40 protein-coding genes, 1 tRNA gene and 1 pseudogene are annotated in these 43,690 nt (G+C 61.3%); 16 read left to right on the forward strand and 26 right to left on the reverse strand.

The window, feature by feature from the left end; genetic code table 11:
• Nucleotides 1-324: 324 nt before the first annotated feature.
• The 19 genes from HMPREF2875_RS09335 to rho form a co-directional block, all read right to left on the reverse strand.
• On the reverse strand, nucleotides 325-1,245 hold the full coding sequence (locus HMPREF2875_RS09335; RefSeq protein WP_070672460.1) for a tetratricopeptide repeat protein: 921 nt from the start codon (nucleotides 1,243-1,245) through the stop codon (nucleotides 325-327).
• Entirely contained in the window at nucleotides 1,242-1,550 is a 309-nt protein-coding gene (locus HMPREF2875_RS09340) for an MTH1187 family thiamine-binding protein (RefSeq protein ID WP_070672463.1), read from the reverse strand. The genes HMPREF2875_RS09335 and HMPREF2875_RS09340 overlap by 4 nt, the downstream gene beginning before the upstream one ends.
• A 10-nt stretch (nucleotides 1,551-1,560) precedes the next feature.
• Entirely contained in the window at nucleotides 1,561-1,845 is a 285-nt protein-coding gene (locus HMPREF2875_RS14010; RefSeq protein ID WP_083311900.1) for a hypothetical protein, read from the reverse strand.
• Nucleotides 1,845-2,537 (reverse strand): endonuclease NucS, encoded by a 693-nt coding sequence (nucS, locus tag HMPREF2875_RS09345; protein ID WP_070672466.1) that lies wholly within the window; start codon nucleotides 2,535-2,537, stop codon nucleotides 1,845-1,847. Before nucS ends, HMPREF2875_RS14010 begins: the two co-directional genes overlap by 1 nt.
• 24 nt (nucleotides 2,538-2,561) lie before the next feature.
• Nucleotides 2,562-3,038 carry a DUF2550 domain-containing protein gene (locus tag HMPREF2875_RS09350; protein WP_070672469.1) on the reverse strand — a complete coding sequence of 159 codons (477 nt, stop codon included), beginning with the start codon at nucleotides 3,036-3,038 and terminating at the stop codon, nucleotides 2,562-2,564.
• A 193-nt stretch (nucleotides 3,039-3,231) separates the two neighbouring features.
• The gene (locus HMPREF2875_RS09355; protein WP_070672472.1) at nucleotides 3,232-3,600 is read right to left on the reverse strand and encodes a F0F1 ATP synthase subunit epsilon; all 369 of its coding nucleotides are present in this window, start codon (nucleotides 3,598-3,600) and stop codon (nucleotides 3,232-3,234) included.
• 10 nt (nucleotides 3,601-3,610) lie between these two features.
• Nucleotides 3,611-5,059, reverse strand: a complete 1,449-nt coding sequence (gene atpD, locus HMPREF2875_RS09360; protein WP_039674999.1) for a F0F1 ATP synthase subunit beta — start codon at nucleotides 5,057-5,059, stop codon at nucleotides 3,611-3,613.
• A gap of 3 nt (nucleotides 5,060-5,062) precedes the next feature.
• On the reverse strand, nucleotides 5,063-6,046 hold the full coding sequence (locus HMPREF2875_RS09365) for a F0F1 ATP synthase subunit gamma (protein ID WP_070672475.1): 984 nt from the start codon (nucleotides 6,044-6,046) through the stop codon (nucleotides 5,063-5,065).
• Nucleotides 6,047-6,101: 55 nt separating this feature from the next.
• Nucleotides 6,102-7,742 carry a F0F1 ATP synthase subunit alpha gene (gene atpA, locus HMPREF2875_RS09370; protein ID WP_070672478.1) on the reverse strand — a complete coding sequence of 547 codons (1,641 nt, stop codon included), beginning with the start codon at nucleotides 7,740-7,742 and terminating at the stop codon, nucleotides 6,102-6,104.
• Nucleotides 7,743-7,802: 60 nt separating this feature from the next.
• Nucleotides 7,803-8,618 carry a F0F1 ATP synthase subunit delta gene (locus tag HMPREF2875_RS09375; RefSeq protein ID WP_070672480.1) on the reverse strand — a complete coding sequence of 272 codons (816 nt, stop codon included), beginning with the start codon at nucleotides 8,616-8,618 and terminating at the stop codon, nucleotides 7,803-7,805.
• A 6-nt stretch (nucleotides 8,619-8,624) separates the two neighbouring features.
• Entirely contained in the window at nucleotides 8,625-9,197 is a 573-nt protein-coding gene (locus HMPREF2875_RS09380; RefSeq protein WP_070672482.1) for a F0F1 ATP synthase subunit B, read from the reverse strand.
• 44 nt (nucleotides 9,198-9,241) lie between these two features.
• Nucleotides 9,242-9,484, reverse strand: coding sequence for an ATP synthase F0 subunit C (locus tag HMPREF2875_RS09385; protein ID WP_042530472.1), 243 nt, complete (start codon nucleotides 9,482-9,484; stop codon nucleotides 9,242-9,244).
• Between the two features lie 105 nt (nucleotides 9,485-9,589).
• A complete protein-coding gene (gene atpB / locus HMPREF2875_RS09390; RefSeq protein ID WP_070672485.1) occupies nucleotides 9,590-10,402 on the reverse strand; it encodes a F0F1 ATP synthase subunit A in 813 nt (270 codons plus the stop codon).
• Nucleotides 10,403-10,860: 458 nt separating this feature from the next.
• Nucleotides 10,861-11,295: a Cg1360 family ATP-synthase-associated protein gene (locus HMPREF2875_RS09395; protein WP_070672487.1), complete on the reverse strand. Its 435-nt coding sequence runs from the start codon at nucleotides 11,293-11,295 to the stop codon at nucleotides 10,861-10,863.
• 16 nt (nucleotides 11,296-11,311) lie between these two features.
• Nucleotides 11,312-12,487, reverse strand: coding sequence for an MraY family glycosyltransferase (locus HMPREF2875_RS09400; protein WP_070672489.1), 1,176 nt, complete (start codon nucleotides 12,485-12,487; stop codon nucleotides 11,312-11,314).
• Between the two features lie 12 nt (nucleotides 12,488-12,499).
• Entirely contained in the window at nucleotides 12,500-13,174 is a 675-nt protein-coding gene (locus tag HMPREF2875_RS09405) for an L-threonylcarbamoyladenylate synthase (protein WP_070672491.1), read from the reverse strand.
• A gap of 64 nt (nucleotides 13,175-13,238) precedes the next feature.
• Nucleotides 13,239-14,099 (reverse strand): peptide chain release factor N(5)-glutamine methyltransferase, encoded by an 861-nt coding sequence (gene prmC / locus HMPREF2875_RS09410; RefSeq protein ID WP_070672495.1) that lies wholly within the window; start codon nucleotides 14,097-14,099, stop codon nucleotides 13,239-13,241.
• Nucleotides 14,100-14,124: 25 nt separating this feature from the next.
• A complete protein-coding gene (gene prfA, locus HMPREF2875_RS09415) occupies nucleotides 14,125-15,201 on the reverse strand; it encodes a peptide chain release factor 1 (RefSeq protein WP_039674978.1) in 1,077 nt (358 codons plus the stop codon).
• Entirely contained in the window at nucleotides 15,201-17,156 is a 1,956-nt protein-coding gene (rho, locus tag HMPREF2875_RS09420; protein ID WP_070672497.1) for a transcription termination factor Rho, read from the reverse strand. Before rho ends, prfA begins: the two co-directional genes overlap by 1 nt.
• A gap of 407 nt (nucleotides 17,157-17,563) precedes the next feature.
• Between rho and HMPREF2875_RS09425 the strand changes: the two genes are divergently transcribed.
• From HMPREF2875_RS09425 to HMPREF2875_RS09445, 5 genes are read left to right on the forward strand one after another with little or no spacing between them, the layout of a single operon-like run.
• Nucleotides 17,564-19,303 carry a long-chain fatty-acid--CoA ligase gene (locus HMPREF2875_RS09425; protein WP_070672500.1) on the forward strand — a complete coding sequence of 580 codons (1,740 nt, stop codon included), beginning with the start codon at nucleotides 17,564-17,566 and terminating at the stop codon, nucleotides 19,301-19,303.
• Between the two features lie 47 nt (nucleotides 19,304-19,350).
• Complete coding sequence (gene moaA / locus HMPREF2875_RS09430; RefSeq protein ID WP_070672502.1) at nucleotides 19,351-20,457, forward strand: GTP 3',8-cyclase MoaA; 1,107 nt, start codon at nucleotides 19,351-19,353, stop codon at nucleotides 20,455-20,457.
• Nucleotides 20,458-20,467: 10 nt separating this feature from the next.
• Entirely contained in the window at nucleotides 20,468-21,664 is a 1,197-nt protein-coding gene (locus HMPREF2875_RS09435) for a molybdopterin molybdotransferase MoeA (protein WP_070672504.1), read from the forward strand.
• 21 nt (nucleotides 21,665-21,685) lie between these two features.
• A complete protein-coding gene (gene moaC, locus HMPREF2875_RS09440; RefSeq protein WP_070672507.1) occupies nucleotides 21,686-22,174 on the forward strand; it encodes a cyclic pyranopterin monophosphate synthase MoaC in 489 nt (162 codons plus the stop codon).
• A gap of 2 nt (nucleotides 22,175-22,176) precedes the next feature.
• The gene (locus tag HMPREF2875_RS09445; RefSeq protein WP_070672510.1) at nucleotides 22,177-22,746 is read left to right on the forward strand and encodes a molybdenum cofactor guanylyltransferase; all 570 of its coding nucleotides are present in this window, start codon (nucleotides 22,177-22,179) and stop codon (nucleotides 22,744-22,746) included.
• On the opposite strand, the gene HMPREF2875_RS09450 is transcribed toward HMPREF2875_RS09445, so the two are convergent.
• Together HMPREF2875_RS09450 and HMPREF2875_RS09455 are read right to left on the reverse strand one after the other, a co-directional pair.
• Entirely contained in the window at nucleotides 22,733-24,103 is a 1,371-nt protein-coding gene (locus HMPREF2875_RS09450) for a multicopper oxidase domain-containing protein (RefSeq protein WP_070672513.1), read from the reverse strand. The two genes, HMPREF2875_RS09445 and HMPREF2875_RS09450, sit on opposite strands and share 14 nt — an antisense overlap.
• On the reverse strand, nucleotides 24,096-25,286 hold the full coding sequence (locus HMPREF2875_RS09455) for a beta-carotene 15,15'-monooxygenase (RefSeq protein ID WP_371327567.1): 1,191 nt from the start codon (nucleotides 25,284-25,286) through the stop codon (nucleotides 24,096-24,098). The genes HMPREF2875_RS09450 and HMPREF2875_RS09455 overlap by 8 nt, the downstream gene beginning before the upstream one ends.
• A gap of 75 nt (nucleotides 25,287-25,361) precedes the next feature.
• Here HMPREF2875_RS09455 and HMPREF2875_RS09460 point away from each other — a divergent pair, with 75 nt between their 5' ends.
• From HMPREF2875_RS09460 to HMPREF2875_RS09475, 4 genes are all read left to right on the forward strand, one after another.
• Nucleotides 25,362-25,622 carry a DUF2249 domain-containing protein gene (locus HMPREF2875_RS09460; RefSeq protein WP_070672520.1) on the forward strand — a complete coding sequence of 87 codons (261 nt, stop codon included), beginning with the start codon at nucleotides 25,362-25,364 and terminating at the stop codon, nucleotides 25,620-25,622.
• An 11-nt stretch (nucleotides 25,623-25,633) separates the two neighbouring features.
• Nucleotides 25,634-26,353 (forward strand): molybdate ABC transporter substrate-binding protein, encoded by a 720-nt coding sequence (gene modA / locus HMPREF2875_RS09465; protein ID WP_070672523.1) that lies wholly within the window; start codon nucleotides 25,634-25,636, stop codon nucleotides 26,351-26,353.
• A gap of 6 nt (nucleotides 26,354-26,359) precedes the next feature.
• Nucleotides 26,360-28,126: an ATP-binding cassette domain-containing protein gene (locus tag HMPREF2875_RS09470; RefSeq protein WP_070672526.1), complete on the forward strand. Its 1,767-nt coding sequence runs from the start codon at nucleotides 26,360-26,362 to the stop codon at nucleotides 28,124-28,126.
• Nucleotides 28,127-28,244: 118 nt separating this feature from the next.
• Nucleotides 28,245-28,940, forward strand: coding sequence for a helix-turn-helix transcriptional regulator (locus tag HMPREF2875_RS09475; protein WP_070672528.1), 696 nt, complete (start codon nucleotides 28,245-28,247; stop codon nucleotides 28,938-28,940).
• Nucleotide 28,941: 1 nt separating this feature from the next.
• Here HMPREF2875_RS09475 and thrB read toward each other — a convergent pair whose 3' ends face one another.
• The 4 genes from thrB to argS all read right to left on the reverse strand — a co-directional run bounded on the left by thrB (nucleotide 28,942) and on the right by argS (nucleotide 34,341).
• The gene (gene thrB / locus HMPREF2875_RS09480; RefSeq protein ID WP_070672531.1) at nucleotides 28,942-29,865 is read right to left on the reverse strand and encodes a homoserine kinase; all 924 of its coding nucleotides are present in this window, start codon (nucleotides 29,863-29,865) and stop codon (nucleotides 28,942-28,944) included.
• A gap of 9 nt (nucleotides 29,866-29,874) precedes the next feature.
• Complete coding sequence (locus tag HMPREF2875_RS09485; protein ID WP_070672534.1) at nucleotides 29,875-31,200, reverse strand: homoserine dehydrogenase; 1,326 nt, start codon at nucleotides 31,198-31,200, stop codon at nucleotides 29,875-29,877.
• A gap of 139 nt (nucleotides 31,201-31,339) precedes the next feature.
• Entirely contained in the window at nucleotides 31,340-32,677 is a 1,338-nt protein-coding gene (gene lysA / locus HMPREF2875_RS09490) for a diaminopimelate decarboxylase (protein WP_070672537.1), read from the reverse strand.
• A 2-nt stretch (nucleotides 32,678-32,679) separates the two neighbouring features.
• A complete protein-coding gene (gene argS / locus HMPREF2875_RS09495) occupies nucleotides 32,680-34,341 on the reverse strand; it encodes an arginine--tRNA ligase (RefSeq protein ID WP_070672541.1) in 1,662 nt (553 codons plus the stop codon).
• 255 nt (nucleotides 34,342-34,596) lie between these two features.
• Here argS and HMPREF2875_RS09500 point away from each other — a divergent pair, with 255 nt between their 5' ends.
• From HMPREF2875_RS09500 to HMPREF2875_RS09530, 7 genes are all read left to right on the forward strand, one after another.
• On the forward strand, nucleotides 34,597-36,249 hold the full coding sequence (locus HMPREF2875_RS09500; protein WP_070672544.1) for an L-lactate permease: 1,653 nt from the start codon (nucleotides 34,597-34,599) through the stop codon (nucleotides 36,247-36,249).
• A 338-nt stretch (nucleotides 36,250-36,587) separates the two neighbouring features.
• On the forward strand, nucleotides 36,588-37,373 hold the full coding sequence (locus tag HMPREF2875_RS09505; RefSeq protein WP_070672547.1) for a (Fe-S)-binding protein: 786 nt from the start codon (nucleotides 36,588-36,590) through the stop codon (nucleotides 37,371-37,373).
• Entirely contained in the window at nucleotides 37,373-38,878 is a 1,506-nt protein-coding gene (locus HMPREF2875_RS09510; protein WP_070672550.1) for a LutB/LldF family L-lactate oxidation iron-sulfur protein, read from the forward strand. Before HMPREF2875_RS09505 ends, HMPREF2875_RS09510 begins: the two co-directional genes overlap by 1 nt.
• A complete protein-coding gene (locus HMPREF2875_RS09515) occupies nucleotides 38,875-39,516 on the forward strand; it encodes a LutC/YkgG family protein (protein WP_246817081.1) in 642 nt (213 codons plus the stop codon). Before HMPREF2875_RS09510 ends, HMPREF2875_RS09515 begins: the two co-directional genes overlap by 4 nt.
• A gap of 115 nt (nucleotides 39,517-39,631) precedes the next feature.
• The gene (locus HMPREF2875_RS09520) at nucleotides 39,632-41,227 is read left to right on the forward strand and encodes an alpha/beta fold hydrolase (RefSeq protein WP_070672553.1); all 1,596 of its coding nucleotides are present in this window, start codon (nucleotides 39,632-39,634) and stop codon (nucleotides 41,225-41,227) included.
• Between the two features lie 359 nt (nucleotides 41,228-41,586).
• Nucleotides 41,587-42,972 carry an alpha/beta hydrolase gene (locus tag HMPREF2875_RS09525; RefSeq protein WP_168165575.1) on the forward strand — a complete coding sequence of 462 codons (1,386 nt, stop codon included), beginning with the start codon at nucleotides 41,587-41,589 and terminating at the stop codon, nucleotides 42,970-42,972.
• A gap of 118 nt (nucleotides 42,973-43,090) precedes the next feature.
• A tRNA-Arg gene (locus HMPREF2875_RS09530) sits at nucleotides 43,091-43,164 on the forward strand.
• Between the two features lie 228 nt (nucleotides 43,165-43,392).
• Here the strand turns inward: HMPREF2875_RS09530 and HMPREF2875_RS09535 are convergent.
• Nucleotides 43,393-43,690 (reverse strand): annotated as a pseudogene (locus tag HMPREF2875_RS09535) (hypothetical protein); the annotation flags it as partial.

Raw genomic sequence — 43,690 nt, forward strand, 5'->3', positions numbered from 1 at the left:
TGAATACCGGGGTGAGCTACATCCCGCCCTGGGGCACACCAATTACCGCCATGCCCGAATACCAAGAAGCCGCAGCCAGACTCGCCGCCGAACAAACAAGACAAACCACAAGCCAACCACCCGACCCGCCGGGCGCAGGCTAAACGCCCGCGATGAGGCAACACGAGCGCCGGAACGCCGAAAGCACGCGCCGGCACCGAAACCCGCCGACCACACCACGGTCAGCGGGCAGATCGGCGATCCCACAGCTAGTCGAGGCAAGCGCCGAGACGATGAAACCCGCCAACCAGAAAAAGTTGACGGGTCAGACAGCGAGACTAGGTACTAATACAGCGCACTAGCGAGCTGCGTGCGGGCCGCGAGTACGCGAGGATCGCCAGAATCATAGAGGGCAAACAGCTCGAGCAGACGGTCCTTCAAACGTGCTTTGTCATCGCCGGCGGTGACCTTCATGGCGTCGATAAGCCGGCTAAAAGCAACGTCCGGAGTCCCGGCAACAATATGGGCATCAGCAGCCGCGAGCTGCTTATCCACGTCCTGTGGATTATCCTCAGCCTCGGCGATGGGGTCGCCATCCTTCGCGGATGCCTTAAGCCGCTTGAGCACCACGGTGGTGGCACGCGCCTGCTTGATTTCGGCATTGTCAGGCTCGGCGGCAAGCACCTCATCGTAAGCAGCAATAGCGGCATCGAAATCGCCGGCATTCAGCGCGTCCTCTGCCACGAGCAGGCGCGGGTCGGATGTTTCCTCCGCCTGGGGCTGCTCAGCACCAGTATCCTGCAGGCCGCGCAGCTGGGGGCCGAGCTTATCGACGATCGCCGCTACCCACTGCTCCAGGTTCTCCCGTGGCTGGCTCCCCTCAAAGTTGGTGACCGGCTGGCCCGCAGCGATGGCCACGGTGGTGGGTAGGTTCTGCACACCGAAGACCTGGGCGACCTGCGGCACTACATCAGCGTTGATGTAGCCCACGATGAACTTTAAGCCGCCTGCCGCGGCCATCTCCTCGAAGTCCTTCTTCAACTGCTCTGAGGCTGGCGAACGCGGGGAACCGATAAGCGCGATAACCGGGACTTCGGCGGAGCGGCGCACAAGGTCATTCTCAAAGTTCTGCTCCGTGACCTCAAAGAAGGGCTGAATTCCTGCAGGGGCACCGGTAGTGCCCTGTTCCTGTGCTTTCGCCTTGGCCTCTGCCTGCTGCTTGATGGCTCCCAAATCGAGGGCGCCTCCAACGTATGGTCCGGTCACTGATTCTCCTCCAGGTAACGGTTAACGGATTCTACTTTTTGGGTTATCTGCCCGGTGACGCCTTCGCGAATATCGGCCTTAATGACCAGGCTCGTGCGCGGAGAGACTTTACGGACGGCATCGGTGGCCTCCTTAATCACCGCAAAGACTTCGTCCCACTCGCCTTCAATGAGGGTAAACATGGCATTGGTCTCGTTGGGTAGGCCGGATGCACGGACCACGCGCACGGCCTCCGCCACGGCGTCCGACATCTCGGCGCTCTCATCACCCACGATGGTCGGGGCTACAGAAAAGGCAACAATCATGCCCGCTAGTCTACCGCCGCTCCCAACAGTGGCGGTGCCAGTGCCGGCGGTCATCGCCTTGTCTACCGCTATCGCGCGGCCACGCCACAATGTGCGCGACCCCGGGCGGGATGTTCTGGTTGCAGCCGGGGCACACGTAGTACTTCTGCGCGGCCGAACTGCCGATGTGCCGCATGATGAAAGGTTCCCCATTCGTCCAGCTTGGCCCCGGAACGGTCTGCGAACCGAGCAACGCGCCGCCATCCCGCGGCAAGAAGCGAGGTTCCTCCCGGATTCTTCGGTTTCGGCGTGGCATTAAAACAGGCGCAGCTCGTTGGACTCGATACCGCGCAGCTCCTGGTAGTCCAGCACCACGCAGCGAATCCCGCGGTCTTCAGCCAAGGTACGAGCCTGCGGCTTGATTTCCTGCGCCGCAAACACACCATGGACCGGCGCCAGCAGGTCATCGCGGTTAAGCAATTCCAGGTAACGCGTAAGCTGCTCGACGCCATCGATACCTCCACGGCGCTTGACCTCCACCGCCACAAACTCGTTCTGAGGATTCTTGGCCATAATGTCCACCGGACCAATCGCCGTGGGATACTCGCGGCGGACAAGCGAGTACTTCTCCCCAAGCGTTTCGATGTGCTCCGCTAGAAGCTCTTGCAGGTGTGCTTCGACACCGTCCTTGACCAGGCCTGGGTCTTCGCCCAAGTCCATAGCGATGTCTTGGTGCACCTCTGCGATGGTGATGCGGAGTTGTTCGCCCTTGGGGTTCTCCACCAACCATAGTTTCTCGCCGGTATCCTCACCGTCGATATCCGTAATCTCAGACTCCTCCAGGGAGCACGGAGGAGTCATCCAGTTCAAAGGTTTATAGGCACGGTCATCCGCATGGACGGACACCGAGCCATCGGCCTTGATAAGGATGAGTCGGTCCGCCATAGGCAAGTGGGCGTCGAGGCGACCAACGTAATCTACAGAGCAACGGGCGATGACAACACGCATGCCCTCTACCCTAACGGGTAAGGACTACTTCTTTGGAAAGCGGCTGGCACGCTGGCGCATCTGATGATAGTTCAGCTTCTCCTTGCGCTTCGAAGGCGCTGCTTCCACCCAAGCATTCAGGGCCATGATGCCGTGCGCATCAGAGGCAATCTCATAGTCCTTGCCATGGACGCTGATCCCCATAACCTGGTCGCCAGCGGGCATAAAAGAAGCCTCGTCATCATCCAGCGAACGGATTCCGTTCAAGGTGATGTCGAGGCGATTGAACCGCATGTTGGCGCGGGGAAGAACAGAGCGAAGCTTAAAGTACTCCATATACTCGCCGTTATAGCGCACCAGCCCATGACGCCACGAATGGGAATCCTTGGCCGGCAGGAGGCGCAGAAGGACCGTAGTTCCGCGGGAGCGCAACGTAAAAAAGCGCACTGCGGCGAGGATGATGACAGCCAGAATAATCAGGATGAGGACGAAGAGTAGCCCTTGCAACACCTGAGAATTCATGACAAACAGTCCTTTACGGCAATGCGATTTGTTTCAACGATTGTACCGCCTAGCAACATTGCAATGCCAGTTTGCGTGGGTAAAGGCTAAACCCCCTGCCTCTCCTCGTGAAAGGAGGTGCAGGGGGTTCTTCTCAAGCCAGAGTGGGAAGGGCGGTCATTGCTGCCCGTTCTCTCCCCTCTCCGCTAATCCGTTAGCTGTTGAAGCGGCGCACGGCGCGCAATGCAGCTTCGCCGCGGGACCTCGTCAACTCGTGCTCAGACTTCAGGTCTTCCTGAGCCTGTGCCTCATCGACCTCGCGGGCCCAGATGGCCCAGTCCGCGAGGACGGTGATCTTGTTCTCGGACACGGAGAGGAAGCCACCCTGGACGGCAGCGACGCGGCGCTCGCCGTCCGCTGGGTGGATGGTCACGACGCCATTGTTGATCAGCTGACCAACCATAGGCTCGTGGCCAGGAAGCACGCCGATCTCACCCTCGGTGGTCTCAGCCGTCACCATGGTGGCCTTGCCGGTCCACAGCAGGCGCTCGACGGAAACCAATTCGGCGGTGATGTCAGCCATGTGCCTCTCCCTACTTCTTCTCGCTCAGCTTCTTGTACGCAGCCTCGACGTCGTCCAGGCCACCCAGGCCGTTGAAGGCCTGCTCTGGGTAGTGGTCGAATTCGCCGTTGCAGATGCGCTCGAAGGCGTCGATGGTGTCAGCCAGCGGCACGTAGGAGCCCGGCAGACCGGTGAACTTCTCTGCGACGAAGAAGTTCTGGCCCAGGAAGCGCTCGATACGACGTGCTCGCTGAACGGTGACCTTGTCCTCCTCAGACAGCTCGTCCATACCAAGGATGGCGATGATGTCCTGGAGTTCCTTGTTCTTCTGCAGGATACCGATGACACGCTGTGCCACCTCGTAGTGGCGCTCGCCCACGATGGACGGCTCCAGAATACGAGAGGTAGAGGTCAGCGGGTTCACTGCCGGGTAAATACCCTTGGAAGCAATGGAACGGTCCAGCTCGGTGGTGGCATCGAGGTGGGCGAAGGTGGTGGCCGGAGCCGGGTCAGTGTAGTCATCGGCCGGCACGTAGACGGCCTGCAGGGAGGTAATGGACTTACCCTTGGTGGAGGTAATACGCTCCTGCAGAACACCCATTTCATCGGCCAGAGTCGGCTGGTAACCCACGGCGGACGGCATACGGCCGAGCAGCGTGGACACCTCAGAACCTGCCTGGGTGAAACGGAAGATGTTGTCGATGAACAGCAGCACGTCCTGGTTCTGGACATCGCGGAAGTACTCCGCCATGGTCAGACCGGACAGAGCCACGCGCATACGGACTCCAGGCGGCTCGTCCATCTGGCCGAACACGAGGGCCGTGTCCTGGAGAACGCCCATCTCTTCCATCTCAAGGAACAGGTCGGTGCCCTCACGGGTGCGCTCGCCAACGCCGGCGAAGACGGAGGTACCGGAGAACTCGCGTGCGATACGAGTAATCATCTCCTGGATAAGAACGGTCTTACCCACACCTGCACCACCAAAGAGGCCAATCTTGCCGCCCTTGACGTACGGGGTGAGAAGGTCAATAACCTTAATACCGGTCTCGAGGATTTCGGTCTTACCCTCCAGCTGGTCGAATGCCGGCGGCTCGCGGTGGATGCCCCACTGCTCACCATCGCGGCCCAGCCCCGGCTGGTCGAGGCAGTCACCGAGGGCGTTGAAGACGTGGCCCTTGACCACATCGCCCACGGGGACGGAAATCGGCTTGCCAGTGTCGGTTACGGCTGCACCGCGGACGAGGCCGTCGGTCGGAGCCATGGACACGGCACGGACGAGGTTGTCACCGAGGTGCTGAGCGACCTCAAGGGTGACGGTCTTTGCAACAGCCTCGAGGGTCACCTCGACGGTCAGTGCGTTGTACAGTGCCGGCAGCCCGCCACGCGGAAACTCCACGTCGACGACCGGACCGATGACACGCACCACACGGCCGGCGGTAGCCGACGACTGTGTGTTCTGCTCTTGCAGAGCTGTAGTCATAATCTAGTCACTTTCTGCGCTTTCGGCGAGCGCCCCAGCGCCACCGACGATCTCTGTGATTTCTTGGGTAATCTGCGCCTGACGTGCCTGGTTGGCAACGCGGGAGAGGTCCTTGACCAGCTCGGTAGCGTTATCAGTTGCAGACTTCATTGCGGTACGGCGTGCGGCGGACTCGGAGGCCGAGGACTCCAAGAACATCGCAAACAGGAGGCGGGACACGTACTGCGGGAGCAGTGCTTCCATGAGGGTGTCCGCATCCGGCTCGAAGTCGTAATCAGGGGTGACCTGATTGGCCGACGAGGCGTCGGAAAGCGCGGACTCACCCATGTTGAAGTCCTCTTCCTCAATAACCGGTACCACCGGCAGCAGCTGCTGCACACGCGCCGTCTGGGTCAGCATGGACTGGAACTCGGTGTACACAACGTGTACTTGGTCGAAACCGCGGACGGTCTCGCCCTCGAGATTGATTCCCTCGCGGGTCTTAGCCTGGCCCTTCGAACCGGCGATGAAGCCGTCGATGATGTGGTGGCGCACGTCGTGCGTCGCCTCCCAGGTCGGATCCTGCGAGAATCCAGTCCAGCTGCCTGCGACCTCGGCTTCACGGAACTTGTAGAAGCCAACGCCCTTGTTACCCGTGACGTAGCGGACGGTCTCGAAACCTTCGCTCTTCAGCAATGCTTCGAGCTCGGCCGCCTTCTTGAAGACGTTGTTGTTGTAGCCACCGCACATACCGCGGTCAGAGGAGACCACGAGGATTGCGGCGACCTTGCCATCTTCACGCTCACGGAGCATCGGGTGATCCAGGTTTGTGTGCGCGGCGAGCTTGTTCAACACGTTGGACAGCTCGTGCGCATAAGGCTGCGACGCCTCGACCCTGGCCTGTGCCTTGGTAATGCGCGAGGTAGCAATGAGCTCCTGTGCCTTGGTGATCTTCTTAGTGGAATTGACGGACCTGATGCGGTCACGCAGTTCACGAAGATTAGCCATGGTTTTCGCTCCTCCCTTCTTTTTCTAGACGGTTACTTCTTAGAGTGTGCGGACTCTACTTGGCCGTCTTGCGGGAGACGTTGAGCTCGGACTTGTTGATTTCTTCAGCGTCGAGCGGATCCACCGGAGCCTCAGTGCCGAGGTTGTGGCCCTCAGAGGTGCGGAAGGACGGGGTGAAGTCCTTGGCTGCGGCAACAAGCGCATCCTTGGACTCGTCGGTCAGAGCGGTGCCGCCCTGAATCTGCTCGAACACCTGCGGGGTTGCAGAGTTGAGGTGATCGTGCAGCTCCTTCTCGAAGCGGCGTACGTCCTCGACGGGAACGACGTCGAAGATGCCCTGGTCTGCGAGGAAGATGGAAACCATCTGGTACTCGACAGGCTGCGGGGAGGACTCGGACTGCTTCAGCAGCTCAACAAGGCGCTCACCGCGCTCCAGCTGAGCCTTGGAGGCAGAGTCAAGGTCGGACGCGAAGGCAGCGAAGGCCTGCAGGTCACGGTAGGCAGCCAGCTCAAGACGGAGGTTACCAGCAACCTTCTTCATACCCTTGGTCTGTGCTGCACCACCAACACGGGAGACGGACACACCGACGTTAATTGCCGGACGGACGCCCTGGTTAAACAGGTCGGACTCCAGGAAGACCTGGCCGTCGGTAATAGAAATAACGTTGGTCGGAATGAAGGCGGAGACGTCGTTCGCCTTCGTCTCAATGATCGGCAGTGCGGTCATGGAACCTGCACCCATGTCGTCGGAGAGCTTTGCAGCACGCTCCAGCAGACGGGAGTGGAGGTAGAAGACGTCACCCGGGTATGCCTCGCGGCCCGGCGGGCGGCGCAGCAGAAGGGAAATCGCACGGTAGGCCTCAGCCTGCTTGGTCAGATCATCGTAAATGATCAGGACGTGGTTGCCCTGGTACATCCAGTGCTGACCCAGAGCTGCACCGGAGAACGGTGCCAGCCACTTGAAGCCGGCGGCGTCGGATGCCGGAGCAGCCACGATGGTGGTGTACTCTAGGGCGCCGTGCTGCTCCAGGGTGTGGCGCACACCAGCAATGGTGGAGCCCTTCTGGCCGATGGCGACGTAGATGCAGCGGACCTGCTTGTTCTTATCGCCAGACTCCCAGTTAGCCTTCTGGTTCAGGATGGTGTCGATACAGACGGCGGTCTTACCCGTCTTACGGTCACCAATGATCAACTGACGCTGACCACGACCAATCGGGGTCATGGCGTCAATTGCCTTGATGCCGGTCTGCATCGGCTCTTCCACCGGCTGACGCTGCAGCACGGACGGTGCCTGCAGCTCGAGGACGCGGTCCTCTTCAGCGGTAATCGGGCCCATGCCGTCAATCGGCTGGCCCAGTGGGTTGATAACGCGGCCGAGGAATTCCTCGCCCACAGGGATGGAGAGGACTTCGCCGGTCCTCTTGACCTCGTCGCCTTCCTTAAGGGACTCGAAGTTGCCCAAGACCACGACACCGATGGAGTTGGTGTCAAGGTTCTGAGCGACGCCGATGACGCCGCCTGGGAACTCGAGCAGCTCATTCGCCATGACGGACGGCAGGCCCGAAACCTGCGCAATACCGTCAGCTGCCGAAATGACCACGCCGACCTCCTCACGGGAGGCCTCCGCGGAGTAGCTCGAGGTGTAGTTCGCAATCGCGCTACGGATCTCGTCGGAGGAGATCGTCAGCTCCGCCATGTTCTTCCTGCTCTCGGTAGTATCTTCCAGCAATTACTTAATCGTTTCTGTCGTTTCGGCTTATGCCATCACAGCACGAAGGCGGGAAATCTTGCCTGCCGTCGAACCATCAATGACTTCGTCGCCAACGCGGATGGTCATACCACCGAGGAGGCTGGTGTCAACCTCAGAGTGGATGGACATCGCACGACCATAAATTTTGCCCAGCTTTTCAGCGAGTGCTGCCCGCTGGCTATCGTTTAGCTCACCCGCCGACGTCACGCGCGCAATGGAGCGGCCCTGCAGCTCGGCTGCGGAGTCTGCCAGTGCGGCAATATCATCAATCGGGTTCTGCTCCGGGCGGCCAATGGCCTGCAGCGCGAGCGCTTCAGTGACCATAGTGACCTTGCCGTAGAGCACGCTTGCCAGCAGTCCAACCTTGCGGTCGGACGTCGCAGTACGGTCTGAAAGCAGCTGGGTCAGTTCGCCTTCGCGGTCCAGCACGCGTGACAGGGAGAAGAGCTCGTCTTCTACCTGGCCCAGCTTGCCCTCGGACTCAGCGCCACGCAGAAGAGCGCGGCGGCCAAGCCTCACGAGGCCACGGGCAATATCACGCGGGGAGGACCACTGTGCGGCGGCGGCTTCCTCGAGCACCTGCTGTGCTACCGGGGAAATCTTGCCGCCGAAAAGCTTCTGGACCAGGGACTTACGCTCCTCAGAAGAAGCCGCATCATCGGTCAGGGCAACGCGCAGTTCGCGGTCACCGTCGAGGACGCGGACAACCTCAAAGAGGTCCTGGCCTGCCTGGGTAGCAGTAGCTACCGAGTTGTCGCCGGAGAGAAAACCATCCAGCTTCGACTCAACGGTAGCGAGTGCTTCGCGGCTAGCTGCCTTCATCGTTGCCTACTTTCCGGCCGGTGCCACAGTGTCGAGCTCGGACAGGAAGCTATCAATGGTGGAGGACTGCTTCGTGGCGTCGGAAAGTTCGCCGCCGAGAAGCTTCTCTGCCAAGTTGATGGAGTTCTGTCCGATGTCGGAACGCAGCTCAGACACGACCTGTGCACGGGAAGCTTCCAGCTGCTTCTCACCAGCGGCGAGAATGCGACGAGTCTCTTCTTCTGCAGCTTCCTTAGCCTCTGCCTCGATCAGCTTGCCACGCTCACGCGCCTGCTCACGGATCTCAGCAGCCTCTGCTCGGGCGTCAGCGAGCTGAGCGTTGTACTTTTCCAAAGCGGCCTTTGCTTCGGCCTGCTGAGCCTCCGCACGCTTAAGGCCACCCTCGATCCGGTCTTCACGCTCCTGCAACATCTTGCTGTATGCCGGAAGCACAAACTTCCAGAAAATCAGCAGGATGACGGCGAACGGAATGAGAGACCAGACCAAGTCGTACATCTTGGGCAGAAGGATGGAGTTACCGCTCTCCAGCGGCAGGTGCTCACTTCCTTCCGCTGCAAGGTAGTAAATGACGTTGTTCATGGGGCTCCGTTCTTAAAGTTCGATTTACTTGTGTAAAGCGCTCTTTAGAACAGGAAGCCTGCAACGAGGCCGATGAGGGCGAGGGCCTCAACGAAGGCGATACCCAGGAACATGGTGGTACGCAGCTGACCAGCCATCTCCGGCTGGCGAGCCATGCCCTCGACGGTCTTGCCGACGAGGATACCGATGCCCAGACCCGGGCCGATGGTTGCGATGCCGTAGCCGATGGCGCCGAGACCCTTGAGGGTGGACTCAGCAGCGTCCTGAGCAAGAATGATTTCGTTCATGATGAAAGTCGTTCCCTTTCAATGTTTCTCCCGCGGACTGTTCCGCAGGAAGCAGTGAGGATGGATTCTGGGGATATTTAGTTAACCGCGAGGTTCGCGTTGTTGTTAGTGCGAGTCTGCATGCAGCGACAATTCGATGTATACCGCCGTCAGCAGGGCAAAGATGTATGCCTGCAGGAAGATGACGATAATCTCGTAGATCGTGAACAGAACCGCTGCGACCAGCGTCAGGCCACTCAATGCAGTCCAGGCGTTGAACTGGAAGAAAAAGAAGTTCGTTGCCGAGTACAACAGGACCAAAATGAGGTGACCAGCCAGGAAGTTCGCCATCAGACGAAGTGCCAGCGTGACTGGGCGCATAACGAACGTAGAGAATGCCTCAATCGGCACAACAAGAACGTGCAGCCACGGCGGAAGGTTAGGAATAACCACCGAGGACTTGACAAACTTGCCGAAACCGAATCGCTTCGCGCCGGCATAGATCATGGCGATGTACGCCACGATGGCCAATACGATCGGCATACCAATACGGGCGTTCGGAGAGATGTTCAGGCCCGGAACAATAGTTGCTACGTTCCAGAACAAAACGCCGAAGAAGATAGAGGCCAAAATCGGAAGGAAACGGCGCCCTTCCTTCTTGCCCAAGATGTCTTCTGCGATGTGAATTCGCACGAAGTCAATCGCGTGCTCGCCTACGTTCTGCAATCCTTTAGGAACCAACTTGGGGTTCTTAAAGGCGACAACAAAAAGGAGCACCAAAATGGCTGCCATGAACAGGCGAACCAGCATGATGCGATCCAAAGCGAACCAACCGTTAGCGAAGTCAGCGAACAAAAGGTCGACGACTTCACCGTCATCGGTTACGTGCCCCGGGAAAATTTCTGGATCCAGTTCGGGTGCGTGAAAGCTACCCTTCATGGCCAATGTTGTAACGCTCAGCGTTCTCTCCCGTGTTCGGGCCACACAGCTTGTCGAAGGCTATGTGGTGCGATGGACGTCTTCAGCTCTTTGCCTTGCTCACGGACTCCGTCGCACATCAGCGTGAACAAGACAAGGATAAACCGCACTGTATCGGGCTAGCATGACACTAACCCGCGGTAACCCGAAGTGAATGGTATCAGTTTGATGACAAGTTTTCGCACGTGGGGGCACCGTGCCTTAAGCATCTTGCTACCCCACCCTCACGGATAGACCTAAAACGCCCGCATTCTGCCCAAACCCCAGTCAGTGGATTTGGTCACACACCCCTGTTTTCCCACCTTGACGGGGGTAACTACGGTTGTCCGCAGTGCCACACGAACAAATACAAAAGCCACCCTCCTGGGGGATCCAGTAAGGGTGGTGAACATGGTGGTCGGGACATTTGGCCCGCTGCGCTAGGACACGTACGTAACGTTGGAGGTCACGACTCCCCATACCTCAGTTCCAAGGGTGACCGCCAGCGCACAGATAACGGTAACGAAAAGCGCCATGGTGTCGTAAAACTCCAAGTCCTTAATCAGCAGCAGGACCATGATGAGGATGACCACCTTGAGCAGCCAACCGCCAAGGACCACGGCCATGGTCGTAGATGGCGTCGTGCGTGCAGTCAACAGAACCGAGGCTGCCGTGAAAAGCACGAAGCCACCGCCGATGGCTGCGCCGACCAGCACGCCCAGAAGACCCGGCGTGCCACGGACACCGCCCCAAATAGCGAGGGAAGCAATGGTCACCACCACGAGGCCCATCGCCCCGAGGCGCAGTGCGCGTTTCAGCGGGCGGCGGTGATCATCGTACGGCGATAGCTGGTCGGAGCTCGTTGATTCAGTCACAGCCCCTTACCCTACCTCAGGAGGGATCCGATTCGAACACCACGCTGGTCGGACGAGACTTGCGCCCAATCTTGCCCTGGCGCAGCGGAATGAGGGTCACGACGAAGGCGCCGACAAGGGCAAGTACGGCTAGAGCCACCGCCACTGGCGCAGGAACGATGGAAAAGGACACCGCACCAAACGCCACCGCTGAGACCCACAAGTAGAGCACCAGCACCGTACGGCGGTGAGTATGTCCCAATGACAGCAAGCGGTGGTGGATATGCGCTTTGTCTGCTGCGAAGGGCGAGCGCCCCTGAGAGACGCGGCGAATAACCGCCCAGACAAGGTCCAGGACTGGAATAAAGACCGCCGCGATGACCACGATCACCGGTGACATGAGCGCCACCATGTCCACCGTTCCATACAGCGACATGTTAATTTTGCCCGAGGCCGAGGTGGATGCAGCCGCCAGCAGCAAGCCAATGAGCATCGCACCACTATCCCCCATGAAGATGCGCGAGGGCTCGAAGTTATGCGGCAAGAAGCCGGCACACATTCCCACGAGTGCGGCAGCAATAATCGCCGGCGGATAGGCCGAGACTGCCCCGCCTTGGTCATGCAGTACCGTGAGCGAGAAGACGAGAATGGCGCCACCAGCAATCATGCCAAGGCCCGCAGCCAAACCGTCGAGACCATCGACGAAATTGATGGCGTTGATGAGCAGCACCGTAAAAAACACAGTCAAGAGTGTGCTCTGAACTTGGTCGAGGATAACCGTGGTTCCATCACCAAACGGCAAAAAGAGCAGCGTCCAGGTCAGGCCTAAACCGCTCATGAGTGCAGCGGCGACAAGCTGGCCCACCAGTTTGACTATCGCGCTCAGCTCAATCAGATCATCGACCACGCCCACCAGCACAATGGCCGCAGCCGACCAAAGCACCGCATTCATCTCAGGAGTCACGGGCATAAAGCCACGAGTCAAGGCTGGAAGCTGGCCCGCAAGATAGACTGCCGCAGCAAAGCCAGTAAACATAGCCACGCCGCCCAACTGCGGGGTGGGTTGCGAGTGGCTATCACGCAGGCGAATCTCCGCCACCCGGCCCGTGCGCACGAGAAAAGTACGCACCAGACCGGTGCTGAGATACGTAAAGGCAGCAGCGACGAAAATGACTAGGGCCAATTCGCGCAGCGGCACACCTGTTCCTGCCACGGTGAGCGCTCCTTAGCTCTGTGCGCTCGGGCGGGTGCGCAGGGACTCTGGGGTTACACCAATCACTTCAGCGATCTCTTCGGCCTTCAACGCTCCCTCGCGCAGCAAATAGGGGTGCGGACCGGAGAGATCAATGATCGTCGAGGGCTTGCCAATCTCTGCTTCCCCACCATCGAGGTACACCGTCACGGCTTTGCCCAGCTGCTGCTTGGCAGCAATGGCGGTCGTCGGCGGCTGGTGGCCGGAGATATTCGCTGAAGAGACTGCCATGGGGCCGACTTCGCGCAGCAGCTCAATAGCGATGGGATGCAGCGGCATCCGCAGCATCACGGTGCCGCGCGTATCCCCCAGGTTCCATGGCAAGGAGGGAGCCTGCTCGACGACGATCGACAGCCCGCCCGGCCAGAACGCCTCGATAAGGTTCTGCGCAGTGTCATCCAACCGTGCCACGAGGCCCTTGACAGTATCCCACGAGCCCACCAGCACCGGTACCGGCATATCGGGCCCGCGATGCTTGGTGGCAAGGAGGCCGGCCACCGCGTCGTTATCGAAGGCGTCACAGCCCAACCCGTAGAGGGTATCGGTGGGCAGGACCACGAGACGCCCAGACTTAGCGGCCTTGACTGCGAGCTCCATGCCTTCTTCGCGCTCGGCTGCATCCGCGCAGTTAAAAATCTGTCCCTGCATCGGTGAGATTCTCCTTTATGCCACGCTCATTGTGCGTCGGCTGGTTGGCCAATCCTTGACCAATCTACTGTACTCCCCGCACCGCCGTCACAAACCGCGCGGTACCTGTGAGGTCATGAAGTATGTCGACCTGCTCGAATCCGCCATGTGCGCGGAATGCTTCCTGGACCTTGTGGGAAGTCTCATCATCGTGCTCAAGACCTACCCGCCCGCCTGGGCGCAATAGGCGCGCGATGGTGGGAATCATGGCGGTAATGGTGTCCATCCCGTCCGCCCCACCAAAGACGGCCTCGTGGGGGTCCTGGTACACCTCCGGCTCCAGGTCCGGAGTCTCGGGCACGTAGGGCGGATTCGTAAGCACGAAGTCCACGGTGCCATCCAACTCGGAAAGGACCTGTGGGTCTGTCACATCACCCTGAACCAACTGAAGTTCAGGGGCGTGACGTGCGGCGTTGCGCTGGGCATAGGCCAGGGAGGCGTCGGAAAGCTCCACGCCCCACACCTGTGCCCGCGGCAGATAGTGCGCGACGTAGAGCGCCAGCGCCCCGGACCCCGTGCACAGGTCAACGACACGACTATCCTCTGCGTGAGTTTTCTGAAGAAATCTCACGCACCAATCGGCAAGCACCTCCGTCTCTGGGCGCGGAATGAACACGCCAGGTCCCACCTCAAGCTCGAGCGGACCGAACCACGCGTGGCCCAGGATGTGTTGGAGGGGCTCGCGCGCTTCACGACGCCCCACCAGCGCCCCATAGGCCACGTCAAAACCCGGGATGGGTGCTTGATCCATGGGGATATCCATGTGACCGCAGTGGATGAGATGCGCGGCCAGCAGGCGTGCGTCCCACTCGGGTGAGGGGACTCCGGCAGCGCGAAGGCGCCCCGCGGCATCGCGAAGCGCCTCCTGATAGGTGTGAAACGTCACCGTGTGTCGTCCTAGCCTTATTGCCCTAGCCTTCGGCCTCAAGGCGCTCGGCACGCTCCTGGGCCTGGAGGGCCTCAATAAGTTCGTGCATATCGCCGTTGAGCACCGCGTCTAGGTTGTTGGCCTTGTAGCCAATGCGGTGATCGGTAATACGGTTCTCCGGCCAGTTATAGGTGCGGATGCGCTCGGAGCGGTCCATGGTGCGCACCTGGGAGGCGCGCTGCTCGCCGGCTTCGGCCTCGCGGGCTTCGCGTTCCATCTGGTCGAGGCGAGCTTGCAGAACCTGCAGGGCACGCGCCTTGTTCTGGATCTGGGAACGTTCCTTCTGACACGTCACCACCAGGCCAGTTGGCAGGTGGGTAATACGCACGGCGGAGTCCGTGGTGTTGACACCCTGGCCGCCCTTACCGGAGGAACGATACACGTCGACGCGGATATCCTTGTCGTCGATGTTGACTGCTTCGACTTCTTCCGGTTCCGGGTAGACCAGAACGCCGGCAGCCGAGGTCTGGATGCGGCCCTGGGACTCCGTTACCGGGATGCGCTGCACGCGGTGCACGCCGCCCTCAAACTTGAACACGCTCCAGGCACCGTCGCGGGATGGGGTCTTGGACTTGAAGGAGATGGACATGTCCTTCACGCCGCCCAAATCCGACTCGTTGAGGCCTAGGACCTCCCACTGGAAGCCGGCCTTGTCGGCAAAGCGCTCGTACATGCGAGCCAGGTCGCCGGCGAAGAGGGCTGCCTCTTCACCACCGGCACCGGCCTTAATCTCCATAATGATGTCCTCGGAGTCCTGCTCATCGCGCGGTGCGAGCAGGTCAGCGAGCTTTTCTTCCAATTCCACGACGAGCGGCTCGAGGCGGTCGACCTCAGGCTGGAACTCGTGGTCTTCGTAGGCCATTTCCTTGGCATCGGCCAAGTCCTGTCGGGCCTGGACCAGCTCGTCGTTCACGGCGACGATGGGTCGCAGCTCGGCATAGCGCTTGGACAGCTTGCGGAACTGGGACTGATCACCGGCTACCTCCGGATCAGCCATCTGCATTTCGATGCCCTGGTACTCGGAGACAATATCGTCAACGAGGGAAACCTGGTTCGACATTACTTGTAGTCCTCCTCATCGGTGTCTGCTGCCATAGGCGCAGAGGACGCCACCTGCATGAGGAACTCACCGTTGGAGCGGGTCTTCTTGAGCTGCTTGATGAGCAAGTCAATGGCGGCGAAGGAGTCCAGACCAGAGAGGATACGCCGCAGCTTGGTCATGATGCGTGCTTCCTCCGGGACGAGCAAGAGCTCGTCCTTGCGGGTGCCGGACGGGTTGACGTCCACAGCCGGGAAGATGCGGCGCTCAGAGATGGCGCGGTCAAGCTTGAGCTCGGCGTTGCCGGTGCCCTTGAACTCCTCGAAGATGACGGTGTCACCGGTGGAGCCGGTCTCCACCATCGCGGTGGCGATGATGGTCAGCGAACCGCCGTTTTCGATGTTGCGGGCAGCACCGAGGAAACGCTTCGGCGGGTAAAGGGCGTTGGAGTCCACACCGCCGGAAAGGATGCGGCCGGAGGCCGGCGAAGAGTTGTTGTAGGCACGGCCCAGGCGAGTAATGGAGTCGAGCAGGACGACGACATCCTTGCCCTGCTCCACCAAGCGCTTGGCGCGCTCGATGGCCAGCTCTGCCACGGAAGTGTGCTCTGACGGCGGGCGGTCGAAGGTAGAGGCAATGACCTCACCCTTGACGCTGCGCTGCATGTCGGTGACCTCTTCAGGGCGCTCGTCAACGAGAACGACCATGAGGTAGCACTCGGGGTTGTTGGCAGCAATCGCGTTGGCGATGTTCTGCAGAATCGTCGTCTTACCGGCCTTCGGCGGGGAGACGATGAGCGCGCGCTGGCCCTTACCAATCGGCATGATGAGGTCAATGACGCGGGTGGTGAGGATCTTCGGATCCGTCTCCAGGCGCAGGCGCTGGTTCGGGTAGAGCGGGGTGAGCTTGGCGAAGTCCGGACGCTCCTTGGCGCTCGACGGATCGAGACCATTGACGGTATCGACTTCCACCAGCTGGTTGTACTTGCGGCGGTTGCGGCCGTTGCCGTGGGTATGCGTCGGACCGGACACCTTGACCTTACCGGTCAGCGCATCGCCGGAACGCAAGCCCAAGCGGCGCACGAGGTTGTTGTTAACAAAGACATCGGAGCTAGCCGCGCGGTAACCCGTGGTGCGCAGGAAGGCCACGTTGTTATCCACGACCTCCAGGATGCCGCCGACGACCTGTACCTCATCGCCCTCGCGGATTTGCAGATCATTGCCACCATTGCCGCCGCCATCGCGGTCACGGCCGCGACGGTTTCGGCGGTTACGACGGTTGCGACGTCCGCCACCGCCATGGTTGTTGTCATCATCGTGGCGGTTGTTGTTGTCACGACGGTTGTTGCCGCCGTTATTGTTACCACCGTTATTGTTGCCGCCACCATTGTCGTTGCGGCCCTGGTTGTCCTCCGACTTGCCCTGGCCGTCGTTATTGTTGCCGCCCTGGTTGCCAGAGTTTCCCTTGTCCTGGCCGTTGTTGTGGTCATCGTGACCGGAAGCCTTAGCCTCTTCGCGGGCCTCACGCTCTTGGCGGCGGGCACGGTTGCGGCGAGCGCGGCGGGCCTGGGAGCGCGATTCATAGCGCTGCTCGTCGTTCTTGCCACCCTTGTCCGCGTTGTTGTCACCCTGCTCAGATCCCTGGTCGGAGCCCTGCTCAGGGTTGTTGTTCGCGCCCTTCTGGGCATCGTGGTTCTTCTCCTCGGCGGAGCCTGCCGGGCGGGAGGCCTTGCGCGCTGCGCGGCGCGGAGTGGAGGCCTTCTCCTCGGTCTTGTCCTCTGCCTTGGGGGCGTCGGCAGCCTTTGCCGCTGCCTTCGCGGCACGCACCGGAACCTGGCCGGTGGTCAGAGCAGTAATGAGGTCCCCCTTGCGCAGTCCGGAGACGCCGCGGAGTCCGCGTTCCGCTGCAAGCTTGCGCAGTTCCGGCAGCTTCAGGGACGCCAAGTCCTGTGCTGCGGTCTTGTCCGTATCGCTCACGGATATCCTTTCGTCGCTTCACCAACGAGCACCAACATGGCCAGGCCGCAATCAAGCGGTACAGCCCACGCGTGGGGCGTTGGAAGCCAGTGTGTAATTGAAGTGGTCCGCCGCCACCAGCGAGTTCACGCAACCGCGATCCCCGTGGGCGGTGGGTTTGTGTGGCTCTCCCCTCGTTGACGCGCCCCCGCGGCGCGGAAAAAACTAGAGCCGTGGGTCACTGATGGGAGATGTTTTAAGAGGCGACTGCGAGCGTATCTCTACTCCCCTTCACCGTCGTGCACAGTCTCACGAGTGCACACCGTGGAGGATGCTCGGAAGGTGCGGGGAAGGCCTCCCCGCCAGTCGCGGATAACTATACCGCATCCTTCCACCGCGCTCACACTGACACGGCTAAAGTGGTACGCATGCTCTCCACCATGCAGGATATCCCCCTGTCCCTGACGCGCATCCTGGAGTACGGTTCCTCCGTCCACGGCCAAACCCAAGTCATCACGTGGCATAGTGACGATCCGGGCAATGAGCGCGAGGAAACCACCTTCGCCGATATTGGGGCACGCGCTGCGGCCTTCGCACATGCGCTTCATGACACTCTCGGTGTTACCGGCGATGAACGCGTGGGGTCATTGCTATGGAATTGTGCGGAGCACCTCGAGGTCCTCTTTGGCACCGCCTGCAAAGGTGCGGTCTTTACCCCGCTCAATAAGCAGTTGATGAATGACCAGATTAGGCACATCGTCAACCATGCGGAAGTACAAGTTATTGTCGCCGATGGGCGCCTTGGCCAGCAGCTTGCAGATGTCCTCAAGGGCGTGGAGTGTGTGCGTGCGGTGGTCTTTACGGACGTCGATAAGCTCACTGTTCCCATGCCCCAGGGCATCGAGGTCTACAGCTACGAGGAGCTGCTCGATGGCCGCTCGACGGTCTATGACTGGCCCACCTTGGATGAGCACACCGCGGCCGCCCTGTGTTATTCCACCGGTACCACCGGCGCGCCCAAAGGCGTGCTCTACTCGCACCGCGCGCTGTATCTCGAGGGCATGCAGCTGCGTGCTTCCGATTCGCTCTGTGTGACGCATGGCGAGACCTTCCTGTGCTGTATTCCCATCTATCACGTGCTGAGCTGGGGCGTTCCTTTTGCGGCATGGATGACGGGCACGCCGCTGGTGCTTCCCGACGCCGACGTCTCCCCTGCCACCCTGGCCAAAGTCATCGCCGCGACCTCCCCGCGCGTGGCGCATGGCGTGCCCACCATTTGGATTCAGCTTTTTGTGCACTACCTCAAGAACCCGCCGGAGCGTATGACGCTGACCGAGATTTTTGCCGGTGGCTCGCCTGTGCCACCGCAGCTCATCAAGATGTGGGAGGAGCGCTACGGCGTCGACGTGGTGCACGTCTGGGGCATGGCCGAGACCACCACCGTCGGAACCGTCGCGCGCCCGCCTTCAGGTGCTTCCGGCGAAGCACGCTGGGCGTACCGCATTTCCCAAGGCCGCTTCCCTGCCTCCCTGCAATTTCGCGTGGTCAATGACGGGCATGTGGTCAACACCACCGACCGCAACGCCGGCGAGATTCAAGTACGCGGCAACCTCGTTACTGGTTCCTACTACCACTCGCCCACCTCCGAAGATGGCGGTGCCGCCCACGAGTTCCGCGGCAAGGACGTGGAGGATGCCGAGTCCAAGTTCACTGCGGATGGATGGCTGCGCACCGGTGACGTCGGCTACGTCAACGAGGATGGCTTCCTCACCGTGGAGGACCGCGCCCGTGACGTCATCCGCTCCGGTGGCGAGTGGATCTATTCAGTACAGCTAGAAAACCTCATCATGGCTAACCAAGACGTGCTCGAATGCGCGGTCATTGGCTACCCCGATAAGCAATGGGTCGAGCGCCCACTTGCCGTCACAGTGTTGGCAGCGGGGATTTCCCCCACCATTGAGACCGCCGAGCGTCTGCGTGATGCTATGCGCTCAGAGTTGCCCTCCTGGATGCTTCCGGAGTACTGGACCTTTGTGAAGTCCATCGATAAGACTTCCGTGGGCAAGTTCGATAAGAAGGACCTGCGTGCCCATTTGGCTGATGGTGAGTACAACATCATCCGGCTTAAGGGCCCGGGTGAGTCGCAACGTCTCGATGCCGAAGACTGATCACACCGCCTATTAATTCGGCGCTCTTCGGGCTACAGTAACGAGCAATGTCCGCTTCCATCCCGCTACCCCTGCCCCGCATCCCCGGCGCGGCCAGCCTTCCCGCTGACTTACCGGGGCCTAGCACTGATGGCCACCGCGCGCTCCTCGACCGCTACGGCCGCCAGGCCCGTGACTTGCGCGTATCTTTAACGGACCGCTGCAATTTACGCTGCACCTATTGCATGCCGGCCGAGGGCTTTGAATGGATGCCAACCGAAGAGACGCTTAGCGACGACGAAACCATCCGCCTCATTCGCCTCGCCGTGGAGAAGCTCGGCATCCGCCAGGTCCGCTTTACCGGCGGTGAGCCGCTCCTGCGTAACTCCTTGGAGGAGATTATTGCCGCCACCACCGCCCTGCGTACCGATGAAGGTAAAGCTCCCTCCACTGCGCTGACCACCAACGGTTTGGGGTTGGACAAGCGGCTTGAAGGGCTTCAGCACGCAGGGCTAGACCGCGTCAACATTTCCCTCGATACCCTTGATCGCGAGCTCTATGCTCGTCTTACCCGGCGCGACCGCCTGCCGGACGTGCTTGCCTCGATCGACGCTGCCCTTGCCGCCGATATGGCCCCGGTAAAAATCAATGCCGTCATCATGCCGGGTATCAATGAATCCGCCATCCTTTCGCTGGCGCGCTTTAGTCTGGAGCGCGGCGCTGAACTGCGCTTTATTGAGCAAATGCCCTTAGGCCCTCGTGAGGAGTGGGAACGCTCCCGCATGGTCACGGCCGAGGAGATTCTTGCTCGCCTGCGCGAGGAGTTTGAGCTCACACCGGCCGAAGAACCGCGCGGCTCAGCCCCTGCTGCTCTCTGGGATGCAACCTCCCGCGATGGCTCCGTTCCTGCGGGACGCATCGGCGTTATTGCTTCCGTTACCCGCCCCTTCTGTGGCAACTGCGATCGCACACGCCTGACTACCGATGGCGCGGTGCGCAATTGCCTGTTCGGAAATTCGGAGACGTCCCTGCGAGATCTGATGCGCGCCGGCGCCAGCGACGACGAGCTCGCGGCGGCATGGGCCGGGGAAATGTGGCGCAAGCTGCCAGGCCATGGAGTCAATGACGAGGGATTCCTCCAGCCCGATCGCCCTATGTCCGCCATCGGCGGCTAGATTAGGTGCAATGACAACGCCTGGCACGAGTATCGAGGACTACTTCTCACGCCTGCATGCCCTTATCCGCCCCGTGTCGACGGAACAAGGCTCCGTGCACGCAGGACGGGTGCTTGCGCAGACCGTCACCGCCCGCCGTGCAATCCCACCGCAGGATAATTCCGCGATGGATGGATTTCTGACCACGCACTTGGATAAGCCGTGCACGCTCAAGGTTGTCGGTGACGTACCCGCTGGTGCTGCGCCGCGCGCTCCGGAGCCTGGGACGGCCGTGCGCATCATGACGGGCGGGGCTATCCCCGAGGGCTTTGACGGCCTCGTCATCCCCGTCGAAGATACCGACATCTCCCCTGGCCCGGGCCCGCTTCCGGAGACTGCCACCGTTCACCGTCTGCCTACCCGGTCCCACATTCGCCGCCGCGGCTCCCACATTGCCTGCGGTGAGGAGATTGCCCAATCCTCGAGTCTCATCGATGCCCCGCTCCTCGCCACCCTTTTATCCTCCGGCATTACCTCCGCCGAGCTCTACCGCGTCCCGCGCATCACTGTCATTGTCACCGGCGAGGAGCTTCTCAACGGCCAACTCCCCGATTCCAATGGCCCCATGCTGGAAGCCATCCTTCATGCCACCGGTACCTGCGACGTCACGCGGCTGTGCTGCGGTGATGTCCCAAAGGAGCTGCGAGAAGTCTTCGATAGTGCTACGCAAGGAGCCACCGGTTCCGATCTCATCGTCACCACGGGCGGAGTGTCTGCCGGGGCCTTCGACGTTGTGCGTGATGTGCTCACCGACCACGGCGAACGCCCCTGGTTCGGTCACGTGGACCAGCGCCCCGGCGCGCCACAAGGCCACGCGCTGTGGAACGAGGTGCCCGTCGTGTGTCTTCCCGGCAACCCCGTCGCGGCATTTGTCTCCGCGCATCTGTACCTCACCCCAGTACTGCGAACGCTTTCTGGATTGCCCCGGACGCTCAACGTTTGGGACCGACCACGCCTCACAGCCACCGCAGCGGCCGATTTCCCCGCGGCCTCGCATCACCTCATCCAACCGTGCCATCTCACTCTCGACGGCACGGTCACCGCAGCCCCACCCCCGGGCCCTAGGATGCGCAGCCACCATGTCGGCGCCCTACTCGGCACGAGTGCTTTCGCTCTCATCACCAAGCCCCTCAACGCCGGGGACACGCTAACCGTCTATCCCTACTGAGCACAAAGGAACCCTGACACCATGAAGTTCACTCATCTCAACGACGCCGGCTCCGCCTATATGGTGGACGTGACTGAAAAGAACCCCACCGTGCGCACCGCCACCGCCCAAGGTGAGGTGGCCTGTTCCCCGGAGATCCTCACTGCACTTCGCGAGGGCACCGTGCCTAAAGGTGACGTCCTCGCGGTGGCCCGCGTGGCCGGCATTGCCGCCGCCAAGAAGGTCCCAGACCTTCTGCCACTAGCCCACACCATTGGTGTGCATGGTTGTGCTGTGGACATTGAGCTGCGTGACGACCATGTGTTCATCGAGGCCACCGTGCGCACCGCTGACCGCACCGGCGTGGAGATGGAAGCGCTCACCGCCGTTAACGTTGCCGCACTAGCACTCATTGACATGGTCAAAGGCGTGGACCGATCTGCCTATATCCGGCGCTGCGGCATCACAGCCAAGTCCGGCGGGCGCTCCGGTGACTGGTCCCGTGAGTTGCCCGGCGCGCTGGAGAGCTAGTCATGCGCGGCGTCATCATCTTGGCCGGCGGGCGCGGCACGCGTATGGGCGGTGTCGACAAAGCCAGCGTCATCCTCGCCGGCGAGCGCCTCATCGACCGCCTTGTACGCCAACTTCCCTACGGCATGCCCACCGCGGTGGTCTCGCCCTACCGGCTCGGCATGCCTCAGGTCTGCGAGTCTCCTATCTTTGGCGGGCCGGTAGCGGGCATTGCAGTAGGTCATGCCGCACTCTCAGACCTCGCTTTGAACACCACGGCCGTCTTGGCGGTTGACGCTCCCGATTCCCCGCAGATGCTCCCAGCATTGGCCGCGGCCCTCGAAGAATCGAACGCTGACGTCGCCGTCGCTACTCTCGACGGCCACCTGCAGCCTCTCTGTGCGATCTGGCGCACCGAAGCGCTGCAGCGAGCCTTGGACGAGCTCGGTGATCCACGCGACCAACCCGTCATGCGCCTGCTGCGCCTCGCCGAGAACGTCGCGCACGTTGCGGGAACGGAAGCCGTGCGCGATATCGATACCGTCGACGAACTGCGCGCCCGCCGGGAGGCACGCCAAGCTACTCGACGATAATCTGGCCGTGCTGCCCCTTCTCCGCATTGGTCATGATGTGGTTAACAAAGGAGTAGGTGCCCGGCTCGTTGAAGGTCATCTCGACAAACCCTCCCTGCGCGGGAAGAAGGTCAACGGCCTGGGAACCCGAGTCTTTAGCTCCCTTGAGAAGGTAGCCGCCTTCCTTGTACACCGTGTCGAAGATTTCTCCCACCACGTGGAAGCTCAGCGGCAAATCTGGGCCCAGATTGACCAGCCAGATGCGCACGGTATCGCCCACCTTCGCGTGGAGTGGGGCAAGGCCATCGTCATACTGGTTCGGGTAGTAGTTAAAGGCGGTGAGCTCATAATCGCCATCACTCACACGCTGCGGGTCGGCTCCTTCCTGCTCCTTGCCTGCCGTAGCGAGGAAGACTTCGCTGGCGGTCAAGAGGTATTCCGCGTTGACGTCGGCAAGCGCATCCTCGCCCTTCGGGTCAATGATGACGGCTCCTGCCATGCCGTTAGCAATGTGGAGGCTCATCGGCATGGTGGAGCAGTGATACATCCACGCACCTGCGCGGTGCGCCACAAACTCATACGTCAAATACTCGCCCGGCTGGATGGTCTTCATAGCATTGTTTGGGGTCACCTCACCTGCGTGAAAGTCCACTGAGTGGCCCATGGAACCTTCGTTCTTAATAGTGATGCGGAAGGTATCGCCCACCTTCCCGCGCAGCGTAGGGCCCGGTGCTTGGCCGTTAAAGAGCCAGCGGGTTTGGCGCACACCAGGAGCGACCTCAACCTCTTCCTCCGTCATGGTCCAGGTCTCTTCATGGACGTCTCCTTGAGCCGGCTGAAGAGCCGGATCGAAAGCCTCAAAGTCCTCGCGTGGAGCCATACGCTCAGCAAGAGATGGCACGTTCGCGGCGGCAGCCACGCCGTGGTCGTGGCCGGAGGCCATCTGGGAACCATCTGCTGGTTCGTCCGTGACGTTGACCATGAAGGTCATGCCCTGAATCTTGTGGCCGGCAATGGTGCAATAGCCCTCGACGGATTCAGTGATGACACCGGCATCGAGCTGCACGCTGTCACCTGGGTCAACGCGATTGGTTTCGGCCGAGCCGATTTTGAGATCGTGGACTTGGTCGCCCGTGTTGGTGAAGTTCACCACGAGGTGGGTTCCGGCAGGGATGTCCACGGAGTTGGGGACAAAGGCCATGCCGTCGACGGAAACGTCGATCGTGGTGGCGTCGGCAGGCGCGGCTGAGGTGGCGCCACGCTGAGCCGCCGTGGAATTCATCACCGCCAACCCAATCACCGCGACGAGCGCGAGGATAATGATGAGCCATGCGGCCCACTTCTTTGTCTCAGGGGCCTGAGCAGGCGCGCTAGACATGAACTTCTCCTTTGGTAGAAACCACGGCCCAGATAAGAACCGCAACGGTGGCGATGAGGCCTAGCCCCATCATGATAAGCCCGGCGGTGTGCACAACCGGAATGCCAAGCAGGCACGCTAGTCCCCCGAGGTTGATGAGCCCTAGGCGCAGTAAGCGACATGCCTCCGTACGCCGGGCGCGGGCAAGGATGGGCAGCATGTGCCCCAGCACGCCGGTGACCAGCTGTAAAAGGCCAGCGCCAACGAAGGTGGGCATGAGCAGCAGCGTGACCGCACGTGGATATGCGCCAACGGCGCTAGCTACGGCATCGCCCGCGCACAGGGCCAGCATCCACACCAGCCCCGCCATGGCGGAGATACTCGCAGTGCTCTTAGTACCGGCCAGCGCGCCGGCAAGGACCGGTTGGATGATGAGCACGCCAGCCACGACGACGAGCAGCTGTGCCATACCGGCCGCGCGAGTCAGCCCCGCGATATCGAGCGCCATGGCAAGCGCTAAGCCCACGCAATGCACGATGAGTGCGCGGGTACAGCGCGACCGTGCAGCACCAGAGATTGGTGTCCGGGTAAGCGTGGGCAGCAAGGTCACCACGGTGCCCAGGATGGTGAGCAGAGCAAAGCCCCACACCATGCCGCGCGAATGGGCAGCAACGAACAGTGAATAGTTGCCGACTCCGTGAGCGGCGAGGAGCACGATGCCGTTCGCGCTCACCATAAAGCCCGCTGCGGCCAGATAGAACGGCACAGTGAGCGCGAAGGACCCGGAGAGCGAGCCGCGCAGCTTTTGCCACAGCGCCCACGCATGCCAGAGGAAGGTGAGGATGAGGAGAGCGGAGGAGGCGTCGGAAAGCGCGCCCCAGTCATACCCCGCTCGGTCGATGAGAAGGAGTATGAGGCCGACTTGGATAAGGCCGACGCGGGTAGCCACGCCGCGATAATCCGTAGCAGGGGTGCGGGTTAGCGCTTCGGTGAAGTGCGTGGAGAAGACCACAATCGCAGTACTCAGTGCACCGAGGGTAAAGGGATGGATGGTATCCCACCACACCACCGGAGCGCCAAGAAAGCCCGCGATGGTGAGCCCGATGCCCACCAGAATCCAGAATGCCACCAGCGCAAAGGCGATGGTGTGCCAGCGCCGGCGAGCGGCGAGGGAGACATCGAGCAGGGACACTTCTTTTTTCACGGGTTTAATCGTAGTAAATTAGTTGCGTGAGCGGCAACGCACGCACGCCGCATAGTGCCAGAAAGGACCGCAACCATGAATCTTCCCCTCATTGACGCCTCCAAGGGCGCAGAGATTCCTACCCTCAACGCCTCGGAGATCCCGCATGCAGTGCGCCACGGCGCCATCCACGGCGCGCTGAGCACGCTGAATATGGGCGAGGCCATGATTCTCATCGCCCCACATGACCCGCTTCCGCTACTCAAGGAAGTGGAGAACCGCGCGGAGCGCTTCGCCCTCGAGTACCTCAAGAAGGAGCCAGAGGAGGTCCACATAAAGTTCACGCGCACCGCGTAAAGTAATGGAGCATGCGCCGACTCATCATCCCCTTCCTTGTCGCTGTGCTCACCCTCACCGGCTGCGCCGGGGATGCGGAGAATGAGCCGCTGAGCATTTTCGCTGCCTCTTCGACGCGCGTTATCAACGAGAATCTCACCGCGCGTTCCGACATCGACATGGCCTTCAACAACGGCGGCTCCTCCGGGTTGGTGCAGCAGCTTCACGACGGCGCCCCGGCCGACCTCCTCATCACCGCCTCAGCGGCGACAATGCAGACAGCTGTCGATCGCGGCGAGGTTAAGGAACCGGTGGTGCTGGCCACCAATGAGATGACCCTCGTGGTTCCGAAGGACAATCCGGCGGGCATTAAATCCATCAGCGACCTGGATGAATCAACGCGCCTTGTCCTTTGCGACGCACAGGTGCCCTGCGGCGAGCTATCCCAGAAAATTCTCGAGTCTAAAGGCCTACACGTCAACCCGCTTTCCTTGGAATCCCAGGTGGCAGACGTACTTGGCAAGGTCGCGTCTGGGCAAGCCGATGCGGGATTGGTGTACTCCACCGATGCTGCCTCCAGCGACGATGTCGAAGCCATTGATATTGACGGCGCTGCTTCTTTTCCCAATGAGATTCTCGGCGCGGTAGTCACGAATTCCCACCGCGCTGAGGACGCACAGGCAGTGTTGGACCTCCTCGAGGATGACTTTGATGCCGAGTGGCGAAAGTACGGCTTCACGCCCGCCGACTAGGTGAGTATGTCTCTTACTCTGCGCGAACGACGCCCTCAGGTGCCATGGGCGGTCATAGCCGTGGGCGTGATTGCCGCCGTCTATATCCTTGCGCCCATCGTGGCACTGGGACTCCGTGTGCCGTGGGGCCATCTGGCAAGCACGTTTAGTGCACCGGCTACCCAAGATCTTCTGCGCATCACGCTCAGTTCTGCCGGGCTCGCCACCATTGCCGCTACCGTTCTCGGTACATGCCTGGCACTCTGGCTACAGAAGCTGCAGCGCCTTTCGGCCGTGGTGCGCCTCGTGGTGTACCTGCCCTTTGCCCTCCCACCGGTAGTAGGCGGCTTGGCGCTCACTGCCTTACTGGGTCGGCGCGGCGTGCTTGGACCTGTGCTTGACGCTGCCGGAATCAGCGTGGCCTTTAGCTTTGTGGGCGTGGTGGTGGCCCACATCTTTGTCACCTTGCCCTTCGTGGTGGTGGCCGTGGATTCCGCGCTGCGGCAGCTCGACAGCGAAGTCATCGCCAGCGCTCGCGGAGTAGGAATGCGCCCGGGCGAGATTCTGCGCCACATCACTCTTCCCGCCATTGCACCGGCAGTGCTCACGGGTGCGGCTCTTGCATGTGCACGTTCCTTGGGAGAATTCGGAACGACCATTACCTTCGCCGGCTCCATGCCCGGGGTGACCCGCACGTTATCCAGTGGCATTTACTTAGCACGCGAGGTCAGCGCCGACAACGCCTATGCGCTCTCCGCGCTGCTTATCGCGCTGGCGGTTATTCTTCTGGTGGTCGCAGGGCTTCCTTTTCTTCTGCGACAGCGCCCTGCGCCATCGGCACGCACGCTTGGTGCAATGGATGTTGAGCAGCTGCGCAGGCTCACATCGCCCGTAGGGGAAGCTCAGGACGTTCACTTTCGCGTGGGCCATACTGTGGCCACGTTCCGCGGCGGCCTCATAACCGCCGTCATCGGCCCCAACGGCGCAGGAAAGACCACTCTCCTGCGCTTCCTCGCCGGGCGCCTACTAGGCGCGGAGGTCTCCGCTGAACAAGTCGTCATGCTCACACAAAACCCCGGCCTTCCTCCCACAGCATCCGTGCGCCAGGCGCTCACCATGGTCACCAGAGATGAAGCCCGCGCCGAAACCCTCCTACGGCACGCCGGGCTGGATAGCTTAGGTCACGTGCGCGACCTTTCTGGCGGGCAAGCCGCCCAGGTTGCATTGCTACGTGCGCTGGCAGCCAGACCAGAAGTCCTCGTGCTGGATGAACCTTTCGCCGCCATGGACGTGGAATCCGCCGCGCGCTGGCGTCACCTTCTCTCCATTGCCGCTCCCGACCGCACGACCATCCTGGTCACCCATAGTCACTACGATGTCAGCATGCTTGCCTCGGATGTCCTCGTCATGGAGGGCGGCGATATCGCCGCACGGGGCCCTGTCACTGAGCTACTTGCACAACCACCAAACCGCTTCGTTGCGGAACTGGCCGGCCTCAATCTGCTCGAGGGCAGCGTCCACGACGGCAGGTTTAACTGCGAAGGGGTCACGTTTCCTGCACAAGGATTAGCAGATGGCCCTGCCTGGGCAGCCTTCCCCCGCACGGCGCTCTCAGCGGCTGCAGATGGCGAGCTTTCCCTGCAGGTTGTCGCCGCCCTGGGTAGCGGAGAAGTCCTCGCTACTTTAGGGCACCAACGCGTACGCCTCGCCGACCTGGCCGAGGACTTCGCGCCGGGCACGCTGCTTCGCTGCACGCTCGATCCACACGCTGTTCGTGTGTACACCCGTATTTAATAGGCCGCATTAGCGCACGTAGTGAGCTTTCTCGCACGGTAATGGCACGCAAGAATGTAGAAAATAAGAGGGTTAGTTGTAGGATCCTGCTAGGACTTAGCAAAGGAGCCACCTGCCGATGTCTACGCACACCCCTCGTTCTTCCACGGAGCTTTTCCCTGAATCACTTCGCCTCTCACCCAAGCAGCGCGAGGTGCTCACAGCACTCCAGGATTTCCCTCAGGGTGCAAAAGCCGCCGATGTTGCAGAGGTCATGGGCATGCACGTCAACACTGCGCGCGGGCACCTCGATGAGCTCGTTAACGCCGGTGCCGTACGGGTAATCACTGCACCAGCCCAGGGCCGCGGGCGCCCCTCCCTCATTTTCCAGGTGCGGATCCCAGATAACCGTTCGGTCGCGGAAGAATACGTCTCCCTCATTGGCGTCCTCGCTGAGATGTTGGCGGATAAGGATCAGCTCGATGACTTTGCCTCTGAGCAGGCACGAGAGATCGGCCGCAAGTGGGCACAAACCACGGCGGGCAAGGGACTCAACAGCGCTGATGCCTTAGCACCGCTTTATCGCACCATGCGTGACATGGGCTTTGACCCGGTGACCTCCATCGACACCTTCAACCAGACGGGTGAGACGGATCTGGAACTGCACGCGTGTCCCTTCGTCACGGCAGGCGTGCACCCCTCACCCTTCGTGTGCGCCATCCATGATGGCTACCTGGAGCAGGCGGCTGCCGAAGCCGGTGGGCGCCTCAGCCTTAAGCTCATCCCTCAGTCCGGCAACGGAGTCTGCCGCGTCAACGTGAAAAACGCGTCCTAATTTAGCCGCGCTCGACGGTCACAGGTCCAGCGACCTCCAGCTCAAGAACACGCAAGCCCTGCTCGCGCGCCTCTTCCAAGATGGATTCCTCGATGGGCTCGGTATGGAGCACCATGACGGTGGGGCCAGCACCGGAAAGGTAGGCCGCGTAACCGCGATTGCGCAGGCGGTTGACCCACTCAGCGGTCACCGGCAAGACATCAGCGCGATAAGGCTGGTGTAGACGGTCGCGAGTGCCCTCCCACAGCAGGTCCGGATAAGCGGTCAGCGCCGCAACGTTGACTGCTGTTCGGGAGACGTTGAAGGCGGCATCGCCATGCGTGACATGGGAAGGAAGCACGCGGCGCACGGCCTGCGTCGACGCATGAAAATCCGGAACCAATGCGGTGGCCTTGATGGACTCGTGGACATCGAGAGTCGCAGCACGGTATTCGGGCAAAGAGCGCCCGTCGACGGGCACAGTGGTCCACGAGACCACGGCGTTGCCGAGGACGGAGGCCGCAGCATTATCCGGGTGACCTTCGAAGGCCGAGGACAGCTGCACCACCTGCTCGTCCGACAGCGGCAAGCCAGCCAGGCCGTTACCCGCAGCGACGCCAGCTACGGCGGCAGAAGCAGAAGAACCCAGGCCGCGGGACTGCGGGATGTTGTTGTTGCACACCACGCGCAGGCCAGAAACCTCGGCATCAGCCGCCTTGAGGGCCGAGCGAATCGCCTTCACCACAAGGTGGGAGTCATCGCGCGGCAGCTCGTCGGCGCCTTCGCCGAAGATCTCCACCTCCAGGCCGGAACGAATGACCTCGACCTCCACGGTGTCATAAAGGCTCAGCGCAATACCTAGGGTGTCGTAGCCCGGGCCCAAGTTGGCAGAGGAGGCCGGTACTTTAACGGTGACCTTGGTGCCCACTTCGATATCGATGCTCATGGCAAACTCCTAGACGCCTAGGCGGATAACGGAGTGAACGGCCTTGACCTCGTCGAGCTCGCTGAGCGCAGTGACGATATCCTCCAGCACGGCTTCCTTCGCCGCGTGGGTGACCACGATAAGGCGAGCGGTCTCCTCACCATCTTCCTGGCGCACGGTGCGCAGGGAAACACCATGGCGGGCAAAGACACCAGAGATGACTGACAGCACGCCGGTGCGGTCATCCACCTCCATGTCCACGTGGTAGCGGGTCTCCACCTCACCGAACTCAGCGATGGGCAGGTTGGCGTAGGTGTTCTCCCCCGGTGCGCGGCCGCCGTGAACAATGTTGCGGGCAGCGCCCACGACGTCACCGAGGACCGCCGAAGCAGTCGGGTTACCACCGGCACCGTTACCGTAGAACATAAGAGAACCTGCAGCTTCCGACTCGACAAAAATGGCGTTGTAGGACTGGCTGACGGAAGCCAGCGGGTGATCCTTCGGCACGAGGGTCGGGTGCACGCGGGCGTTGACGGACTCCGCACCGCTCTCCTCGTCCACGAGGCGCTCACAAATGGCGAGCAGCTTGATGGAGTAGCCCGCCTGGTTTGCGGCCTTGATGTCCTCAGCGGTGATCTTGGAAATGCCCTCGCAGTAGACATCGTCAAAGGTCAAGCGGGTATAGAAGCCCAGGGAGGCGAGGATGGCAGCCTTGGAAGCGGCATCGTGTCCCTCGACGTCCGCGGTGGGGTCAGCCTCCGCGTATCCCAGACGGGTAGCCTCCGCCAGTGCGTCCTCATAGGAGGCGCCGGTGGACTCCATGGCGTCAAGGATGAAGTTGGTGGTGCCGTTGACGATGCCAGAGATGCGCTGAATCTGATCACCGGCGAGGGAGCGGCGCAGGGCGCCGACAACCGGAATGGCAGCGGCCACGGCGGCCTCAAAGTAGAGGTCCACGCCGGCGCGGTCGGCAGCCTCAGCCAGCTCATCAGCATGTGCGGCCACCAGGGCCTTATTTGCAGTGACCACGGACTTGCCGGCATTGAGGGCGGCGAGGACGAGCTCGCGTGGGAAGTCGATGCCACCGATAACCTCGACGACGAGATCAATGTCCTCGCGGAGGACGAGGGCCTTGGCGTCATCAGTCAGCAGGTCCTGGGGCACGCCCGGGCGCAGCTTGTTCTTGTTGTGGACGGCCACGCCGCGGATCTCCACGGGGCCGCCAATACGATGGGCAAAAGCGTTGGCGTTTTCCTGCACGAGGCGGAAAACCTCGGCGCCTACGGTGCCGAATCCAAGCAGGGCGATTCCTACGGGCTCGCCCTCGGGCTTAGCGGTGCGGTTCGTCGTCGTCATGGTGTCCCTTTGCGAAGTTACGTGTGGTTCTTACGTGACAGCCCATCACTATACAGAACGAGCTGTCTATTTCCACGCAGGCGCTGGAAAGTGCCCCCGCGACCGGCGCCATCCCCTTGAATGAAATGGTGCCGCAGTGCTAATCGACGTCCAGCGCCAGCAAGTCATCGATGGTCTCTCGCCGCAGCATGAGGCGGTGTTGCCCGTCGCGCACGGACACGACTGCTGGACGCAGCGCACCGTTGTAGCGAGACGCCATCATGTATTGGTAGGCGCCTGTGGTGGCGAAGGCGAGGATGTCTCCCGTCGTAATGTCGGAGGGGAATCGGCGCTCGTCGACGAGAATATCGCCCGACTCGCAGTGGAAACCCACGATGCGGGAATCCACCGGCTCGCCCTGCGTGCGGCGGTTGACCACGCGCACGTCATAGTCCGAGCCATAGAGTGCTGGGCGGATATTGTCCGACATGCCGCCATCGACCGACAGGTAGCGGCGCATCGGCAAATCTGCCTTGCCGGTTTCGACATCCTTGACGGTGCCGACGCGGTAGAGCGTCACGGCGGAAGCACCCACCAGTGAGCGGCCGGGCTCCACAAGGACGAAGGGCGGCGTGATGCCGAGCTCGGTCGCGGTGCACTCGACGGCTTCCAAGAGGTCCTTGGCCAAGGTGGCCACATCGAGGGCCTCCTCGTATTCCATATACGGAATGCCAAAGCCGCCGCCCAGATCCAGCTCCTCGAGCGCTACGCCGAGCTCAGAGTGGATACGCTTGTACAAGCTGAGCACGCGCTCGGCGGCCAGCTTGAAGCCATCCGCATTGAAAACCGAAGAGCCAACGTGACAGTGCAGGCCAGCCAGTTTGAGGTTGGCGGATTCGAGCACCTTGCTGGCAGCCGTGAAGGCAGCGCCGGTGGAGAGCGAAATGCCGAACTTTTGGTCCTCGTGAGCGGTAGCGATGAACTCGTGAGTGTGGGCGTCCACACCAGGTTTGACGCGGATCATCACCGGCTGCACACGCCCTGCCGCCGCAGCAATGCCGTTGAGTCGGGAGAGCTCCTCTTCGTTATCGAGGACGACGTGGCCGATGCCGTTCTCGACGCACAGCTCAAGGTATTCATCTTCCTTGTTGTTGCCGTGCGCAGTCATTCGCTCCGGCGGAAAGCCTGCGGCCAGCGCGAGCTTGGCCTCATTGAGCGAGGCCACGTCAAGGCACAGGCCTTCCTCATCAACCCAGCGCACAATGCGCTTGGTGATGAAGGCCTTGGAGGCGTAGTGCACATGGTCGGGCCCACCGAAAGCTTTGGCCATGTCGCGGCAGCGCGAGCGGAAATCCTGTTCATCGAAGACGTAGAGCGGGGTGCCGTATTCTTCCGCCAACTCGGTGAGCTTGACGCCGGCGATGGACACGACGCCATCGGAGCCGCGCGAAGCATTGCGCGGCCACACGTGAGAGGGAAGAGAATTGAAATCCGCCATTCTTACATCTTCTCCGGCGCGCTCACGCCCACCATGGTCAAGGCATTGGCCATGACCTGGCGGGTAGCGCTGGCCAGTGCCAAGCGAGCGAGGTGGATAGGCTCCGTCTCCTCGTCTGCCTTCGGCAGGACTTGGCACTGGTCATAGAAGCGGTGGAAGACGGCCGCTAGGTCCTCGGCGTAGCGCGCAATGCGGTGCGGCTCGCGCAGAGTCGCTGCGGTGGCCACGACCTCGGGGAACTCGCCCAAGGTGCGGATGAGGTCGCCTTCCTTGTCGTGGGTCAGCAGGTCGAGGGAGGCGCTGCCAAGCGCCGCAGTATCCAGACCCAGATCCGCTGCCTTCCGCAGGATGGAGCAGATGCGGGCATGGCCATACTGGACGTAGTACACCGGGTTATCCGCGGACTGGGAGGCCCATAGGCCCAAGTCGATGTCCAGGGTGGAGTCGACGGAAGAACGCACGAGCGAGTAGCGCGCGCCGTCCACACCGATGGCCTCGACGAGGTCATCGAGGGTAATGACAGTACCGGCACGCTTGGACATCTTGACGGCCTTACCGTCGCGCAGCAGGTTCACCATCTGGCCGATGAGCACCTCCACGGACTCCGGGTCATAGCCCAGCGCCTGGGCAGAAGCACGCAGGCGGGCGATGTAGCCGTGGTGGTCCGCGCCCAACATGTAGATAGCCAGGTCGTGGCCGCGGTCGAACTTGTCCGCAACGTAGGCGATATCACCGGCGATGTAGGCGGCATCGCCGTCAGACTTGATGACCACGCGATCCTTATCATCGCCGTACTCGGTGGACTTCAGCCACCACGCGCCTTCGGACTCGTACAGGTTGCCGTTGTCCTTGAGCGTCTGGATAGCCTTGTCCACAGCGCCGGACTCGAACAGAGAGTTCTCATGGAAGTAGACGTCGAAATCAACGCCGAACTCGTGGAGGGAGTCCTTAATGTGGGCGAACATCATTTCCACGCCGTCGGCACGGAAATTCTCCTGCACTTCGGCATCGCTGCCTTCGAGGGCTGCCGGGTTCGTCTTGAGCACGCCCTGGGCAATGTCCTTGATGTAATCGCCGCCGTAGCCATCCTCCGGAGTCGGCTCGCCCTTCGCGGCAGCGACTAGGGAGCGGGCAAAACGGTCGATCTGGCCGCCGTGATCATTGAAGTAATACTCGCGGGTCACGTCCGCGCCAGAGGCCTCGAGCACGCGGCCGAGCGAATCGCCCACTGCTGCCCAGCGAGTACCGCCGAGGTGGATGGGACCAGTCGGGTTCGCGGAGACGAACTCTAGGTTGATCTTCTTGCCCGCATACGTGTCGTTACGGCCAAACTCCGCGCCGGCAGCGAGCACCTGGGAGACAATCGCTCCCTGAGCCGCTGCAGCAAGGCGGATATTAAGGAAACCTGGGCCGGCGATGGAGGCCTCATCAATGGCGTCGTTGCCTGCGAGGGCGTCGGCAAGCCACTGCGCCAACTCACGCGGCTGGGTGCCCGCCTTCTTGGCCACCTGGAGGGCCAGGTTAGTAGCGTAATCACCGTGTTCCGGGTTACGCGGGCGCTCGACGGTCACAGTCTCTGGCAGGACGGATGCGTCCAGCTCATGTTCGGTGAGGACGGCCGCAGCGGTCTCTTTGATCAGGGCGGAAAGATCTTCAGGATTCATAGGGCCAAAGTCTATCGTCCTTGCCGCTGGGAGGCACTATCAGGTCTCTCGCGCACCTGGGAAGCCCAAGCGTTAGGAAGCTCACTCACCCCCATCAGGTGAACAATGCGGCACATCTGGGTGTGAGGTTCTACGCTAAACACGCTAACTGTATCGTTCCATCGCCTCGCACCTCCTCCTTCATACAGGTCACTGCCTCTCAGTGGGGCAGGCAGTACCCGGAGGAGGTACGAGAAACACTGTGAATTGAGCTTTATGTCAACCTTCAACATCACCACCGATGCCATTGCTGGCAGCGTGGGAGCCACCGCAGCGGTCTCTACCCTGCCGCTGATCGCGTTCTTCATCATGCTGCTGGGCCTGAAAGCCCGCGCTCACACCTCGGGTGCAGTCGCACTTCTCGTGGCGCTTCTCATCGCCATCTTCGGCATCGGCATGCCAGCCGATATGGCACTGTCCTCCGCGCTGCGCGGCGGCCTCTTCGGCCTCTTCCCCATCGTTTGGGTCATCATCACCGCCATTTGGTTCTACGAGGTCACCGTGTCCTCCGGCCGTTTTGAGGATCTGCGCAAGACCTTTGACTTGCTGGGTGATGGCGATATTCGTATCCAGGCCATCCTCATTGCGTTCTGTTTCGGCGGCCTGCTGGAGGCCCTCGCTGGCTTTGGTGCACCGGTGGCTATTACCGCCACGATGATCTTGGCTTTGGGTGTGAAGCCGTTGAAGGCTGCCACCACCGTGTTGATTGCGAACACCGCACCGGTGGCCTTCGGTGCCGTGGGTATCCCGGTCACCACCGCCGGTTCCGTCGGTGGCCGAACCGCCGAGCAGACCGCGGACATCGCCAGCCTCATCTCCTTGCAGGTGCTGCTCATCGCGGCGGTCGTGCCCTTCTTCATCCTGTTCATCCTCGACGGCATGCGTGGCGTCAAGGAGGCCGGCCCCGCCGCAGCGGTCATTGGTGTGTCTTTCGCCATCGCGCAGTGGGCGGCCGCCACGTTCTTTGCGTACCAGCTCACCAACGTCGTGGCCTGCATTGTCTCCCTAGGCGCGGGCTTCCTCTTCCTGCGCGTGTGGAAACCCAAGGGCGTGGACAGCCTGCGTGAGCGTATGGAGCTGCCCGCTCAGGAGGAGGTCTCTGACCTCAACGGCCGCCGCATCTGGATGGCGCTGCTGCCCTACGCCGTGGTGACCGCCGTCTTCGCCGTGGCCACTGCATGGCCGGCCATCTTCGGTTTCATCCAGCTCAACATCGCCTGGCCGCTTCTCGACGGCACCATTATCGACGCCGACGGAAACGCCATGGACACCGCCTTTAAGTTCAACGTGCTGGGCAACCCGGGCACTCTGCTACTCATCTCCGGCATCATCGTAGCCATCATCTACATGGCTTTCAACGAAAACGGCCGCTACACGCTGGAAGCCTCCGCGCCGCTGACGAAGTTCGGCGAAGTTATCAACCGCATGAAGTTCTCCGCGCTGACTATCATCCTGGTTCTGGCGCTGGCCTACACCATGAACTACTCCGGTCAGACCATTTCCATTGGCCAGTTTGTGGCCTCCGTTGGCGGCATCTTCGCGCTCTTCTCCCCGGTTCTGGGATGGATTGGTACCGCCGTGACGGGTTCCGATACCTCCGCCAACGCGCTCTTTGCCAACCTGCAGGTCACCGCCGCCGACCGCATCGGCGTCAACCCGGACCTCATGCTGGCAGCGAACACCTCCGGTGGCGTTGTGGGCAAGATGATTTCCCCACAGTCCCTGGCCATTGCCGCTACCGCAGTGAAGATGGAAGGCGAGGAATCCCGCATCTTCAAGGCCGTCGTGGGCTACTCCGTAGCCTTCCTTGCCGTCGTCTGCATCATCGTCTTCCTCATGACCAACGTTCTAGGCTTCCTGGTTCCGTAGAACCGCGCCCTCGTTCCGTAGAAATTGGTCGGCGCATCGCGCACCCCTTAGAACGTATGCCCCCGGATTCGGGCGCACCCGCTCCTCCAGCCGCTGAGTAGTACTTACTGCTCGGCGGCTGATGTGTCAGCATCTATGCACGTAAGAAATTCACAACATTAATGTTGCGATAAAGTGCCAGGTAGTGGGAATTTTTCGTGTCGAGAAAACTGATTTTCCACGGTAGGATTCTGCCTATACCTGTAGGCACATGTTCTGCGCACCCCTGTCTGCTACATGCAGGTTTTCTCCATGAAGACGGCAGAGGGCGTGCGGGGCAGATAAGGAGCGCAACACTAATGCGAATAGCATTGTTTTCCACCTGTATCGGTGACTCTCTGTTCCCCGATGCGCACAAGGCCACGGCCCTCGTCCTGTCCCGTCTGGGCTATGACGTGGTCTTCCCTGAAGAGCAGACCTGCTGCGGTCAGATGCACATCAACACCGGTTATCAGAAGGAAACCCTAGGCATGATCCGCTCCTACGCGGACGCCTTCGCTGATCCGTCCATCGATTACGTGGTTTCCGCCTCCGGCTCCTGTGTGGGTGCAGTGCGCGAGCAGCACACGATGATTGCTCAACGCTTTGGTACCGCCGCTGATGTCGATGGCGCTAAGAAGACCACGGAAAAGACCCTGGACCTGCCAGAGTTCCTCGTGGACGTCGCCGGCGTGACCAACGTGGGAGCATTCTTCCCGCACCGCGTGACCTACCACCCTTCCTGCCACGGCCTGCGCTTCCTCAAGCTTGGTGACCGCCCCTACCAGCTACTGCAGGAGGTTGAGGGAATCGACTTGGTGGAGCTTCCTAGCAAGGAAGAATGCTGCGGCTTCGGCGGCACGTTCGCCCTCAAGAACGCCGAGGTCTCTGCGGCCATGGTCGGTGACAAGACCCGCCACGTCCGCGAAACTGATGCAGAGTTCGTCACCGGTGGTGACTCTTCCTGCCTCATGAACATCGGTGGTGCACTGTCCCGTCAGCGAGCTGGTGTGCGCGCCATTCACCTGGCTGAGATCCTCGCCTCCACCAAGGAACACCCGTGGACCCCGGAGTCTGCGGCCTACTCTAAGGAGAAGATGCTCTAATGACTTCCTTCCTCGACACCACCCCGCCACGCGCGCCTGAAGGCTACGGCAACCTGCGCGGTTCCAAGGCCTTTGTGCCGCTGGCACACGTGGGCCTCAACAACGCAACCCAGCGCCGCAACCTGCACCACGCCACCACCTCCATTCGCAACAAGCGCCAGGGCGCTGTCGATGAAACACCGGACTGGGAGCAGCTGCGTGACGCTGGTTCCGCCCTCAAGGAGGACGTCGGCGCCCGCATGAGCGAGCTCCTCCTCCAGTTTGAGGAGCAGGTGACCAAGCGCGGCGGCATCGTGCACTGGGCCCGTGACGCCAAGGAAGCCAACGAGATCATCGAGGGCCTCATTCGGGAGACCGGCGAGACCGACGTGGTCAAGGTCAAGTCCATGGCTACCCAGGAAATCGCGCTCAACGAGCATCTCGAAGAAGCCGGCATCCACGCTCGCGAAACCGACCTGGCTGAGCTCATTGTCCAGCTGGGCGAGGACAAGCCGTCCCACATTCTGGTCCCGGCCATCCACCGCAACCGTGCGGAAATCCGTGACATCTTCGTCAACAAGATGCCGAATACCGATGACTCCCTCAAGGCCGAGCCGGCTGAGCTTGCCGAGGCATCCCGCCAATTCCTGCGCGAGCAATTCATGAAGGCCAAGGTCGCCATTTCCGGCGCTAACTTCGGTGTGGCCGAGACCGGCACCATCAACATTGTGGAGTCTGAGGGCAATGGCCGCATGTGCCTGACCCTGCCGGAGACCCTCATTACCGTCATGGGTATTGAGAAGCTCGTCCCGACCTTCCAGGATCTTGAAGTCTTCCTGCAGCTGCTGCCGCGCTCCTCCACCGCTGAGCGCATGAACCCGTACACCTCGATGTGGTCCGGCGTGACCGAAGGTGACGGCCCGCAGAACTTCCACCTGGTTCTCCTGGACAACGGCCGCACAGCTGCCCTGTCTTCTCCGGTGGGCAGCCAAGCGCTCAAGTGCATCCGCTGCTCCGCGTGCCTCAACGTCTGCCCGGTGTACGAGCGCGCCGGTGGCCACGCCTACGGCTCCGTCTACCCGGGCCCGATTGGTATCTCCCTAACGCCGCAGTTGACGGGCATGAAGGACCACAATGATCCGTCGGCAAGCTTGCCCTATGCCTGCTCGCTGTGTGGCCGTTGCGACGAGGTCTGCCCGGTACGCATCCCGCTCTCCCAGGTCATTCTGGAGAACCGCCACCAGAAGGTCACCAACGCTACCCCGCCGATTGAGGAGAAGATCTTCAAGGTTCCTCAGCTGCTGTGGAGCAACCCGAAGGTATGGAACCAGGTCACCCACATGGTGGCCTTGGGCCGCGTCCTCGGTGGTTTCAATGGCGTCATCGACAAGCTGCCGTTGTTCATGTCCGGTTGGTCCGACGTACGCGATACCGCCGTTCCGCCGAAGAAGTCCTTCCGTCAGTGGTTCAACTCTGACGAAGCCCAAGAACTCCTCGCCCAAGCCAAGAAGGAGGGCATCAAGTGACCATCAAGCACAGCGCCGCCAAGGAAGAGATTCTGAAGCGCATCTCCTCCGCCCAGAAACAGGCCGGATTGCCAGACCACGTCGAGGTTCCGCGTGAGTACCAGCATGAGGGCACGCTGAACGCCGATGAGCTGCGCGACATGCTCGTCGACCGCCTCGAGGACTACAAGGCTGACGTCCACGTCACCGATGAGGCTGGGCTGAATTCCACCATCCTGGACATCCTGAAGGACCGTGGCTGCTCCACCGTCACCTACGCACCCGGTATCGATACCGGCCTGCTCAACGGTTTCGAGGGCACCACTAACCCGGATGACAATGCTAAGGATCCGCGCGAGTTGAACGACGTTGACGCGGTGCTCACCGAGTCCCACGTCACCTCGGCACAGACCGGCACCATCGTCTTGGAGTCCAACGAGCTCTGTGGCCGCCGTGCCCTGACTCTGGTTCCGGACCGCCACATCTGCATCGTGCGCGCCGACCAGATCGTGTACGGCATCCCGGAGGTTGTCTCCCGCATGAACCCGGAGCGCCCAGCCACCTGGATTTCCGGCCCGTCTGCGACGTCCGATATTGAGCTCACCCGTGTCGAGGGTGTCCACGGTCCGCGCGATCTCATTGTGGTGATTGTTAAGTAGTGAGGTAAACGGGGGTAGCCACTCCCCCTCCTCCATGCTGACTTAGCTGTCACGCATCACCCATGGCGCATAGGATAAGGCGAGTACCTACTCACCATTTTAGGAGCCTTGTTCTATGCGCCTTTCTCGCGTTCTGGGCTCGGTTCTAGGCCCGGTAGCTCTGGCTGCCGGCCTAGTTGCCGTACCCGCCGTTGCCCACGCTGACCAGCCTGCCATCACATGGGGAGAGTGCCCAGAGGGGGTTGACCACGAGCGTGCCGAATGCGGTCATGTGACCGTACCGACCTACTACGATGCCCCGGACAAGGGCACCATTGAGGTTGGTTTTATCCGCCTGAAGGCAACCGGTGAACGAAAAGGCAGCCTGTTCACCAACCCGGGTGGTCCGAACGGTGACGCTTATGGCTGGGTCAACAACGCCGCATGGCCGAAAGAAGTAGAGCAGGAGTTCGACATCATCGGCGTGCAGCCGCGAGGCCTGCGCGAGTCCGCACCCGTCAACTGCACGGCAAGCAACCCTGGTGATAGCCCAATCGTTGCGCTAACGCAGATCGGTGCCATTACCCGCCAAGACTGTGAAAAGAACACCCCTGGCTACACCGATTCCATCACCACCGAAAACACCGCCCGTGACTGGGAAGTCGTGCGCCAGGCACTCGGCGAGGAGCGCATCAACATCGCTGGCCTGTCCTACGGCACCTTCCTGGGCTCGACCTACGCCACCTTGTTCCCGCAGCACACCGACAAGATGGTGCTCGATTCCGGTATGAATCCGAACATGGCCTGGAACGGAATCTTCGCCTCCCAGCAGGCGGGCTACGAAAACGCCCTGGAAGACTTCTTTACCTACATGGCTAAGAATGACGCCACCTACCACGCTGGTAAAACCCCGCTGAAGGCATACGAGCGCTGGTCCCAGGTAGTCGCTGCCGAGGCCGGCGTACGCCCCACCGTTCTCCCACCGGATGCACAGATTGGTGACCTCCCACCGGGCCTTGAGTTCGCTGGCCAGCCCGGCGCAAACATTATGACCGCGACCGGCCAGCTGCGCGTGCAGGCAGAGCACCTGGTGGGCAAGGCTCGCAACCCGCAGGCCCTTCAGGTGACCTCTCCTACGCTGAACACCACCCGTGAGCTGCTGCCCCGCCCAGAGGCATGGGAGACCCTGGCTAAGCACGTTGCAGGCATTGAGCCCATCAACTTCGAGGAAGCAGCTAAGGAAGGTCCGCAGGACCCGAAGCAGGCTCAGCAGGCGGTTTTGAATGCAACGAGCATGCAGAACATCATCATGTGCAATGAGAACACTGCTCCGTCGGATCCGACCAAGATCCCGGCCTTCCTGTGGTCGAACTACTTCACCTTGGACCCGTTCACCCTGTTCAACTCCCTGTATTCCTCCGGCTCTGGCTGTGGCGGCCGCGCCCCCATTACCAAGCCGGTAGCAGTCAACGGTGCAAACCTGCAGACCAAGCCACTGCAGATCCAGTCCACCGGTGACCCGCAGACGCCGTACGCTCACTTCCGTGGACTGTCGGACCCGATGCAGTCCCGCGTGGTTACCGTCCATGGTCCGGGCCACGGCCACTTCGCTGTGGGCAACAAGGCTGTTGACAACATTGTGGTTAACTACCTGCGCACCGGCGAAGTCAACACCGCCGATGCCCCGGGCTTCTTCGACCAGCCTAAGGCCGAGCAGCCTCAGAACCAGTAGGCCTTTCCACCAGCGTGTGAGGTTGCACATAGCCTCACACGCAGAGGTCGAAACTAAGAAAAGCACTGCTCAAGGCGCATAAACTAGAACTGTAGCCAGACCGGCAAGGAGTTCTATTATGCGCCTTTCTCACGTTTTCGGCTCAGCTCGCGCGGTGACAGCCACGCTTGCCGCCGCACTGCTCGCCTGTGTGGGGCTCATGGTCAGCTCACCAGCCATTGCCGCACCACCCACCGTTGCTGGCCCTTCACCAACCCCAGCGCCCGCAGGAATCCCAGCCATCGATTGGGTACCATGCCCCGCAGACGTCGATGCACCTGGCGCCGAGTGCGGTCACATCACCGTGCCTACTTTCTACGATGCCCCCCGAGCGCGGCAGCATCCAGGTCGGATTCGTGCGCCGTCTTGCCACCGCGCAGTCCCGCGGCACGATATTCATCAACCCTGGTGGCCCCGGCGGTGATGCCCTGACAGCTGTCTCTAGTTTTCTCTGGCCCGAGGAACTCACCGCGCACTACGACATAGTGGGCGTCCAGCCCCGAGGCTTACGCTTTTCCACGCCTCTTGACTGTGACAGCTCCGTTGTCGAAGACGCCGAGGGCACGGCTCAGTTCACGCGTTTTGGCCAGCTGATGCGCGATGCCTGCGAGCAGTCCTACCCTGGCTATGCCAATTCCCTGACCACGGCAAACGTCGCCCGTGATTGGGAGCAAGTCCGCGCAGCCTTGGGCACGGAGACGATCATTGCCTCCGGCGTCTCCTACGGCACCGTGGTGGCCTCCACCTACGCTACGCTCTTTCCGGAGCACACCGACCGCGTCATCCTCGATTCTGGTTACACCCCGTCTGCCCCGTTGAACCGTCAGGCCGCTAGCCAGCAACGCGGCACCACCCAGGCTCTTGCTGACTTCTTCGGCTACATCGTAGCGAATGACGCCACCTACCACCTGGGCACAACTGCCCTGCAGGTCTATGGTCGCTGGGCAGACAAGGTTGCCGCCGAATCCGGTGTGCGCCCCACTGCGCATCCACCCGCTGCTAGCACCGAAGACCTGCCTGCTCCCCTTGCCTTTACCGGCCAGCGTGGTGCGGAGGTCATGGCCGCGACGAACCCACTTCGGGTCCAACTGGAGAACCTCTTCGACCAGCTCCGCAACCTCGGTGCCAGCCAATCCGACTCCCCTACGCTGCACATCACCGCAGCAGTCTTGCCTTACCCCACGTCGTGGGAAAAAGCAGCCCGCCACATCGCCGGGATTGAGACGATAGACCTCGGTAATGCTCAGCCCACAGACTCCCTCCCCACGGACGCTTCCGCCCGCGCGCAAGGCTTTACCACCAACCTTGTGCTGTGCAATGAGACAGACTCGCCTCACGAATTCGGTTATGGCGCGGCGTTCCTATGGTCCGCATTCATCACCAAAGACCCGTTCACGGTGCAGAACAACCAGTTCCGTTCCGGACAGTTCTGCAGCGGGCGCGAACCTATAACGACGCCTGTGCTTCTCGACGGCTCCCGCCTAACCACCCCGCCCCTTCAGCTACAAGCCACCGGCGATCCCTTAACGCCGTATAGCGATTTCCGTGGCATGGCGGATGCCATGCGCTCCCACGTCGTCACCGTGAATGGCCCTGGCCACGGCCAGTTCGCCACCGGCAACGGTGCCGTCGATGACATCGTCATGGAGTACCTGCGCACCGGCCACATCAACACCACCGACGCCCCCGGCTACTTCGAGCAGTAAGCACTTCACCACATCACCACACCAGCCGCACCCTTCAAGGGACACTTACTGCGCGAGCCAATTTCTAGGCGCTCGCCCCTATGCGCTAGAATCGCATCGTTGGCATTTCGCCAGCGATGCCCTTGTAGCTCAGCGGATTAGAGCATCGGTTTCCGGTACCGAAGGTCGCAGGTTCGATCCCTGTCAGGGGCACTGCCAGGGGCACTCTGCCAGGAGTGCATTGTCATGCTTTTATCGCATAAAACCAGTGCCTCCCATATTCGTCACACCCCTCGCACTACATCAGGATGGTTCCAGTCATAAGGCACTACTCACAAGGTTCCCTTGAGGGCAAACGAACCTTCCTCCCCTCCTCATATGGTTCGTTTGGGTCCAAACAAACCTTTTGAGGAGAACCATCCTCGCTAACGCCCTTTTCGCCTAAGCCGCACGCGCAAGGCGCACCTGAATGTCCGCAACAACTACCTCTGGGTTCTTGGCCGAGGCGATAAAAGAGGAGGCTCCTTGCTCGATACGCACGGTGGGCCCGGAAACGATATAGGCCGATGAACCATCGACCACGCGTGGCCCCGCGCCTTCTATCAGTCCTGTCTCCGGACCGACGCTGACACCGGTGATGTCCTTGAGGGAAATCGTCTTTGAAAACAAGCCCAAGACGGAAGCCGTCACGCCGTCGTCGCTCACGATGATCTTCACCCGCATCACAATGCAGGCCAAC

This window comes from Corynebacterium sp. HMSC078H07, assembly GCF_001812805.1.
Classification (GTDB): domain Bacteria; phylum Actinomycetota; class Actinomycetes; order Mycobacteriales; family Mycobacteriaceae; genus Corynebacterium.

Excerpts from the sequence above, each read along its gene's own strand:
- HMPREF2875_RS09475 (WP_070672528.1), top strand. The coding sequence starts at position 28,245 with ATGTCTACGCACACCCCTCGTTCTTCCACGGAGCTTTTCCCTGAATCA.
- HMPREF2875_RS09470 (WP_070672526.1), top strand. The coding sequence starts at position 26,360 with ATGTCTCTTACTCTGCGCGAACGACGCCCTCAGGTGCCATGGGCGGTC.
- HMPREF2875_RS09435 (WP_070672504.1), top strand. The coding sequence starts at position 20,468 with ATGACAACGCCTGGCACGAGTATCGAGGACTACTTCTCACGCCTGCAT.
- HMPREF2875_RS09525 (WP_168165575.1), top strand. The coding sequence starts at position 41,587 with ATGCCCCCCGAGCGCGGCAGCATCCAGGTCGGATTCGTGCGCCGTCTT.
- HMPREF2875_RS09380 (WP_070672482.1), bottom strand. The coding sequence starts at position 9,197 with ATGAACAACGTCATTTACTACCTTGCAGCGGAAGGAAGTGAGCACCTG.
- HMPREF2875_RS09485 (WP_070672534.1), bottom strand. The coding sequence starts at position 31,200 with ATGACGACGACGAACCGCACCGCTAAGCCCGAGGGCGAGCCCGTAGGA.
- atpD (WP_039674999.1), bottom strand. The coding sequence starts at position 5,059 with ATGACTACAGCTCTGCAAGAGCAGAACACACAGTCGTCGGCTACCGCC.
- HMPREF2875_RS09405 (WP_070672491.1), bottom strand. The coding sequence starts at position 13,174 with ATGCAGGGACAGATTTTTAACTGCGCGGATGCAGCCGAGCGCGAAGAA.
- HMPREF2875_RS14010 (WP_083311900.1), bottom strand. The coding sequence starts at position 1,845 with ATGCCACGCCGAAACCGAAGAATCCGGGAGGAACCTCGCTTCTTGCCG.
- HMPREF2875_RS09500 (WP_070672544.1), top strand. The coding sequence starts at position 34,597 with ATGTCAACCTTCAACATCACCACCGATGCCATTGCTGGCAGCGTGGGA.
- HMPREF2875_RS09350 (WP_070672469.1), bottom strand. The coding sequence starts at position 3,038 with ATGAATTCTCAGGTGTTGCAAGGGCTACTCTTCGTCCTCATCCTGATT.
- thrB (WP_070672531.1), bottom strand. The coding sequence starts at position 29,865 with ATGAGCATCGATATCGAAGTGGGCACCAAGGTCACCGTTAAAGTACCG.
- HMPREF2875_RS09510 (WP_070672550.1), top strand. The coding sequence starts at position 37,373 with ATGACTTCCTTCCTCGACACCACCCCGCCACGCGCGCCTGAAGGCTAC.
- atpB (WP_070672485.1), bottom strand. The coding sequence starts at position 10,402 with ATGAAGGGTAGCTTTCACGCACCCGAACTGGATCCAGAAATTTTCCCG.
- HMPREF2875_RS09445 (WP_070672510.1), top strand. The coding sequence starts at position 22,177 with ATGCGCGGCGTCATCATCTTGGCCGGCGGGCGCGGCACGCGTATGGGC.
- HMPREF2875_RS09505 (WP_070672547.1), top strand. The coding sequence starts at position 36,588 with ATGCGAATAGCATTGTTTTCCACCTGTATCGGTGACTCTCTGTTCCCC.
- moaA (WP_070672502.1), top strand. The coding sequence starts at position 19,351 with ATGTCCGCTTCCATCCCGCTACCCCTGCCCCGCATCCCCGGCGCGGCC.
- HMPREF2875_RS09340 (WP_070672463.1), bottom strand. The coding sequence starts at position 1,550 with ATGATTGTTGCCTTTTCTGTAGCCCCGACCATCGTGGGTGATGAGAGC.
- HMPREF2875_RS09450 (WP_070672513.1), bottom strand. The coding sequence starts at position 24,103 with ATGTCTAGCGCGCCTGCTCAGGCCCCTGAGACAAAGAAGTGGGCCGCA.
- HMPREF2875_RS09425 (WP_070672500.1), top strand. The coding sequence starts at position 17,564 with ATGCTCTCCACCATGCAGGATATCCCCCTGTCCCTGACGCGCATCCTG.
- HMPREF2875_RS09460 (WP_070672520.1), top strand. The coding sequence starts at position 25,362 with ATGAATCTTCCCCTCATTGACGCCTCCAAGGGCGCAGAGATTCCTACC.
- HMPREF2875_RS09520 (WP_070672553.1), top strand. The coding sequence starts at position 39,632 with ATGCGCCTTTCTCGCGTTCTGGGCTCGGTTCTAGGCCCGGTAGCTCTG.
- atpA (WP_070672478.1), bottom strand. The coding sequence starts at position 7,742 with ATGGCGGAGCTGACGATCTCCTCCGACGAGATCCGTAGCGCGATTGCG.
- HMPREF2875_RS09385 (WP_042530472.1), bottom strand. The coding sequence starts at position 9,484 with ATGAACGAAATCATTCTTGCTCAGGACGCTGCTGAGTCCACCCTCAAG.
- modA (WP_070672523.1), top strand. The coding sequence starts at position 25,634 with ATGCGCCGACTCATCATCCCCTTCCTTGTCGCTGTGCTCACCCTCACC.
- HMPREF2875_RS09365 (WP_070672475.1), bottom strand. The coding sequence starts at position 6,046 with ATGGCTAATCTTCGTGAACTGCGTGACCGCATCAGGTCCGTCAATTCC.
- argS (WP_070672541.1), bottom strand. The coding sequence starts at position 34,341 with ATGAATCCTGAAGATCTTTCCGCCCTGATCAAAGAGACCGCTGCGGCC.
- nucS (WP_070672466.1), bottom strand. The coding sequence starts at position 2,537 with ATGCGTGTTGTCATCGCCCGTTGCTCTGTAGATTACGTTGGTCGCCTC.
- lysA (WP_070672537.1), bottom strand. The coding sequence starts at position 32,677 with ATGGCGGATTTCAATTCTCTTCCCTCTCACGTGTGGCCGCGCAATGCT.
- moaC (WP_070672507.1), top strand. The coding sequence starts at position 21,686 with ATGAAGTTCACTCATCTCAACGACGCCGGCTCCGCCTATATGGTGGAC.
- HMPREF2875_RS09375 (WP_070672480.1), bottom strand. The coding sequence starts at position 8,618 with ATGAAGGCAGCTAGCCGCGAAGCACTCGCTACCGTTGAGTCGAAGCTG.
- HMPREF2875_RS09355 (WP_070672472.1), bottom strand. The coding sequence starts at position 3,600 with ATGGCTGACATCACCGCCGAATTGGTTTCCGTCGAGCGCCTGCTGTGG.
- prfA (WP_039674978.1), bottom strand. The coding sequence starts at position 15,201 with ATGTCGAACCAGGTTTCCCTCGTTGACGATATTGTCTCCGAGTACCAG.